The sequence below is a fragment of the Paracoccus onubensis genome (assembly GCF_003591515.1).
Lineage (GTDB): Bacteria > Pseudomonadota > Alphaproteobacteria > Rhodobacterales > Rhodobacteraceae > Paracoccus > Paracoccus onubensis.
In genome coordinates this window covers 228426-282913 of sequence record NZ_QZCG01000006.1, presented here as the reverse complement: position 1 = coordinate 282913, position 54488 = coordinate 228426, and the positions used below count along the sequence as shown (strand labels likewise).

At 57.8% G+C, this 54488-nt stretch carries 49 protein-coding genes, 1 tRNA gene and 2 pseudogenes (1 of these 52 only partly in view); 34 read left to right on the top strand and 18 right to left on the bottom strand.

Annotation, left to right across the window (positions count from 1 at the left end; translation table 11 throughout):
- Positions 1 to 158: 158 nt before the first annotated feature.
- The gene (locus D3P04_RS10855) at positions 159 to 557 is read left to right on the top strand and encodes a hypothetical protein (protein WP_119748711.1); all 399 of its coding nucleotides are present in this window, start codon (positions 159 to 161) and stop codon (positions 555 to 557) included.
- A gap of 304 nt (positions 558 to 861) precedes the next feature.
- Here D3P04_RS10855 and D3P04_RS10850 read toward each other — a convergent pair whose 3' ends face one another.
- A complete protein-coding gene (locus D3P04_RS10850; protein ID WP_220475310.1) occupies positions 862 to 1806 on the bottom strand; it encodes an MBL fold metallo-hydrolase in 945 nt (314 codons plus the stop codon).
- 105 nt (positions 1807 to 1911) lie between these two features.
- Here D3P04_RS10850 and D3P04_RS10845 point away from each other — a divergent pair, with 105 nt between their 5' ends.
- Positions 1912 to 2871, top strand: coding sequence for a LysR substrate-binding domain-containing protein (locus D3P04_RS10845; RefSeq protein ID WP_119748708.1), 960 nt, complete (start codon positions 1912 to 1914; stop codon positions 2869 to 2871).
- A gap of 693 nt (positions 2872 to 3564) precedes the next feature.
- Complete coding sequence (locus tag D3P04_RS23100) at positions 3565 to 3750, top strand: hypothetical protein (RefSeq protein WP_147391921.1); 186 nt, start codon at positions 3565 to 3567, stop codon at positions 3748 to 3750.
- Positions 3751 to 3857: 107 nt separating this feature from the next.
- Here the strand turns inward: D3P04_RS23100 and D3P04_RS10835 are convergent, their stop codons facing one another.
- Positions 3858 to 5336, bottom strand: a complete 1479-nt coding sequence (locus D3P04_RS10835) for a hypothetical protein (RefSeq protein WP_119748704.1) — start codon at positions 5334 to 5336, stop codon at positions 3858 to 3860.
- 377 nt (positions 5337 to 5713) lie between these two features.
- On the opposite strand from D3P04_RS10835, the gene D3P04_RS10830 reads away from it, so the two are divergent.
- On the top strand, positions 5714 to 6643 hold the full coding sequence (locus D3P04_RS10830; RefSeq protein ID WP_182912810.1) for an NAD-dependent epimerase/dehydratase family protein: 930 nt from the start codon (positions 5714 to 5716) through the stop codon (positions 6641 to 6643).
- A gap of 69 nt (positions 6644 to 6712) precedes the next feature.
- Here the strand turns inward: D3P04_RS10830 and D3P04_RS10825 are convergent, their stop codons facing one another.
- The 3 genes and pseudogenes from D3P04_RS10825 to D3P04_RS10815 form a co-directional block, all read right to left on the bottom strand.
- Positions 6713 to 7198: a GNAT family N-acetyltransferase gene (locus D3P04_RS10825; protein ID WP_182912809.1), complete on the bottom strand. Its 486-nt coding sequence runs from the start codon at positions 7196 to 7198 to the stop codon at positions 6713 to 6715.
- Between the two features lie 73 nt (positions 7199 to 7271).
- On the bottom strand, positions 7272 to 7667 hold the full coding sequence (locus D3P04_RS10820) for a hypothetical protein (RefSeq protein WP_147391920.1): 396 nt from the start codon (positions 7665 to 7667) through the stop codon (positions 7272 to 7274).
- A gap of 334 nt (positions 7668 to 8001) precedes the next feature.
- Positions 8002 to 8139, bottom strand: a pseudogene (locus tag D3P04_RS10815) (IS3 family transposase); the annotation flags it as partial.
- A 26-nt stretch (positions 8140 to 8165) separates the two neighbouring features.
- Here D3P04_RS10815 and D3P04_RS23095 point away from each other — a divergent pair.
- From D3P04_RS23095 to D3P04_RS10775, 9 genes are all read left to right on the top strand, one after another.
- Positions 8166 to 8375, top strand: a complete 210-nt coding sequence (locus tag D3P04_RS23095) for a hypothetical protein (RefSeq protein ID WP_232844968.1) — start codon at positions 8166 to 8168, stop codon at positions 8373 to 8375.
- On the top strand, positions 8372 to 8725 hold the full coding sequence (tnpB, locus tag D3P04_RS23090; protein ID WP_147391918.1) for an IS66 family insertion sequence element accessory protein TnpB: 354 nt from the start codon (positions 8372 to 8374) through the stop codon (positions 8723 to 8725). Before D3P04_RS23095 ends, tnpB begins: the two co-directional genes overlap by 4 nt.
- 68 nt (positions 8726 to 8793) lie before the next feature.
- On the top strand, positions 8794 to 10332 hold the full coding sequence (tnpC, locus tag D3P04_RS10805) for an IS66 family transposase (protein WP_119748696.1): 1539 nt from the start codon (positions 8794 to 8796) through the stop codon (positions 10330 to 10332).
- A gap of 550 nt (positions 10333 to 10882) precedes the next feature.
- Positions 10883 to 12361, top strand: a complete 1479-nt coding sequence (locus D3P04_RS10800) for a DUF6880 family protein (RefSeq protein WP_119748694.1) — start codon at positions 10883 to 10885, stop codon at positions 12359 to 12361.
- Between the two features lie 198 nt (positions 12362 to 12559).
- Complete coding sequence (locus D3P04_RS10795) at positions 12560 to 13111, top strand: GNAT family N-acetyltransferase (RefSeq protein ID WP_147391917.1); 552 nt, start codon at positions 12560 to 12562, stop codon at positions 13109 to 13111.
- Positions 13112 to 13345: 234 nt separating this feature from the next.
- Entirely contained in the window at positions 13346 to 13978 is a 633-nt protein-coding gene (locus tag D3P04_RS10790) for a tyrosine-type recombinase/integrase (protein ID WP_119748749.1), read from the top strand.
- Positions 13979 to 14041: 63 nt separating this feature from the next.
- Complete coding sequence (locus D3P04_RS10785; RefSeq protein ID WP_147391916.1) at positions 14042 to 15391, top strand: vWA domain-containing protein; 1350 nt, start codon at positions 14042 to 14044, stop codon at positions 15389 to 15391.
- A 119-nt stretch (positions 15392 to 15510) separates the two neighbouring features.
- The gene (locus D3P04_RS10780) at positions 15511 to 16011 is read left to right on the top strand and encodes an HXXEE domain-containing protein (RefSeq protein WP_182912808.1); all 501 of its coding nucleotides are present in this window, start codon (positions 15511 to 15513) and stop codon (positions 16009 to 16011) included.
- 295 nt (positions 16012 to 16306) lie between these two features.
- A complete protein-coding gene (locus D3P04_RS10775; RefSeq protein ID WP_119748685.1) occupies positions 16307 to 17785 on the top strand; it encodes a DUF6880 family protein in 1479 nt (492 codons plus the stop codon).
- Positions 17786 to 17936: 151 nt separating this feature from the next.
- Here D3P04_RS10775 and D3P04_RS23085 read toward each other — a convergent pair whose 3' ends face one another.
- Both D3P04_RS23085 and D3P04_RS10770 read right to left on the bottom strand, forming a co-directional pair.
- Positions 17937 to 18224 (bottom strand): hypothetical protein, encoded by a 288-nt coding sequence (locus D3P04_RS23085; RefSeq protein ID WP_147391915.1) that lies wholly within the window; start codon positions 18222 to 18224, stop codon positions 17937 to 17939.
- Positions 18221 to 18622, bottom strand: a complete 402-nt coding sequence (locus D3P04_RS10770) for a hypothetical protein (protein ID WP_119748683.1) — start codon at positions 18620 to 18622, stop codon at positions 18221 to 18223. Before D3P04_RS10770 ends, D3P04_RS23085 begins: the two co-directional genes overlap by 4 nt.
- Positions 18623 to 18698: 76 nt before the next feature.
- Here D3P04_RS10770 and D3P04_RS10765 point away from each other — a divergent pair, with 76 nt between their 5' ends.
- Positions 18699 to 19139 carry a MerR family transcriptional regulator gene (locus tag D3P04_RS10765; protein ID WP_119748681.1) on the top strand — a complete coding sequence of 147 codons (441 nt, stop codon included), beginning with the start codon at positions 18699 to 18701 and terminating at the stop codon, positions 19137 to 19139.
- A 4-nt stretch (positions 19140 to 19143) separates the two neighbouring features.
- Here the strand turns inward: D3P04_RS10765 and D3P04_RS10760 are convergent, their stop codons facing one another.
- Both D3P04_RS10760 and D3P04_RS10755 read right to left on the bottom strand, forming a co-directional pair.
- Positions 19144 to 20103 carry an arsenic resistance protein gene (locus tag D3P04_RS10760; protein WP_220475308.1) on the bottom strand — a complete coding sequence of 320 codons (960 nt, stop codon included), beginning with the start codon at positions 20101 to 20103 and terminating at the stop codon, positions 19144 to 19146.
- 392 nt (positions 20104 to 20495) lie between these two features.
- The gene (locus tag D3P04_RS10755) at positions 20496 to 21221 is read right to left on the bottom strand and encodes a putative quinol monooxygenase (protein ID WP_047998257.1); all 726 of its coding nucleotides are present in this window, start codon (positions 21219 to 21221) and stop codon (positions 20496 to 20498) included.
- A gap of 150 nt (positions 21222 to 21371) precedes the next feature.
- Here D3P04_RS10755 and D3P04_RS10750 point away from each other — a divergent pair, with 150 nt between their 5' ends.
- Positions 21372 to 22238, top strand: coding sequence for a LysR family transcriptional regulator (locus tag D3P04_RS10750; protein WP_119748677.1), 867 nt, complete (start codon positions 21372 to 21374; stop codon positions 22236 to 22238).
- Positions 22239 to 22564: 326 nt separating this feature from the next.
- Here the strand turns inward: D3P04_RS10750 and D3P04_RS10745 are convergent, their stop codons facing one another.
- Together D3P04_RS10745 and istB are read right to left on the bottom strand one after the other, a co-directional pair.
- Positions 22565 to 23977, bottom strand: coding sequence for a helix-hairpin-helix domain-containing protein (locus D3P04_RS10745; RefSeq protein WP_182912807.1), 1413 nt, complete (start codon positions 23975 to 23977; stop codon positions 22565 to 22567).
- A gap of 285 nt (positions 23978 to 24262) precedes the next feature.
- A pseudogene (gene istB, locus D3P04_RS10740) lies at positions 24263 to 24962 on the bottom strand (IS21-like element helper ATPase IstB); the annotation flags it as partial.
- A gap of 2 nt (positions 24963 to 24964) precedes the next feature.
- Here istB and D3P04_RS10735 point away from each other — a divergent pair.
- The 6 genes from D3P04_RS10735 to D3P04_RS10710 all read left to right on the top strand — a co-directional run bounded on the left by D3P04_RS10735 (position 24965) and on the right by D3P04_RS10710 (position 35441).
- Positions 24965 to 25558, top strand: a complete 594-nt coding sequence (locus D3P04_RS10735; protein ID WP_119748674.1) for a 3'-5' exonuclease — start codon at positions 24965 to 24967, stop codon at positions 25556 to 25558.
- A 135-nt stretch (positions 25559 to 25693) separates the two neighbouring features.
- Positions 25694 to 28360, top strand: coding sequence for a class I SAM-dependent DNA methyltransferase (locus tag D3P04_RS10730; protein ID WP_119748673.1), 2667 nt, complete (start codon positions 25694 to 25696; stop codon positions 28358 to 28360).
- On the top strand, positions 28360 to 30435 hold the full coding sequence (locus tag D3P04_RS10725; protein WP_119748672.1) for a DEAD/DEAH box helicase: 2076 nt from the start codon (positions 28360 to 28362) through the stop codon (positions 30433 to 30435). Before D3P04_RS10730 ends, D3P04_RS10725 begins: the two co-directional genes overlap by 1 nt.
- Positions 30432 to 31649 carry a GIY-YIG nuclease family protein gene (locus tag D3P04_RS10720; RefSeq protein WP_119748671.1) on the top strand — a complete coding sequence of 406 codons (1218 nt, stop codon included), beginning with the start codon at positions 30432 to 30434 and terminating at the stop codon, positions 31647 to 31649. The genes D3P04_RS10725 and D3P04_RS10720 overlap by 4 nt, the downstream gene beginning before the upstream one ends.
- 34 nt (positions 31650 to 31683) lie before the next feature.
- Complete coding sequence (locus D3P04_RS10715) at positions 31684 to 32808, top strand: metallophosphoesterase family protein (protein ID WP_119748747.1); 1125 nt, start codon at positions 31684 to 31686, stop codon at positions 32806 to 32808.
- Positions 32805 to 35441 carry an AAA family ATPase gene (locus D3P04_RS10710; protein ID WP_119748670.1) on the top strand — a complete coding sequence of 879 codons (2637 nt, stop codon included), beginning with the start codon at positions 32805 to 32807 and terminating at the stop codon, positions 35439 to 35441. The genes D3P04_RS10715 and D3P04_RS10710 overlap by 4 nt, the downstream gene beginning before the upstream one ends.
- 176 nt (positions 35442 to 35617) lie before the next feature.
- Here the strand turns inward: D3P04_RS10710 and D3P04_RS23680 are convergent, their stop codons facing one another.
- Complete coding sequence (locus D3P04_RS23680; protein ID WP_182912806.1) at positions 35618 to 37714, bottom strand: YecA family protein; 2097 nt, start codon at positions 37712 to 37714, stop codon at positions 35618 to 35620.
- Positions 37715 to 38299: 585 nt separating this feature from the next.
- Here D3P04_RS23680 and D3P04_RS10700 point away from each other — a divergent pair.
- A complete protein-coding gene (locus D3P04_RS10700) occupies positions 38300 to 39577 on the top strand; it encodes a tyrosine-type recombinase/integrase (RefSeq protein WP_119748668.1) in 1278 nt (425 codons plus the stop codon).
- A 436-nt stretch (positions 39578 to 40013) separates the two neighbouring features.
- Complete coding sequence (locus D3P04_RS10695; protein WP_147391914.1) at positions 40014 to 40742, top strand: hypothetical protein; 729 nt, start codon at positions 40014 to 40016, stop codon at positions 40740 to 40742.
- 8 nt (positions 40743 to 40750) lie between these two features.
- Here the strand turns inward: D3P04_RS10695 and D3P04_RS10690 are convergent, their stop codons facing one another.
- A complete protein-coding gene (locus D3P04_RS10690) occupies positions 40751 to 41311 on the bottom strand; it encodes a hypothetical protein (RefSeq protein WP_119748664.1) in 561 nt (186 codons plus the stop codon).
- Entirely contained in the window at positions 41308 to 41532 is a 225-nt protein-coding gene (locus D3P04_RS10685) for a helix-turn-helix domain-containing protein (RefSeq protein WP_119748662.1), read from the bottom strand. Before D3P04_RS10685 ends, D3P04_RS10690 begins: the two co-directional genes overlap by 4 nt.
- 84 nt (positions 41533 to 41616) lie before the next feature.
- On the opposite strand from D3P04_RS10685, the gene D3P04_RS10680 reads away from it, so the two are divergent.
- The 9 genes from D3P04_RS10680 (at position 41617) to D3P04_RS10635 (ending at position 47770) form a co-directional block, all read left to right on the top strand.
- On the top strand, positions 41617 to 41832 hold the full coding sequence (locus tag D3P04_RS10680; protein WP_119748660.1) for a hypothetical protein: 216 nt from the start codon (positions 41617 to 41619) through the stop codon (positions 41830 to 41832).
- A 318-nt stretch (positions 41833 to 42150) separates the two neighbouring features.
- Complete coding sequence (locus tag D3P04_RS10670; RefSeq protein WP_119748656.1) at positions 42151 to 42366, top strand: helix-turn-helix transcriptional regulator; 216 nt, start codon at positions 42151 to 42153, stop codon at positions 42364 to 42366.
- The gene (locus tag D3P04_RS10665) at positions 42356 to 42556 is read left to right on the top strand and encodes a hypothetical protein (RefSeq protein WP_147391913.1); all 201 of its coding nucleotides are present in this window, start codon (positions 42356 to 42358) and stop codon (positions 42554 to 42556) included. Before D3P04_RS10670 ends, D3P04_RS10665 begins: the two co-directional genes overlap by 11 nt.
- A complete protein-coding gene (locus D3P04_RS10660) occupies positions 42553 to 43431 on the top strand; it encodes a DUF7146 domain-containing protein (RefSeq protein WP_119748652.1) in 879 nt (292 codons plus the stop codon). The genes D3P04_RS10665 and D3P04_RS10660 overlap by 4 nt, the downstream gene beginning before the upstream one ends.
- Positions 43428 to 45293 (top strand): DUF927 domain-containing protein, encoded by a 1866-nt coding sequence (locus D3P04_RS10655; protein WP_119748650.1) that lies wholly within the window; start codon positions 43428 to 43430, stop codon positions 45291 to 45293. Before D3P04_RS10660 ends, D3P04_RS10655 begins: the two co-directional genes overlap by 4 nt.
- The gene (locus tag D3P04_RS10650) at positions 45286 to 45507 is read left to right on the top strand and encodes a hypothetical protein (protein ID WP_119748649.1); all 222 of its coding nucleotides are present in this window, start codon (positions 45286 to 45288) and stop codon (positions 45505 to 45507) included. The genes D3P04_RS10655 and D3P04_RS10650 overlap by 8 nt, the downstream gene beginning before the upstream one ends.
- Positions 45494 to 45739, top strand: a complete 246-nt coding sequence (locus D3P04_RS10645) for a hypothetical protein (protein WP_119748647.1) — start codon at positions 45494 to 45496, stop codon at positions 45737 to 45739. Before D3P04_RS10650 ends, D3P04_RS10645 begins: the two co-directional genes overlap by 14 nt.
- Before the next feature lie 152 nt (positions 45740 to 45891).
- On the top strand, positions 45892 to 46587 hold the full coding sequence (locus D3P04_RS10640) for an HK97 family phage prohead protease (RefSeq protein ID WP_119748645.1): 696 nt from the start codon (positions 45892 to 45894) through the stop codon (positions 46585 to 46587).
- A gap of 55 nt (positions 46588 to 46642) precedes the next feature.
- The gene (locus D3P04_RS10635; RefSeq protein WP_220475306.1) at positions 46643 to 47770 is read left to right on the top strand and encodes a phage major capsid protein; all 1128 of its coding nucleotides are present in this window, start codon (positions 46643 to 46645) and stop codon (positions 47768 to 47770) included.
- Between the two features lie 574 nt (positions 47771 to 48344).
- Here the strand turns inward: D3P04_RS10635 and D3P04_RS10630 are convergent.
- Positions 48345 to 48420 (bottom strand) — tRNA-Lys (locus tag D3P04_RS10630).
- A gap of 92 nt (positions 48421 to 48512) precedes the next feature.
- On the opposite strand from D3P04_RS10630, the gene dapF reads away from it, so the two are divergent.
- A complete protein-coding gene (gene dapF / locus D3P04_RS10625; protein ID WP_182912805.1) occupies positions 48513 to 49343 on the top strand; it encodes a diaminopimelate epimerase in 831 nt (276 codons plus the stop codon).
- On the top strand, positions 49340 to 50593 hold the full coding sequence (gene mtaB / locus D3P04_RS10620) for a tRNA (N(6)-L-threonylcarbamoyladenosine(37)-C(2))-methylthiotransferase MtaB (protein WP_119748641.1): 1254 nt from the start codon (positions 49340 to 49342) through the stop codon (positions 50591 to 50593). The genes dapF and mtaB overlap by 4 nt, the downstream gene beginning before the upstream one ends.
- Positions 50594 to 50635: 42 nt before the next feature.
- Here mtaB and D3P04_RS10615 read toward each other — a convergent pair whose 3' ends face one another.
- From D3P04_RS10615 to D3P04_RS10605, 3 genes are all read right to left on the bottom strand, one after another.
- Positions 50636 to 51715 (bottom strand): PA0069 family radical SAM protein, encoded by a 1080-nt coding sequence (locus D3P04_RS10615; protein ID WP_119748639.1) that lies wholly within the window; start codon positions 51713 to 51715, stop codon positions 50636 to 50638.
- A 91-nt stretch (positions 51716 to 51806) separates the two neighbouring features.
- On the bottom strand, positions 51807 to 54101 hold the full coding sequence (locus D3P04_RS10610) for a glycosyl hydrolase family 28-related protein (protein WP_119748637.1): 2295 nt from the start codon (positions 54099 to 54101) through the stop codon (positions 51807 to 51809).
- Positions 54102 to 54290: 189 nt separating this feature from the next.
- A protein-coding gene (locus D3P04_RS10605; protein ID WP_119748635.1) for a lysine--tRNA ligase crosses the window boundary here: on the bottom strand, positions 54291 to 54488 show its 3' end. It continues 1392 nt past the right edge of the window; only the last 198 of its 1590 coding nucleotides appear in the window; its start codon lies off the right edge, out of view — the gene reads right to left on this strand; the stop codon is at positions 54291 to 54293.

Sequence of the window (54488 nt, the reverse complement as noted above, 5' to 3'; positions counted from 1 at the left end):
ACTATCTCGCCGCCACACTGCGCGCCATCCTCGACGGTCACCCGCAAAGCGGTATCGAAGACCTCATGCCATGGCGCTTCAACCAGCCGTCAAGCCTCGCAGCATAGGGCCGCAACGTCGCGCTTACTGCAGAGTTGAGAAGTGTGAAGGAAAAAATAATGGCGATTGCGAAAATTGGTATGGAAGAAAGATTTCCGTATATAAACCCCCTCAAGTGCTCGCCGAGCGAGCTTTTATTATTGCTAGAAAATCGATGCGAAGAAGCAAATAAAATATTCTCGCAAGAGGGTTTTTATTTTTGGTCAGACGGACCAGCCGAGAATGAAGAAATTGGTTATCCCCCAGGAGTTTCGTTGTGCTTTACTTTTCCAAAGCAATATGAACTCGAGCCTGCACCTGACCCAATCATGGCATTTAATATCGGATGTGAGGGCAGTGAAGTAGAGGAGCTCGCTCTACAAAATTTTACAGAGAAGGAAGGTTTCTGCTATTTCTGGAATGTAGAAAAACTGAAATCTAATATTATTAGTGAAGACATCGACATTACCGGTTCATGATTTTTAACATTAAGCGCTTTTGTTAAGCGGTCCCGGAATTATGTCATTGGCAGGCTTGAGTTGGGAGGAGATTTTTCACCTGTTTCTCATGGACGAAACGGCCCTTACCCACCTTCCATATGTGGCGCCGATGCCATGCCACAGCTTCACCAGATCGGCCATTCGTGCATCGTGCTGCATTTGAGAATGCTGAAGGTCGCCAGAGCGGGACAAAGCGAGCTCGCGTGCGAGGCGCTAATGGCTGCTGTCGACAGTTCTCCTCGAATTGAGAATGAAAGCCGCCTTGGGCAGCCTTCCAAAGCCTTCAATAATTCGCCCTGTAGGAGAGCGGAACCCAATCGTAATTTGTGTCGTCCCGCCGGATATGGCCGATACCTGGAAACGCGTGATGGGCCCCGGCGACAAGGTAGGCTTGATCAGCGGCCTCAGCAAAGGCCAGCGCGCGGGTTGCGGCAGCACGGGGCTGGTCGACATCGAACGAGACCGTGACCTCGGGCTGATCGAACTGCAACGCGTCACCATGGGCGATGTCGCCCCAAATCACCAGCTTCTCGCCGTCGCTCTTCAGCACGATCGCGGAATGACCGGGCGTATGGCCGGGGCGGTGGACGGATCCGATACCCGGCAGGGGCGAGGCGTCATTGTCGAAGGTGCTAAACCTGTCCGCCGCGATATACGGATCGATATTGGCGTGCGCCTGCACGATCTGCGGCCCAAGCGTTGTGTCCGCTACAGCCTCGGGCGATGCCTCCAGCCAGAACGCGGCCTCTGTCGCGTTCACATGCAGGACGGCGTTTTCATAGATGCGCGCGCCATCGGCTGTGGTCAGCCCGCCCGAATGGTCAGCATGGACATGTGTTAGGATCACGTCGTCGATCTGGTCCGCGCGATACCCCGCCGCCTCGATATTCGCGACCAGCTTGCCAAGCGATGGTCCCATAATATCCCCGGTTCCCGCGTCGATTAGAACCAGCCGCTCTTCGGTGTTGACGAGATAGGCGTTCACCGAAACCTCGGACTTTTCGTTGATAAAATGCCCTTTCAGATAGGCGCCGATATCCGCCGCGGACAAGCCCTGATAGATTTGCGCCATCGGCAGGGCGACGGTCCCGTCCGAAAGCGCGGTGATCTCCAGATCGCCCAGCCGCATGCGGTAAAAACCTGGGGCCTGTGTGCCAGTCAGTGGTGCCTTGGCGAAAGCTGCACTGGGCAGTGCCGCAAGAAGGCCGAGCGAGGCAGTGGATTTCAAGATTGAGCGTCGTGTCTGCATGATGCACCTATGGGTATCCTGGTCTTGACCTGACCGGAAACGTAGGTATCCATCGCAAGGCAAGTAATCAAATCGATGAGCCTCATGACTACTATCGATCATTTCAATCTGCGGGCCTTCGATCTCAACCTTCTGATTGCCTTCGATGCCATGATGACAGAAGGCAGCGTCACTCGTGCCGCGCATAGGCTCAAGATCGGCCAACCCGCGATGAGCCATGCGCTTTCGACGCTTCGGATGCTGATGCAGGACGAGTTGTTCATCCGCGTAGGGCAGGTGATGCAGCCGACCGCCCGCGCGCGCAGCTTGGCAGTGCCGGTCCGGCAGGCGCTGCGCCAGGCGCAGCTTGCGTTGCAGGGTGGCCCTGCCTTCGATCCCTCGACCGAGGATCGCATCTTTCGCATCGCCATGTCGCCGGAGGTCGAAACGCTGCTCTTGCCCGACCTGACGGCCCGCCTGCGCCACCTTGCCCCCGGTGTGCGTGTGCTAGCGCGGGTGTTCTCCTATGATGCGGCAGAGCCGTCGCTGGAAGATGGTAGCATCGATCTTGCCGTCGGCTGCACCTATGCCCGGACCGCCCGCCGCCTGTCCGAGACGCTTTACGAATCCGAGGTCGCCTGCTGTTTCAACGCCGCGCTTCTGACCTTGCCCTTGCCGGTGGAATGCAGGACCTACCTTGCCGCCCGCCACGCTGTCATCTCGCAGAACGAGAACCTGCAAGGCTGCATCAAGGAGGCGCTGGAGGTTGCGGGGGTAGAGCTTGACGTCGTCGTGGCCGCACCGGGCTACCTCGCAGTGCTAGCGGCAGCCGTAAGCACCGCGGTCGTCGCAACTGTGCCGCGCCGGATCGCGGAAAAATATGGACCGACGCTAGGCTTGACCCTGTCCGCACTGCCGATCCCGCTATCACTTCCCCCCGTGACGATGGTCTGGGCGGCGCATGCCGATGCGGATCCCGCCAATGCATGGATGCGTCAGATGATCCGCGACAGCTTGCCATGCACGGGTTTAGCCATGCCGCACGACTCGTGTTCTACCGCTTGATATGTAATCTCTTTTGGAATGGTGGTCGCGTGCTTTGCACAAATGAGAACGGTCTGCGTGGGTCTGCGCCGGTACTGACTCGCATGCCCCATAGACCCTTTGGGAGAGACGCGGGACCATCTGGTCATTCGCCGCATATGCAACCTTGGTCGGCGGGGACGGCGGCAATGCGTAGGAAGAGGGTTTTGCAAAGTCATGGAAGTCCTGCCGATCAACGACATCTCCGGCGCCGGTATGCTGCGGCGCAGCCCGCCTTTCCAGCCGTTCGCTGCTACTGCGAGGTACCAGACCTAGGGAACTCACACACTGTAGGGCGAGGCGGTCGTTGAAGTTGACTGCCGAAGCACTAAGCTTTCGGCAGCGATTTAAGGGGGTTAGTAGATGATTAGAAAGATATCTTCCTTGGTTTCTCTCGGGCTCGCATACGCTTTTGGGTACTTGTACTACGCCGAGCATTTCAAATGGCGCAATTGTTTCAATGAACTAGGCCGGTGCTTCGACGATGACGCCGGTGTCGTATATTTAAAGCAATCAGGGGTCGTATGGCTCTTACTCGCTGTGTTGGCCTTGGGAGTAGGCCTCTACAATGCATGGCATCTGAGCAAATCCTAAACGGTAATCCGGGCTCGAAGCTGTCATGCGGCGCTGCGGCACACGGATCTTGGCTTTGTGGGTGCGCGCGCTGGCATTCGGATGACGGCAGCCAGCCCTTCCGCGACATTCGTAGGTCGCGCAGCATCCACGATGCTGTGGCTGCGCACAGCGAATGCCACCTTCCCGAAAGCGGACATTCACAAGGCCGTATTAGCCACGGTTGATGCTGCGCTCTACACCGAGGTCGACGAAGCGCAGGAAGCAGACTTTGCAAAGTCCAGATGAAGGCTCGAGGCAAAGTGCATCGGGTCTGTCCACCACAGCCACAGCTTTGTTTTCCTGGTTTGATAGGGATGGTGCACATGTCATGACTTACGCACCATCTTGGCCGTTCAAGCGGCTTTCGATCCTGAAGGTTTATTGTCCTTGCGCGCATCGATGAGAACAATGTCTTTGCTGTTTTTGAGACCAAGCCGCTTCAATATTCGCTGCACGCGAGTCAACTGTGAATACGAGAAGTAAACAATGGCCTTTATAGCGCGCTGCGCATCTGATGATGCTTGATATATGTCGGTTTGTTTTCTGAGATTCATTTCAAGTTTTGTGTTCTTTGCCAGCTTCACTTCGACGAGTGTCTTTTCTCTGCCGCGCGATATTTTGAAGTCAACCGGCCCGCGACCATCATTGGCCTCGGTACCCGCATCCGACGGTGTTCCAAACCAAACCAGTCGGTACAGTATCTGAACGTCTTTCTCCCGTTCGACCGCGTTTCCATTGTCGTCATAGAAGATGCGCCAGCCTCCCATGTCTTCGATGACGTGCTTCAGGTAAGCGAGTCGAATATGAGCTTCCTCGTAAGTGCCTGGCTTTACGCGGTAGAAATCGGTTGCGGCTAGAACAGGCTGAAGAATTTCGCGTAGGCGCTTGGAGAAAAACAACTCAGTTGCGAAAACCTTCTCAAAGCTCAAATCAGTAGCATCATCGCCAGTGTCTTCTTTCAACTTGATGTAATAGTCGATAAGTTCAGGATACTGCCGGATAGTCGCTGTCGCTGCCTCGGCCCTCTCTGCTTTGGTAGGGTGTCGCCCCTTCTTCTTGCGGGCTTTGAGCTCTCTCTCAAAATAGTTGCTGACGGACGCCCTAAGGCTACCATCAGGGATGGCTGTGGGAATATCTTGGAACCTAAGGATTAAATCGCTTGTGTTGATCCATGTGTCGTCCCTCGTCAGCATATCCTTGGGGGTAAGGATGATGTAATCACCTTCGTACCAAGGCAGTTCGTAGCACTTTCTCTGCCAAGATTGTGTTTTGAAATTGAAAACGGCTCTATCAATCCAGACTTCTCGTATTTGGTCTTCACGCAAATGCGCCTTGGCGAAGCTCTCCGTGTATGTGCACAGAAAGTCCTGGATCAGGTTTGTCACGAAATCACTTATGTTGTCCCGTCCGACTCCGCTCGATACTAAGCATACTTTCTCCAAGTGAGAACTTTCGGTGATGCTCTCCTCGCCAAAGTTGGCGAAGATGACATTCAAGTTTTCATGTAAGCTTCTTGCAAAGTCCATCCCGAGACCTGAACCGCCGTTTCCAACCATCGAGAAGCCAAACCAGTTTTGCTTTACTTCCGGGAAGCAATACCAATTACGTAGCATACCGTCGCTGACGTGGCTGTCCGCTGCTCGATCTCTCAGAAAGACCAGATATTCGATTATGCTATCATGTAAGTCCTGATATTCTTGCTTTTCGCTGTGAAAGAGAAGGAATGGGTCAATAAAAAGTGGCAAATCGTTGATGATTGACACATCAAAAGCCCCGTACTCGTCAACAACAGATTTTTCCAAATTAAATGCATCGCTAAAGAATGTGGCCAACTGGAATACTCCATGCATTGCGCGAAAAGCCGATATTCACACAATATACAACAACTCAAATGCAATTGTAGTGAAAAGTGTTTTCCGTAAAGAATTTTACCGCGAGCGGACTGTGCAATGGCGCATAAGTCCCTTGTATGTGATGGGTCGAGTGCTTCTGCAGTGTCCTCTTTAGGCTGAGCGACGACGTACCGTTCCTGGACACGACCGGCAACTTTTGGCTGCCTGCCGGCATTCAGCTGGCTCAAGCTTGGCTTGACCAGGGCGGGGAGCAGCGCCGCGTTGCCACAAGGCGGCTCCGAGCCCAAATTGACTATTTTCTGCACTGGGACTAGTGTTCATTCGAGTTCCTAAATTCATTACATGTGAGAGAAGGTTTGAAGAATATTCTGGTGATTGGCGGGTCAGGTTTTGTTGGAGGAGCACTCATTCCAACACTCATAAGAGCAGGTCATGCGGTAACGATTCTAAATCGTGGGAATCGAAAAATTGATGGCGTTTCTCAGATTGTCGCCGACCGTGACCGATCCGAAGAAATGGCCAAGCATTCTGCTTCATTTGACGTTGTTGTTGATACTAGCGGTTACACAAGACAGCAGGTTGAAACAGCATTCTCTGCGTTCGGCTACTTTGCGAGCAAGTGGATACATCTCAGCAGTGCTGCGGTTTATCGAGAGACACCTGATCGCCTACCTGCCGAAGATGATAGTCTAGGCGGTGCGGAAATTTGGGGTGCTTATGGGTTGGATAAATCGAGAGCCGACGAATTCTTAGTTGAACATGTCGAATGTCCTCTCGCAATCCTTCGCCCGCCTTATCTATATGGTCCAAACAACGCCAATGATCGGGAAACCTTCATATGGTCTCGTGTGCTGACAGGAAGGCCAATTATCATCCCCGGCGATGGGTCGGTGCAATTTCAGTTTCTTCATGTTCAAGACCTTGCAAACATAATCACCCATTTTGTTGATGCTGATTTCGGCAAGCGCGCAATTTACAATGTTGCAGAACCTGAGACCATGAATGCTGAGGCGTGGGTTAAGAAAGTGGCGGCTGTGTCAGGCGGCGAATTAAAGATCGTTTCAGGTAAAGACCACGCTAGCGATGTGATGGCGCGGAGGTATTTTCCGTTCAGGGATTACTCTTGTGCACTAGATGTGAGCAAACTTCTGCGCGACTTTAACTGGGCATTCGAATTTAGCTTTGATGACGGTATCAGGAACACCATTTCAAACTATGACATTGAAGCTCTGAGACAAGTTTCCCCTAGCTCACCTGACGAGATACGCATCCTTAGAAATACATAGACAACCAAGGTAACTATGCCCCGCATCGTTGCCTACCCGGCGGATCGACGTGAAGAGCTTACCGGACAGTCACGATGCAAGCCGAATCGAAAAGAGCGGGGGATGTGTATTTTTACGTTCAAAGCCCAATATCTCGTAAAACACCTGAGCCTTGTGGTTGTCTGGATTGGTTCCGACATTCAGATAACTGCATGACAATGCGATTGCCTTGATCTTGCTGGCCGCAATAAGACTGCGGCCAACGCCGCGCCCGCGATACGCGGCCTCAGTAAACAAGTGATGCATGTCCATTCCCCGCCAGCCAAACTGAAGACGGGTCAGCCCACACAGGGCGGAATAGCCTATTAACTCGCCACGCGCCTCCGCGACGAGAACGTAAATCCATGGATTTGCGACGAAAACGTCTCGGGCAAGGTCGTCCGCCGTCAGCGCCGGTGTGTCGCCGTGGTGGGCGGCGAGCTTTCCGACCATCTGAACGATGCGTTCCGCATCTGTCGGACGAGCGCAGCGGACAACTCCAAATTCAGTTTGCAGGGGGAGGGAGTTTCTTTGCATTTCTGGCTCCATTGCGCCGTAGGAGCCAACTGTCTGCCACCATACGGCGGCAGCATGTTGAAGTGCACCGCGCTCAGATGAGGCCGTGGTAATAGGTCACGAAGCTGGTGGCATTCATGCTCATGCCCTCTTCCTGATCGTATTTCGGTGTTCTGTCAACGGCTGCAAAGTCCCGCTCTGGCGACGCTGTATCAGGTCCCGATATCGCGGTTGCAGCGAAGGTCGGCTCCAGCTGCGACACTGCAGCAGCGTGCTTCGTGATTTCAGGACGGAAGTAGGCTGCGGGACCGAGTTTGCAAAGGGCGCTTCCTGCGCATCGCCGACGCTGGTGCTGACCGCAGCAAAGCAGGTAGTTCGCCAGGTAGATTGAATGGCCGCTTTCGGTGAGCGCGACAGAAAATTTCGCACTCGCGGCATCTTTGTCATTGCACCCCATTTCTACGAAATGCCTCGGGCTGCCTGCCGTCATCAAGCAACCCGACGTGATACTCCAGGGCAGCGACCCACGCGCCGCATCATCGCAAGGCGCGCTTTTAGCCCAAATAGACTGCTTTCAGTCGCGGCACCCTGCATAAATTTTGGATTGAAGTTGACGTCTGTCCGAATTAACCATCCTGGCATGAACCCCGATGAAATATCTTCAAATTTTCTTGGAGAAGTTAGCTTCAGAGTGTTGGATGGAGCATTCGAAGTACTAAGGTCGAGTGACCGTGCTGTTCTGCAAGCCGTGGCTGATCAGATCTTACCAAAACGGGAACAAATCGAAAAAATTGAGCTAGGCGGTGTGACCTGCCCCTGAACTTTCATCCAGCGGCAACTGGAGCCCGGTTGCTATTTACGCCCATCGGCGCGGATTGAGCAATCGCCCGACGCGCGGAGCTTTCATCTCGCGCAGCGGGGCGGGCGATTGCGGTGGTCAGGGTGCGCGCATGGCTTGCAGGCCAATCATGTTTCGACGTGGCGATCGATGGCTCGCCAGGGCAAGCTGGTGCTGCCGGTCCCGGAAGACGAGGTCGAGTTTGCGACGATGGTCGTGTCGCCGCAGGTTCCCGAGAAAGCCGTCCCTTTGGCCGAGGGCCCCGAGATCGTCATAGGGGCCGTGACGATCCGACTGGAGGCCGGGACCACGGCAGAACGGATCGCGGCGATCGTGCGTGCGCTGGCCGCGCCGACATGATCTTCCCGTCGAACCGGGTGCGGATCCTGGTGGCGACCAGGCCGGTGGACTCTCGGAAGGGTCATGACGGGCTGGCGGCCCTGGTGAAGAATGAGTTGCGCAAGGAACCCTTCACCGGGACGATCTTCGTGTTCCGTGCGAAGCGGGCGGATCGGCTGAAGCTGCTGTATTGGGACGGCACTGGCCTGGTGATGGCCTACAAGCGGCTGGAGGAGCACAGCTTTACCTGGCCTGCGATCCGGGACGGGCTCATGTCGCTCAGCCATGCCCAGTTCGAGGCGCTGTTTGCCGGGCTCGACTGGCGGCGGGTCCGAGCCATTGAGGCCCGCGCGCCCGAGACGGTGGAATGACTGCGTCAGGATGACTCAGGGTGTGTTTTGCGCGAGCGGTGCCGGGGCGTGTCTGATAAAGCGGCACCATGCTGAATGCCGCCGATCTGCCTGATGACATTACCGCCCTGAAGGCGCTGCTGGTCGCCTCGGAGGCTCGTAATTTGCGTAAGGACGAGCGGATCGCGCGGCTGGAGAAGCTGGTCGCTGCCTTCAAACAGGCGGCCTTTGGGCGCAAGTCGGAGAAGAGCGATCCGGATCAGTTCGAGTTGGCTCTGGAGGATATCGAAACCGCTATCGCAGCCATCAACGCTGATGAGGATGCTGATACTTCACCGGCCAAGCGGGTCGCCATGCCCCGTGCCGTCAATCGCGGAGCGCTGCCTAGGCATCTGCCGCGCATCGAGGAGGTGATCGAGCCCGAGGAACTGACCTGCGCCTGTGGTGGCTGCCTGCATTGCATCGGCGAGGATGTCTCAGAACGGCTGGATATCGTGCCGGCACAGTTCCGGGTGATCGTGACCCGCCGCCCAAAATATGCCTGCCGCGCCTGCACCGATGGCGTGATGCAAGCTCCGGCACCGGCGCGGCTGATCCTCGGCGGGCTGCCGACCGAGGCAACGATTGCACATGTGCTGGTCTCGAAATACGCCGATCATCTTCCGCTCTATCGCCAGGCACAGATCTACAGCCGTCAGGGCGTCGATCTCGACCGCTCAACGCTCGCCGATTGGGTCGGTCGCGCAGCCTTCGAACTGCACCCGGTCTTCGAGGCGCTGATCGAGGACCTGAAGCGATCCACGAAGCTCTTCATGGATGAGACGCGAGCCCCGGTACTGGATCCGGGGAGGCGGAAGACCAAGACAGGATACTTCTGGGCGTTGGCGCGAGACGATCGATCATGGGATGGCGAGGCGCCACCCGGCGTGGCCTTCACCTATGCGCCCGGCCGCGGCGGACAACATGCCGAGCAGATATTGCAGGGTTTTGGTGGTATCCTGCAGGTCGATGGTTATGCCGGCTACAACCGGCTACTCGCTCCCGATCGTGTCGGCCCCGATATCCACTTGGCTTATTGCTGGGCCCACGCCAGGCGCAAGCTGGTCGAGATTACCCGCGCCAGCCCGGCGCCGATTGCCGATGCAGGCGTGAAACGTATCCGGGAGCTCTATCGCATCGAAGCCGAAATCCGCGGGAGCGATCCCGCGACCCGGCTCGCGGCGCGACAGGAGCATTCCGCACCGATCGTCGCTGAGTTGGAGGTTTGGCTCACCCACCACCGGGCTCGTGTTGCGGCGAAATCGCCCTTGGGCGAAGCCTTGAAATACATCTTCAAATACTGGAACGGCCTCTGCCTGTTCCTGACCGATGGTCGGGTCGAGATCGATAATAATACCGTCGAACGAACCATCCGCCCTATCGCGCTGAACCGAAAGAACGCCCTCTTCGCGGGGCACGATGCCGGGGCCGAAAACTGGGCCGTCATTGCCTCGTTGATCGAGACCTGCAAGCTCAATGCTGTCGATCCCCAAGCATGGCTGGCCGCAACTCTCACCGCCATCGCCGCCGGCCACATGCAGAGCCGGGTTGGTGAACTTCTTCCCTGGAATTACACCAGAAAGGTGTGACCCGAACACCGGTTACCGAAAGGCTGGGTTTGCAATTGCCGCTTCCTGCGCTTTGCTGCCAACTATGCGGTTCGCAGCATCCTGGAGCACCGTATCGGCCTTTTAACGTCTGCTTCGGCGAAATCGGCTATTGAATGCCGCAGATGCAGTGAGAGCAATGCTGCGCCATGGCCGAATGTCGTAGAAGGGCCGTCTACCGTTATCGAGCAGCCCGATGTGATACTCTTGGGCAGCGACCCACGCGCTGCATCACCGCAAGGCGGCTCCGAGCCCTTCTTGCCACACCGCGCGGGTGCAGCGTTTCGCGGGTGCAGCACAGGGAAGGTGGAAAGGCCGACCCATTCCTTCCGCTCACCGGTGGCTTCACTGCTATTGCGGTTTCACCAGACCGGCCATTCGCTGTATCTGCGAGGCCGATAACGGTTTGAAGGTCAATCACGCGCGACATTGCGTCAATGGCGCAACGCTTGGTCGATCAGACACCCAATACTTGCACCCACGATCTGACCGAGGCACTTATTGGGGCAAAAGTTCAAGTTGAGACCTGCCTATGGCCCGCAAACCTGTCCTGTCCACAGACAAGCTGAAAGACCTCGGTGCCGACAAGCTCGCGCAGCTGGTGCTGGAAGAAGCAGAGCGCAATGCGGGGTTCCGGCGGCAGGCCAAAGCAGCGCTGGCCGGGAAGTCCGGCCCCGAAGCCATTGCCAAGCTGATCGACCGGCGGCTGTCCGGGCTGGCGCGGGCGAAGAGCTTTATCGAATGGGACAAGGCCCGCGCCTTTACCGAGGACCTGCGCAGCCTGACCGATACGATCACGGCTGAGCTTGGCCCTGCCGCCCCGGCTTTGGCCATAGACCGGCTGCTGCGCTTCATCGCCACCCATGAACAGGTGTTCGAGCGCGTCGACGATTCCTCGGGCCGCGTTCAGGACGTCTATTATCAGGCGATCCATGCGACCGGCGATTTAGCCCCCAGCCTGCTCGTGCCTGAGGCCGACGCGCTCCCCGAGAAGATCATGACCGCCCTTGGCGAAAGCACGCATGGCTATCTCGCTAACGTGACCGAGGCTGTGGCGGCGCATCTACCGCAAGACAGCTTGGCGCGATGGGACGGCGATCTGAAAGACGCCATCGCCGAGCGGCAAGCCGAAGACGCGGCGCGCAAATCGGATGGCTGGTTCTACTCCATGACGTCGCAATGGGCTGCGATGCGTCAGATCCTCGCCTCGGCGCGGGGGGATCTCGATCTGCTCATCGCGCTAGAGCTCAAGAAGAAGCCGCATATGCAGGATACGCTGGGGATTGCTGAACAGCTTCTGGAGATCGGTCGCAGCGCCGAGGCGCTGGAGTGGGTGCGCAAGTCCGGGCGGCGTACATTTGACGAAGCTGATGATGGCCTGTCGCCAGAACGGGTCAGTCTGGAGGCGCGTATCTTGGACGCCACCGGAGACAGGTCGGCCGCACAGGTCCTGCGTTGGCGCTGTTTCAAGGCGCGCCCGTCTGCCGACATTCTTCGGGAACACCTCAAACAGCTGCCGGACTTCGAGGATATCGAGGCCGAAGACCGCGCCCATGCCTTCGCGCTGGAAATGGCGGAGCCCGAGGTGGCGTTGCAATTTTTCCTTGATTGGCCACGACTTGATTTGGCGGCAAAACTGATCACGACGCATCCACACCGCTGGGATGGAGGTGACTGGCACATCCTGCCTAAAGTTGCGGGCCTTCTGGAACACGATCATCCGCTGGCGGCGACGATCCTCTACCGTGCCCTTCTGGACAACATCCTCGACCGCGCACGCTCCAAGGCCTATGGGCACGGCGCAAAATACCTCGGGAAGCTCGGCCTGCTGGCGGGCGAAGTGGACCCAATCCGACCAGGCGGAATGGTCGACCATGCAACCTATCTTGCCAAGCTCAAAACAGCACATCCCCGCAAATCAGGATTCTGGGCACGTGTCGGTGACGGTGAACCGAAAGCACCACAAGCAAGTGGGGCCCGTCGCCCTGTGTGGATCAAAGATGATGGGTAACGGCCCTTTGCTGCCGTCCGGCAGCTTCCCCAAATTCTGCGTTCGCAGCCCGCATTGCTGCCATTCGCCGCGTGAGCAAAATCTGGGCGCGTTCGCATTCACAGTATATGCGGACAAAGTGAACTTTCGCTGCGACTTGCACCAAAGTCAGTGGTGATCAAGTATGCCCTTGATGTGGGGGCACTGGCGGATACAGTGATGGCAATGAGTGAGAGATACACCCCACCGAACGAGTTGTTTACATCGCGTTTGAAGCTTCGGCCCTCTGCGACGTCAGACGCCGAGGCGATTTTCAATGCCTACGCAACGGACCCGCACGTGACCCGTTACCTGAGCTGGCGCCCACACGCAGTACTGGAGGATACACTCGGCTTCCTGGCGATGTGCGATCGGGAGCGCGCAGCGGGCAGTGACTTCGCCTATGTGATAGAGGATCGCGAAAATGGTGCGGTGCTCGGGATGATTGAAGTGCGGGTGCAAGAACATGCGGTCGAATTTGCGTATGTGCTGAGGCGAGATAGGTGGGGCCAAGGCATCATGACCGAGGCGCTTTCCGCGCTTGCAGACCACGCGCTTTCGCATCCGGCGATCTGGCGCGTCTACGCGCTGTGCGATACCGAGAACCCGGCTTCCGCGGGGGTCATGATGAAGGTCGGCATGGTCTATGAGGGCATCCGGCGGCGGCATGCCATCTACCCCAATCTTTCGCCCGAACCCCGCGACGGTCTCGTCTACGCCAAGGTGCGGTAGCGTCTTTGATCGATGTCGGAACTGAAAAGCGCTCAGTATCGAGGATATTCGAGTGGCAGTGAACTTGTGTATCGGGTTTCCGACTCCGCCTTTACCGACCTTCGTTTACGCAGCAGCATCGGTCAATATGGGCTCCAAACCGACCTTCTCTGCCGGTGCACATTAGTATGTTATCTTGAGTTGCCAACGTCTGGTTGGCGCTGTGGTGGATCGTGGCGGATGGGAGAAACCATCATGACCATTGCAAACTTACCTGCCATTCGCGCATGCCGACCTGCATGGAACAAAGGCCGCATTGTCGGGCAGAAACGACCGCTGTTGCCCAAACATGTCTGGGCAATCCGCGTCCGTCTTGAGATCGCCGAGAATCATCGTGACCTGGCGCTGTTCAACCTTGCCATCGACAGCAAGCTGCGAGGCTGCGATCTGGTCAAACTGAAGGTGGCCGATGTCTTCGCTGCCGGCCAAGTCAAAGAACGGGCCTCAATCATCCAGAGCAAGACGCAAAAACCCGTCCGCTTTGAGATCACCGAGGGCACTCGGAAATCACTCCTGCGGTGGATGGACGAACCGTTGATGATCGGATCTGAATACCTTTGGCCTGGTCGTTTTCACGAGCGGTTGCACATCTCGACCCGACAGTACGCGCGCTTGGTTCGAGACTGGGTGAAATCGATCGAGCTGGATCCGAGCGCGTATGGAACCCATTCCATGCGACGGACGAAAGTCGCGCAGATATATCGGAAGACCGGCAACCTGCGCGCTGTTCAGCTCCTGCTCGGACACACCAAGATGGACAGCACAGTCCGATACCTCGGTGTCGAGCTGGAAGACGCTTTGGCGATCGCCGAGGCGGTAGAAATCTAATGAAACGGGCCGCCTACGCGGGCGGCCCAAAGCCGACATTCGACCAACCGGCTCGATGCCGCGGTGGCTGCCCGCATTGCCGCCATTCGCTGCAGCGGCAAAATCGAAGCTCAGGCGAACTCACGGTCTGCGGAACTTAGCCATCATACCCTTCAATGCTCTACTCTGTGTTTGCTTTGCAAAGATGTAGCGGTTACCTTTCAAAATTGTCGAAACACTTATTCGTCGGAATGCATGAACCAAACTGCGAGCCGAAGAATGAATTTGTCATTTTTCTTCAAATATATACTAGTAAGTTCGGGTGTCGTGACCGCACAGGCAACGATTGCCATCGGCCAGGAACTTTCCACCGAACGAGAGTTCTGGACCGCAGAGCAACTTTACGAGGACTTTCTGGCCGATTTCGGCGAGGATATGGCAGCTTGCTATCCCGATTATCAACTCGCCGAAGGACCGCCACCGCCTGACGGACCCGAAGAAGCAAACGGCAGTGGATGGAAAAAAGCGATCATTGCCGTCGACGCTTCCGGTTCCATGGCTGGTCAAGCCGGTGGGGAGAGGAAGATGGATGCTGCAAAAGCAGCGGTGCAGGAATTCATGGGAACTATGCCCGAGGATACCGAGATTGGCCTTCTCGCATTCGGTCATCTCGGAAATAATGAGGAGAGCGGCAAGGCCGAGTCCTGCGAGGGTATCGAACTCATGTCTGAGCTTGGGGCGGCGGACAGATTGGAGATTGCCAATTCGCTTGAGGGCTTCGAGGCGACCGGCTGGACACCGCTGGCAGCAGCAATTTCCAAGGCGGGCGAAAGTTTCACCGCAGATTCCGGGGAAGGCGAGCAGGTTGTTTTTGTCGTCTCTGATGGGCGGGAAACCTGTGGGGGAAACCCTGTTGCAGCCGCGCAGGAGCTTCGAGATTCCGATGTGAAGGCAATCGTCAATATCATCGGCTTTGACGTCCCGGATGATGACCGAAAGGCCCTTGAAGCCGTGGCCAAGGCAGGTGGCGGGGCGTTCTCACAAGCAGATGACGCGGCCGAACTGCGGGAGCAACTGCGGATATATACGACTAACCTTCGGGAAAGTAGCGATTACAATGCCGAAGCATCGGTCGTGGCAAGTGACAATCATAGCGTCGCGGAGAATGCAAAGGCCGATGCCGATAGCTGTATCGGGAACGCGATTGCTGACGAGGATAGCAAGTTCGCCCTCCTGTCCGGCGATATGGTGATCGATGGGCTGACAGATCGCGAGAGTGCGGATGAAGCCGAGGCACGCTTGAAGGATCGCCATGAAGAAATCGAGGCAGAACTGGAAGCCTTCAGGGCGAAAGTCGATGAGGATCTGAAAGCCGTAAACGAGCCAATCGAAAAGATTCTCGGGCGCGTCAAAGACGCCTATGACGACGAGTAGAGAGAAGGCTATAGCAAATGTGTTAAGGGCTTCGGCCGATTATCTTCTTCAATGACATTGACCTGACCTGTCCTGGTTCTCGAGCATACGCAGCAATGGCGGCCAAGGAACAAACCCGGATGCTCTCACTTGGCGAAATCGTCTCAGTTGCCGCGATGGTCTGCGGTTTTCTTCTGCAAAATTATTCCGAGTGGCGTGCGGGTGGGCCGCGATATCCGGAAACGGGCGGGGCACGGCGCTTGCTTCCACCGGCAGGCGACTGCACCAGGTTGCTTGCGGTGATACTTGTCTCCGCAATCGTCATCTTCATTTGCCTCTTGTCAGTGGCACTCGATGCCGCCTGGCTTGTCGTGGCAGTCGCCGCAGCCCTTATCGTGAATGCAATTGCCCAGCTTGTCGGTTCATTCTTCACCAAAAGCCTGCTGCCGGGAACATTGGCTGGCCTGATATTCATGATGCCGCCTTCGTTATGGGTGATCAAAACATTGGGTGATGGAACAGGCTGGTTGCCCATCGCGATCGGGCCACTGCTGTCCGTGCCTCTTCTCGTGGGGATCTGGTGGCTGGCAGCCTTCGCTTCGCATCGCATCATCAGCAAAACACATAGAAACCGGTTGTGACGGCAATGGGCTCGGAGCGGATGATCTCCGCGCTGCGGCAGGGCCCAGTCCCATCGACCTAGCCTACGGTCAAACTCGGCCCATTCCTGCCGCTCACCGGTGGCTTCACTGCTGCAATGCGGTTTCACCAGACCGGCCATTCGCTGCATCTGCGAGGCCGACAACGGCTTGAAGGTCAATCACGCGCGACATTGCGTCTATGTCGCAACGCTTGGTCGATCAGACACCCAACACTTGCACCCACGATCTGACCGAGGCACTTATTGGGGCAAAAGTTCAAAGTTGAGACCTGCCTATGGCCCGCAAACCTGTCCTGTCCACAGACAAGCTGAAAGACCTCGGTGCCGACAAGCTCGCGCAGCTGGTGCTGGAAGAAGCAGAGCGCAATGCGGGGTTCCGGCGGCAGGCCAAAGCAGCGCTGGCCGGGAAGTCCGGCCCCGAAGCCATTGCCAAGCTGATCGACCGGCGGCTGTCCGGGCTGGCGCGGGCAAAGAGCTTTATCGAATGGGACAAGGCCCGCGCCTTTACCGAGGACCTGCGCAGCCTGACCGATACGATCACGGCTGAGCTTGGCCCTGCCGCCCCGGCTTTGGCCATAGACCGGCTGCTGCGCTTCATCGCCACCCATGAACAGGTGTTCGAGCGCGTCGACGATTCCTCGGGCCGCGTTCAGGACGTCTATTATCAGGCGATCCATGCGACCGGCGATTTAGCCCCCAGCCTGCTCGTGCCTGAGGCCGACGCGCTCCCCGAGAAGATCATGACCGCCCTTGGCGAAAGCACGCATGGCTATCTCGCTAACGTGACCGAGGCTGTGGCGGCGCATCTACCGCAAGACAGCTTGGCGCGATGGGACGGCGATCTGAAAGACGCCATCGCCGAGCGGCAAGCCGAAGACGCGGCGCGCAAATCGGATGGCTGGTTCTACTCCATGACGTCGCAATGGGCTGCGATGCGTCAGATCCTCGCTTCGGCGCGGGGGGATCTCGATCTGCTCATCGCGCTAGAGCTCAAGAAGAAGCCGCATATGCAGGATACGCTGGGGATTGCTGAACAGCTTCTGGAGATCGGTCGCAGCGCCGAGGCGCTGGAGTGGGTGCGCAAGTCCGGGCGGCGTACATTTGACGAAGCTGATGATGGCCTGTCGCCAGAACGGGTCAGTCTGGAGGCGCGTATCTTGGACGCCACCGGAGACAGGTCGGCCGCACAGGTCCTGCGTTGGCGCTGTTTCAAGGCGCGCCCGTCTGCCGACATTCTTCGGGAACACCTCAAACAGCTGCCGGACTTCGAGGATATCGAGGCCGAAGACCGCGCCCATGCCTTCGCGCTGGAAATGGCGGAGCCCGAGGTGGCGTTGCAATTTTTCCTTGATTGGCCACGACTTGATTTGGTGGCAAAACTGATCACGACGCATCCACACCGCTGGGATGGAGGTGACTGGCACATCCTGCCTAAAGTTGCGGGCCTTCTGGAACACGATCATCCGTTGGCGGCGACGATCCTCTACCGTGCCCTTCTGGACAACATCCTCGACCGCGCACGCTCCAAGGCCTATGGGCACGGCGCAAAATACCTCGGGAAGCTCGGCCTGCTGGCGGGCGAAGTGGACCCAATCCGACCAGGCGGAATGGTCGACCATGCAACCTATCTTGCCAAGCTCAAAACAGCACATCCCCGCAAATCAGGATTCTGGGCACGTGTCGGTGACGGTGAACCGAAAGCACCACAAGCAAGTGGGGCCCGTCGCCCTGTGTGGATCAAAGATGATGGGTAACGTAACGGCCCTGTGCCGACCTCCACCGGTGGTCTCTGATGCTGCGGTGCAGCTCGTCGTTCCCGCCGTTCGTTGCAGACGCAAACTCCGGTGATGGGCGAACTCACAGTGTGCGGGACGAATCTGCCATTCACCAAGAACCATCTCACACCTACGGTGCATGGCGAGCTCTGCCAGTTTCAGAACAACCACCATCCGGGCCGCAACCGCCGGTATTGCGTCGTACCGCACGACGGCGAATGTAAAGGTATCCGCCGAGAGCAGCCAAGGCAGCGATACCCAGCCCGATCTTGCCGACAAGCGCCAGACCTATTCCGCTCGCCGCAAAGAATGCGACCGCAGGTGTTATGATGAGCGGCGCACAGCAAACCGCACAGGCCGAAACCAGCACGCCGCCTGCGGCCAGTGTCTGCTTCGTGGCGCGTGATTTACTCGTCATAGTACTTGCCTCGCCAGTTCGGGCGCGAAATGAGTAAAAAGCTCTTCTGCCGCTTCAGCTGCTGCTTCGGGCGCAGTGATGGTCAGATGCACCTCTGATCCTTCGTGAGTGATGGTGAAATCGAGGAACCGACAGCAATCGGCCTCCTGGGCAACGATGTTTTTCACTTTGGGCAAGGCATCACGTTCATAGGTCAGGTGCAGGGTTAGCCCCCGCCGTTCACAGCGCAGCAGAGAGCGGGCGGCAAGATCGCGGATATCCGCCACACGCTGTTTGAAATCCCCAGCCCCGAGAGTGCAGACGATTTCAAGGGCGGTGTCGCTGCGGTTGGTAGCCGAGGTGTCACAGGATGGACAGCACGTCCCGGCCGAGGGTGCCGAAAGATTGGGTTCGTTCATTTTGACGCTCCGTTTTGATATTTCTGGTCAGACCCTAATTCTTCAAGTAACTTGAAGGGCAAGAGGAGATTGCACCATGAAGGTTCACGCCAGCGTGATGAGCATCGGCGCCCTGGCAAAGGCTGCGGGGGTCAGCGCCCCGACCATCAGATATTATGAGGACATCAAGCTGTTGCCCGAGCCGCACCGGAGCGCCAGCGGCCAGCGCGTCTATGACGGCACCGACTTGCAGCGTCTGGTCTTCATCCGGCGATGCCGGGATTTCGGCTTCCCCATTGAACAGGTGAAGTTGTTGGCCGGACTGTCGATCAGCCCTGATCGCGACTGCGCCGAGGTTCGCGACATTGCCGGTGCACATCTGTCCGACGTGCGCGCCAAGCTGGCAGAACTACATAGGCTGGAGCGAAGTCTTGAAGGGTTCGTGAATCAGTGCGAAGCGACCTGTTGCGGCGGCCCCGGTGCAGAATGCGTGGTTTTCGACGACCTGGCCAAGCCGGACATCAACGACAACTTCTGATCCGTCACGCGCGCCGAAAATGCGCAGGTACTCTGGGGATCAGGCGTATATAGATCAGTTCGGCCATCAGTTCGACCAATGTCTGAGTGACTATGACGGCTGGAAGAACGGGGATTGCGCCCGGCACGGCGAACGCTAGCGGCAGTACCACCAGGGAGTTCCGGGTGGCCGACGAAAAGGCGACTGCCCGCGTGGCCGCGCTGCGCAGCCCGAACGCCCACGCCACCCCCCATCCCACCATGGGTGCGAGGACGGCATAGGCGATATAGAGCGGCAGCACCGACAGCGCCTGTCCCGTGGCAGTGCCCAGAACCGGAATGGTTGCCGCCACCACGAGAAACAGCACCAGCGCCGTCGCCGGAACCGGCGCGAGGCCGAGCGCCGAATTGATGTTGTGCCCGATCCGGTGGCGGGCGGCCCAGAGCTGAACGAGAGCCGCCATGACAAGGGGCAGGGCGATCAGCCAGAGGAACGCATGAACGAAGGGACCCATCTGCACCAGTTCGGCGGCGGCAGGGCCGAGGAACGCGGCAAGATAAAGAGGCAACAGAACCATCTGTACGACGAGCAGGATTGGGGTCGAGACCAGAAGCAGTCGCGCATCCGCACGGCCCAAATGTGCGAAGGTGATCACGTAATCGATGCACGGGGTCAGCAGGACCATAAGTATCCCGAGTCGCAGAAGCGCGTCATCCATCGCCAGCCGGGACAGAAGGAACGCCAGCACAGGAATGGCGATAAAGTTGCTAGTCAGCAGCGCCGCCAGGAAGCGCCTTTCTCGGAACCCCCTGCCCAACTCGGTCAGGGGAACCTGAAGGAAGGTCACGAACAGCATGAAAGCCAGGGCAGGATTTATCGTTGCCTCCAGCTTTTCGGTACCTTCGACAACCGACGCGACTGCGGCTCCCGCAGCGACACAGGTGAAGTAGAACCACACTTGATAATGTTCGAATCTATCGCGCACGGTGTCCGACCTCATTCTTCCGCCGGCTACAGATGTCTGAAAATATGGAGAATGAAAAGGATACCGGATGCGCACGAATGACCGGCAAGGTCTCCTCCCAGACTTCGGATGAGCTGCAGCGTCAGGCTCTGCAGCCACATCGCTCACCTGCGCGATCGGCCCTTTGCTGCCGTCCGGCAGCTTCCCCAAATTCTGCGTTCGCAGCCCGCATTGCTGCCATTCGCCGCGTGAGCAAAATCTGGGCGCGTTCGCATTCACAGTATATGCGGACAAAACCGCCAACCGGACGGCACCAATGAATGTCCTCTTCGCGGCAAAATAGAATTTGTATCTGAGGCAACAAATGCCCGGCGACCATTGGCCGCCGGGCACTCGATAAAGGCACTCGTTACTTACTTGATTGCCAGAATGTCGAAGTTACTGACGTTGGCGACCACGCCGTCGTCCCAACCGCCCTCGACCAGAACCGACGCTTTTTCGTTCAGAAGCCCGGCAACCTGCCCAGCAAAGTGTGCCTCGCGACCTGAGTTGTCGGCGAAGATGTCAAAGATTGCGAAGTTGTTTTCGTCAATCTGCAAAGCCGCCCAGAACAGCGTCTTTGGCTCTGTATCGGCCACGATCGGGCCAGCCGCCGTCAACAATGCAGCCAGATTATCGGCCTGTCCTGGAGCCGCTTCGAGCCGGATATATGTTGCAGTTGTGGCACTGTAGAGATCAACCGGTGCTTTGGCTGACAGAACGTCCGAGTTGTTGATGTTGGCGACAACTCCAGCATCCCAACCGCCGTCTACTAATGTGTCTGCGTTTCCATTCAGTGCGCCTGCGACAGCACCTGAAAAATGGGCATTGCGGGCAGCTTCATCCTCAAAGACATCGAAGATCGCTAGGCTGTCGCCTGCTTGCAAAGCAAACCAGAGTTTGGTGCCGGGCTCGGTTTCTGCGACCAGTGGGGCAGCACCTGCAAGAAACTCGGCAAATGCGTCGGTCTGGCCGGATGCGGCGGGCATTTCGATAAAGCTGGCAGTGTGATCGTTCATGACGTTTTCCTGTGCGTTTGCGGAAGTTGTTGCAGAAATCAAAGCGAGTGCTGAGATGGTGTGAAGGATTATGGATTTCATTGGTCTTCTCCTGAGTTTGGGTTCATCGTTCGTTTTCGATGAGCCCTTGTCCCATGTGCCACCCTCATGACTCCAATCTTGAAGTCCTATACTTCGATAGGCATTGACTATGATTGATGCGCGGTTGAGGTTGCGTATGAGGAGGACGTCATGGAAATGAATCAGGTCCGCTACTTTTTGGCGGTTTGCGAGCATCGCAATTTCACCCATGCCGCGAGTGCTTCCAACGTATCGCAACCCTCGCTTACGGCGGCGATCAAAAAACTTGAGGACGAATTGGGCGATGCATTGTTCATCCGAGATCGTGCTGGCTGCCGCCTGACAGCGCTTGGTAAGCTTATGCAGCCAAGATTGGAACGTATGCAGTCTGAGGCAAGGGAGGCAAAAGCCGAGGCTGTCCGACATACGCGGCTAGAAAGAGTCCCGATTAGCATCGGAATAGGTGAAACGATAGGCCATGCCAAAGTCTCGGAGGCCGTCGAACGGTTTCGTCAACGCGTGCCGCAAGCCGAGATAGAACTGATCGTCGACGCAAACGACACTTTGTTGGCGGGACTTCGCGAGGGAGACTTTGATCTCGTGATATCAACAGTAGAGGTCAGTGAGGAGCTTTATCGCATAGACCCACTCTATCAAGAGGCCTATCGTGTGGTTGTGGCGAAAGGTCATCCCCTGTCTGAGTTGCCGGCCGTATCGCTTGCTGATTTGGCAGATACAACCATGTTGGATCGCCCAAATTGTGAAATGCGAGAGGCATTGCATGGGGCGTGCACGGACCATGGTCATACGCTCTATGCGGCATACCGGTCAAACCGCGTGGACTGGTTGGTCGAGCTCGCGCGGCGAGGCTCGGGGGCCGTTATCCTTCCCGAAACGTCGATCCCTGACCATGACAATCTCGTCTCACTTCCGGTAGCCGACATGGAAATTGCAAGAGATGTGGCAGCGCTTCGTTTCCGCCATCAGGCTTCTCGCTCAGAAACAAACGAACTGGTGCGGGAGTTTTCGCGGAACTGAGCTTTGTAAAGAGCGGACATTGGCGCTTCGTGCAGCATCGGTCAAAGTGGGCTCGAAGCTGACGTGCGGCGGCGCGGCGTCCATCTTCACAACGAAGGCAGCGTCACCGTCGCTCCCGGCCCATTGCGGCCGTTGACCAGAGCATTCGGCCGCTGCGCCGCGGCCCGTAAGTGCCGACATTCGCTGCAAGTGCGAAATTGCAAGGGCGGCGAGTTCACGCAATGCGGGACTTTCGAGACATTGGGTCGATGGCCGCATTCGTGTCATTGAGGGCAAGTAATCGCCAACCACGTACCGCGATCAAGTTCTATCGCTGGCTATTGGCATCAGACCGCCCTCGTCATACATTCCGCGGCTTGGTGCATCAGGTCACGGAACACGTCGTCCGGTTTGTTGCCCTTAGCGAAGTTTACCCACTTGCAAACGATCTGAACTTTGTCGTCAGCATATTCGCGATCATCACTATCGATCCGGTCAGGCGACGGCGCGTTCCAGCCGGTCGGTTCAAACGGAATGTTTGTGATCTTGCATCGGTGCCCTTGTTCACCGGCCAGCCGCTTGATCAGGGTTTCAATATCACAGCCCTCCGCCAGCGCGACCGCCTTCACGGTCTGTTGAACCTGAATCTGACGGTCGGTATCGTCCTTGGTCCGATACTTCACACCTGCGGCGATTTTCTCATACGCCTTGGACAGTTCGTCGTCCCGCGTGACGTGATTCACAATCCGTTTCTGGTTCCTATTGCACCACTGCGACCACGCGCGGGTGCCGGTGCCCCAATCGACCACCACACGCCCGACAAGCTCTTCAAATTCGGGCAGACGTTCTAGATCAAACCGAGCGTGTGAACGATCGTCGTTCTCACCAAATTCCGGGAGATACATAATGTGCTGACGTTGATCGTCGGGAAATGTCCATTGATCTAGCACCCGATAGGCGCCCACAAACAGGGCTTCCGTAGCATTTTCATTTGGGATGAATTGAAACACGATTTCCGCGTTGTTGTAAGGGTTGGCGCTGCCCTCCCTCTGATACCCGAAATAATGTTCAAGGTTTGCTCGGGACTTTGTCCAAAAACCGACGGATTTTTGGGAATGACGAACAAAACGACAATTCGCTAGGTCATAGCCGGACCTTTCTTCGATCAGAGCGTTGAACGTCCCGGGTCTGGCTTTCTGAATTGGCTCAAGAACCATGTTGGGGTCGTCTTGAAGGACCAACCACATCAGGTGGTCAAATTCCCATTGGGTGACGTCTAGTTGGCCCGCCAAATCGAACAGAATGTCGTTCACGACCAAATAGCGACCGCCAACGGTCAGACCGCGCGGGAAGGTCGGCCACCGCCCAAGTTTTTTCAAAGCGGCTTCCGTTGTGCCGTTCCAGACACCCCAACGACCGTCCATCGTGCAGAGCAGCGCGGACGCGGTCCCGATGCCCACGCCGGGTACCTGGGTTGCATTGTCAATGCGATCGGCGACGTCAACGTCTTCAGCGGCAAGCGCCGCTAGAGCGTTGCGGAAATTATTATTTTCCAAGGTCGGGGTGACCTGCCGATAAAGCGTGGTCCAGTGCTGGTTCTCATCGAAGTCCAGAAACCGGCGGTACTGCCCCGGCGTGATATTTTCGAAATCTCTGAGGATCGGTCCCCACGTTCCTTGAACATGTGCGGAGTTCCGCCGCGCAACTCGATATGATTGAGTTTCAGTTAGGTCCCGAAGTAGTCCTATTGCACTCTGCACCTGAAGTTCCTTGCGTCCGATAGGAATAAGAAGATCGAATTGAATTTTTTTGAGGTCAAGGTCGCAAAAATTTACCTCCGAAGAAAGACCTGCACACATTTGAAGTCTAGCGAAACCTCAAATTGCCATCATTCGAAATTTTCCGCGACATTAAACCAGTCATTCGCTGCATAGCATCCAAGGCGCAATTTGGGCTCGAACCGGTCATTGCATGTTGATTTCCACGCAGAATTGACCCAGGTTTTCCATCGAGAACTGACCCACCTGTAGTTTATGTTTCGTGGGTCAGGCTTTGGTCAAGGCATGTTTCTCCTCCTTGGTTTTCCGCGCAGCTGCGGCCGAACTGGCTTTGAAGCGGAAACTGTCGTTTCCGGTCTCCAGGATGTGGCAGCGGTGGGTCAACCGGTCGAGGAGCGCGGTGGTCATCTTGGCATCTCCGAAGACCGTAGCCCATTCGCTGAAGCTCAGGTTCGTGGTGATGACAACGCTGGTGCGTTCATAAAGCTTGCTGAGCAGGTGGAAAAGCAGTGCGCCGCCTGACGCGCTGAATGGCAGATAGCCGAGTTCGTCGAGGATCACGAGATCGAGGCGGACGAGGCTTTCGGCAAGCTGTCCGGCTTTGCCTTTTGCCTTTTCCTGTTCGAGCGTGTTGACGAGCTCGATGGTCTAGAAGAAGCGGACCTTGCGGCGATGATGTTCGACAGCCTGCACCCCCGAGGGCTGTCGCGACATGAGTTTTGCCGGTGCCGGGGCCACCGATCAACACGACGTTCTGGGCACCGTCCATGAACTCCCTCCGATGAAGCTGGCGCACCGTGGCCTCGTTGATCTCACTGGACGCAAAGTCGAAGCCCGAGAGGTCCTTGTAGGCCGGGAAGCGAGCGGCCTTCATGTGATAAGCGATGGATCGGACCTCCCGCTCGGCCACTTCGGCCTTCAGCAACTGGGCGAGCATCGGCACCGCAGCGTCGAAGGCGGGTGATCCTGATGACGGCACATCGCGCCAAGGGTCTGGAGTTTCGCGATGTCGTAATCCTGGACGGCGATTGGGCGAAACCTTCAAAGGGCGAGGATGCTGATAGTCCCCGACGCCTGTTCTATGTGGCAATGACCCGGGCCAAAGGCAGTCTAACGATTTTGGCCACTGGTGAGCATCCTTTTGCGCCACAGCCGGGTGAATGCTGTCCTTGGAGACATATCACACCCGAGTTAGGTGGCCTGCCTGCCTATTATCCGACTCATGTGGCACCGGATATGGCGCTCGTTGACCTGTCCTGGGCGGGCCGCCTGCGGCAAGGTTCTCCTGAGTTGCGATCAATCTCGGAAGCCTGCGTTGGGGATTCGGTGACGCTCACCCTCGAGGGCGATCGCTGGCTGTTGCTTGATCAGCACAGCAGGACAATCGGGCGCATGTCGAGAAACTTCGTCCCGCCAGCGGGCAAAGAGTTGGTCAAAGGTGAAATCGGCGCCATCATCCGCTGGAAAAAGTCAGACAATGATGAAAGTTTTCAGGTCCACATCAAGCGTGATGACTGGGAGACCGTCCTGCCTGAGCTTCAGTTCAGTGTGACGGCGAAGTGACGGCCAAGAAGGCGCTCAGCTGGTTCTCCTGAGCGGCGGTGAAGGCGGATCCAGGCAGCCAGTTTCGGCAAAGATGAGTGGCCGGAAACGTTTTCACCGGTTATCAATGCCCTGACAGGTTTGATGAGATCGCTGATGAACCCGACTGAAATTTACGATGCCCTGGCCGAAATCGCTGCGGCCCCCTTTGATCCAGACGAATTTCCCTTTGCTTTTGCCGAGGCGACCGATGCCGCAAAGGCGGCGATCTCGAAGCTGCGCGGCGGTTCGACCAACAAGTCCGACCTGCCCGGTGGCGTGCTCTTCAACCGCAAGTTTCACTATGCCCCGGCCATGACCGGGCTGGTCGAAGCCACGCTCGATCAGTTGCGCGCCTCGAAGAAGACTAGGACCGCTAAGCCCGCCATCCTGATCACGACGGATGGCGAGACTGTGGCGGCCGAGCATCCTGCCTCGGGCGAAAGGCGCCATTTCCGGTTCACCGAGATCGGCGACAATTTCGGCTTCCTTCTGCCCGCCGCCGGCAAAGAGCGCTATCGGGCGGTCGAGGAAAACCCGGTCGATGTGAAAGCCACGGGCAAGCTCGCCCGGCTTTATGACGCGCTGATCAAAGCGAATCCCGATTGGGCCAGCGACGAACACCGGCATGAGATGAACCAGCTGATGATGCGGCTGATCTTCTGCATGTTCGCCGAAGATGTCGGCATCTTCCCTGACGAACAGTTCTCGCGCCTGATCTTCACCCATGCGGGCAACCGGGGCGAGGAAGCGCGAGAGGTCATCATCGCGGCTTTTCGTGCCATGAACCTGCCGAAAGACCGGCGAGGCGATCTGCCTGCGTGGACTCGGGAACTGGAATATGTCAACGGCGGGCTGTTCGCTGGTGCTATCGACGCGCCGCGCTTTGACACCATCGCCTTCCGCTACCTGCGCGATGCCTGCGACCTGAACTGGCGTCAGATCAACCCGGACATCTTCGGCTCGATGATCCAGTCGGTCGCCGACCCGAAGCAGCGATCCGAGCTGGGGATGCATTACACCTCGGTGCCGAACATCATGAAGGTGATCGGGCCGCTATTCCTGGATGATCTGGATGCCGAAATCCACAAGGCATGGGATCGGCCCCGCGCCTTGCAGCAGGTGCTGGACCGCATGTCGCGCATCCGGGTGTTCGATCCGGCCTGCGGATCGGGCAATTTCCTTGTCGTGTCCTATCGTGAGTTGCGGGCACGCGAGACGCGGATCCTGCAACGGCTGGAGGAACTGAACGGCCCCGGATCACTGCACATGTGGTCGGTGATTCCGATCACCAATTTCTACGGGATAGAGATCGCGGATTTTGCAGCCGAGACGGCGAAACTGGCGCTGTTTATTGCCGAGTATCAGGCCAATGCCAGCTTTGCCGAGGTCTTTGGTCGCAGCCCGGCCGCGCTACCGCTGAAGGATGCGGCAAACATCCGCACTGGCAATGCTCTGCGGATAGATTGGGAAGAGGTTTGCCCACCACCTGCTGATGGCGAGGAGGTGTTTATTGCCGGCAATCCGCCATACTACGGGGCCAAGAAGAGAGAGAGCTGGCAAACAGAGGATATGGTGCAAAACGGCTTGGGTGACCTTCAACTCTTGGACTATGTTTCTGTCTGGTTTTTCAAGGCTGCTCGCTACGCTGCAGGATCGAGCGCCTTCGCATTTGTGGCAACAAGTTCCATATGCCAAGGCGAGCAAGTTGCTCCAATGTGGAATGCTTTATTTGAAACTGCATTTAAAATACACTTTGCATACCGTCCATTCATTTGGAAGAATTCTGCAGCCGATAATGCTGGTGTATGGGTCACAATAATTGGTATGAAAAATGTGGCGCCAACCGTAGCCAAGTTATTCGATGACGCAGCCGTCTCGAATGTGAAGGAAATCAGCCCGTACTTAGTACCTTTCAAGTATATACCAGTTACCGCAGCAACAAAATCTATTTTCAGCCTGCCAGTCATGGTAATGGGTAGCAACCCAGTTGATGGAAAATGGTTGTCTGTATCGTCAAGAGAGCGCGAAGAAATGATCGAAACTGACCCTCGCGCGGAAAAGTTCATACTTCCTTATTTGGGAGGCGATGAATTGATCGACGGCAAAGAGCGACATTGTATTTGGATTGATGATGAGGACTTGCAAGATGCTCTGAGCGTTAGGTGCATTAAAGAACGAGTTGATAGCTGCGCAGCATACCGAAAAACTGCTGGTCGAGACGCACGCAAAGCTGCTGATATCCCCCATAGATTTTGCTATTCCACGTACAGAAATGGCCCATCACTAGCAATTCCAAATTCACAATCATCTGATCGTGAATTTATTCCAGCTGTAATGGCTTCATCTGAAGTCGTAATTAGCAAAGAGGCATTCGCAATTTACTATCCTCCCAACCATATGTTCTCAATTATTTCATCGTCGCTGCATCGACTTTGGCTCGCAACGGTCGGGGGACGAATCGGAAACGGATTTAGGTATTCTGTGCGCGTTGTATATAACACCTTCCCTGTGCCTAAATTTACCGAGGAAGAGCTTGCCGCCTTGACAACCTCAGCCCGCGCCATCCTAAAATGCCGCTATTCACATTACCCCAAGACGATAACCGAACTTTACGATCCCGACGGAATGCCGGACGATCTGCGCGCGGTGCATCGCCAAAACGACGATCTGCTGGAAACCATGTATATCGGCCGACCTTTCCGCAACGATACCGAACGGCTGGAAAAGCTGTTCAAGCTTTATGCGGCACGGGTGAAGGCGCTGGATAAGGGGGGCAAGTGATGGTGCAGATGCTCAATGTCAGCTATGGAAGGTCGAAAGCCACAACCAACGCCCTTGGCCAGCGCGAGATGCAGGCCCGCGCCTATGCCGCCCGCGCCGCTCAGTTCCTGCTGCTGAAAGCCCCGCCCGCCGCCGGGAAAAGCCGAGCGCTGATGTTCATCGCGCTGGACAAGATGCGCCATCAGGGGCTGGCCAAGACCATCGTCTGCGTGCCCGAAACTTCGATCGGCGGCTCTTTCCGCTCGACCGATCTGACCAGCTATGGGTTCGAGGCGGATTGGGAGGTCGATGATCGGTGGAACCTTTGCCTGACCGGCGACGGGGCAGAAGCGCAGAAGGTCAAGGCTTTCGAGGCCTTTCTGGACAGCGATGCATCGGTGCTGGTCTGCACCCATGCCACCTTCCGCTTCGGCTTTGACGCGGTGGCGGCCAAGGCGGGGATCGAGGCGTTCGACAATTGTTTCATCGCCATCGACGAATTCCACCATGTCTCGGCCTCGGACAACAATCGGCTTGGGGTGATCCTACGCAACCTGCTGAATCGGGGCGCCTGCCACATCATGTCGATGACCGGCAGCTATTTCCGCGGCGACGCCGATCCCGTGCTGCGCCCCGAGGATGAGGATCGCTTCACCAAGATCACCTACAGCTATTACGAGCAGCTGGAAGGCTATGAATTCCTCAAGGCGCTTGGGATCAATTATGAATTCTACAAGGGCAATTATATCAATGGATTGCCCGGCGTCCTGAACCCGGACCAGAAGACGATCATCCATATTCCGCATCGTGGGTCGTCCGAGGCCTTAGATGACAAGTATAATGAGGTGGGCCGGATCATCGACCTGATCGGCACCCATGAGGGCCGCGACCCGGAAACCGGCTTCGACCTGGTGCGCCGTCCCGATGGGACGGTGGTGAAGATCGCCGATCTGGTCGATGACGGGCCGGGGCGCGATATCGTCAAGGCGGCGTTGTCGCGCGAGATCAGGGAGCCGGATGGCAGGCGCGATGATGTGGCCGACTGCGCGAAGGTGGATATCATCATTGCGCTTGGCATGGCGAAAGAGGGATTCGACTGGGTCTGGTGCGAACATGCGCTGACCATCGGCTATCGCTCATCCCTGACCGAGATCGTCCAGATCATCGGTCGCGCCACCCGCGACGCGCCGGGCAAGCCGCGCGCCCTGTTCACCAACCTGGTCGCGGAACCCGGTGTCGAAACCGGCGTGGTGACGGATGCGGTGAATGACATGCTCAAGGCCATTTCCGGGTCGCTGCTGATGGAGCAGGTGCTGGCCCCGAACTTCAAATTCTATCGGCGCGAGGATGGTGATGTCCGCGATCCGATCGGGACTGACGCCGAAGGTAATGTGACCATCGGCATCAAGGGGTTGATCGAGCCGCCAACCGACCGCGCGCGGGAGATCTGCGAAAGTGACATGCAGGATCTGATGGCGACCGCCTATCAGGAAATGGATCGCCGCGTTCTGGCTACGGATACCGCGCCCGAGGTGGCGACCCAGATGGTTCTGACCGATATCATCGAACGACGCTATGAGACGCTGGAGCCGGAAGAGGCCGAATCCGTGCGCCAGCATCTGGCGGCCCATATGAACATCCTGACCCTTGCCCGCAAAGAGGCCGAGCGTGGTTTCGCCGAGAGCCAGTCCCCGCTGACCGGCACGCCGCCCCGCGGCGATGGTGACAGCGAGGATGAAAGCTCCGACAGCATGCCGAACACCTTGCTGCAAATGGTCAGGAAGTTCATCAATGTCCGCGAGATCGGCGTGGACCTGATCGACAGCGTGAATACCTTCAGGGAACGGTTCGAGGTCGCCTCCAAGTCATTGGATTCGCAAATCCTGGCACATGTTCAATCGGCCATGGTTGCGCTGCGCGTCAATATGACCGGCGATGAGGCCCGCACGCTCTGGCCTCGGATCAAGGCGTTTCGGGCGTCCGAAGGGCGCGAACCAAATGTCCATGCCGCCGATCCACTGGAAAAGCGCATGGCCGAGGCCTTGGCCTGGCTCAAGTCCGAAAAGGCCAGGCGGATGCGCGAGGCCGCGCTGTGACCCGCCCGACCCTTGATGACATCTTCGCCGAAGATGATGAGTTCGGCTTGCTGGAGGTCAGGCCACGCGCAGCCGGGGGATCCAACCCCGGTGACAGGGGCGTCGCCGTCCTACGCGAGGTTACGGCATTTTACGAAGAACATGGCCGTATTCCCGATACAGATGCCGATGATCATGATGAGATGCGCCTTGGCACGATCTGGAACAGGGCTAGCCAAACACCCACGGATCAGATGATCGCCGAGGATCGGCTCGGCTTGCTGAATGTCGCCGCGCCTTTGCAGGTCTCCTGGCGAGACGAACCCTCCACCGAGGATGTCCCTGACAGCCTTGATGAAATATTCGATGACGATGATCTATCAGTCGATCCGTCGCTTGTGGTGCTGAAACACGCGACCGCAGCTGCGGATCGGCATTTGCCGGACCACCGGGCTGAATTTGTCCCATGCCGGGACTTTGAGCTCTATCGGGACCGCTTCGAGGCGGTGCAGCAGGCATTGGAACGCGGCGACAGGCAGGCCATCCCGGTCAAGAAATGGGCTGTCATCGAACCCTTGGAGGGGGACTTCTTCATTCGCAATGGCCTGCTTGCCATGATCGCCGAGAAGTCCGAGATGACGGCGCGCGGTGGCTCACGCGATCATCGTCTGCGGGTGATCTTCTCGAACGGCACCGAAAGCGATCCGCTGATGTCGTCATTCCGGAAATCCCTGAATGACGACAAGACCGCGCGTCTGGTGCAGAAGGTTGGGATGGGTCCGCTCGATCCTGACTGGGAGTCAGACCAGCTTGAACTCTCGGGAACGATCTACGTCGCGCGCTCCCGCTCCGACGATCCCGCAATCAAACAGCAGCGCATGCTCCTGCATAAAATCGGCGTCACCAGCCAGGATGTCCATCGTCGGGTTGCCGATGCCCGAAACGACCCGACCTTCCTGCTCGCCCCGGTCGAGATCGTAGCGATCTATGAGCTGAAGAACCTTTCCCGGCGCAAGGTCGAAAACCTGCTACATCGGTTTTTTGTATCCGCGCGACCAGCCGAGCTTTTTGTGACAGATCGCTTCGGAAAGAAGGTTTTTCCCAAAGAATGGTTCTATGTCCTGCCGGACCATGTCGCTCAGGCCGCCAAACTGATTGGTGACGGCACGCTTCACGGATACCGCTATGACGTGGTCAGGCAGAAGATCGAGAGAAAGGTGGAGGGTGCGCGATGAACCGTTCGGATGGCGTTCCGGGCAGCGAGGCGTCATGACCTATAGGTTCCTCCACTCCTCCGACCTGCACCTTGGTCGCGCCTATGGTGGATTCCCTGAGGATATCCGCGGTCGGCTGCGCGAGGCGCGCCATACCGTCATCGCCCGTCTTGCTTCGGCGGCGCGTGAGGCTGGGGCGATTGATGTGCTGCTGGCAGGCGACACCTTCGATGCCGAAACGCCATCGCCCGAAACCTTGCGCCACGCCCTGCGTGCCATGGCCGCCGAGGGTGATCTGCGCTGGATGTTGATGCCCGGTAACCATGACAGCCTGGCAGCCTCCGAACTCTGGCGTCGCGTTCAGGCCGATGCGCCAGAAAACCTTGTCGTGTTGAGTGATCCTGTGCCGGTCGAACTCGCCTCCGACGTTTGGCTGTTACCCGCCCCCTGTACGCAGCGCCGCCCGGGGCGCGACCTGACCGAGGCGATGTCCGCCCCGACACCCGAAGGCGCGATCCGCATTGGCCTTGGTCATGGCGCGATCATGGATTTCACCTCGGATGAGGGCAGCCCGGGCATTATCCCGCCTGATCGGGCGCGGCTGTCGGGTCTTGATTATCTGGGCCTCGGCGATTGGCATGGCCGCATGCAGATCGGCCCCGCAACCTGGTATTCCGGCACGCCCGAGTCGGGTGGGTTCAAACATGACACGGCCCCCGGTGCCTTGGTGGTGCATATCGCAGCCAGCGGGGCACCGGCGCAGGCCAGCGTGGCCCAGACTGGTCAGTTTGACTGGCTGCGTCCGGTGATGGATATGCTGCCGGGTGAGGATATCTCTGCCCGCCTGGCGCATATCCTGCCGCCCGAAACCCGCCGCCGCGACACGCTGCTGCGGCTTGAGGCTGCCGGACGACTGACCCTGGCCGAACGCGCGGCCTTCGAGACCCAGCTTGCCGCCATCGCCCCGGATTTCGGCTGGTTTGAAACCGACCTTGCCCGGGTGGCCACAGAGGTCAAGCCCTATGACCTTGACCTGATCGACCGGGGCGGGGCCCTGCGCCGCGCCGCTGACGCACTCTTGTCCGAATCCGCCGATCCGTCCCGGGCGCAGGCCCACCGCGATCTGGCGGATCTGGCCCTGTCCCGGCTTTATGCGCTTGTGCAGGAGGTCGATGCATGAAGATCCGCGCCATCGAACTGACCAACCTGCGCCGCTTCGCCGGGCAGCGCGCCCGCATTGACGGGATCGGCGACGGCATCTCCGTCCTGTCGCAGCCCAACGAATTCGGAAAATCGACCTTCTTCGACGGGTTGCACGCCCTGTTCTTCCACCCCCATCGCAGCGCAAAGGCCCCGGTGAAGACGCTACAACCCCATGCCGGAGGCGCGCCCGAGGCGGCGGTGGAAATTGACCTCCCCGAAGGCCACTTTCGGGTGGAAAAGCGCTGGTTGTCCCGCCCGGCGGCGCGGGTGCTGGATGCCTCGGGACGGCTGATCGCGCAAGAGGATGAGGCCGAGGCCTGGATCGACCGGCTGACCGATCAGGGCCTTGCCGGGCCCTCGGGCCTACTCTGGGTACGGCAGGGTGTGTTGGGGATGGAACCCGAAGGCGCGGGTGCTTCTGAGAAATCCGAACGCGAGCGGGCACTGCATGCGCGACGCGATCTGCTTTCCTCGGTCGCCGGAGAGATCGAGATGATGACCGGCGGACGCCGCATGGATCAGGTGCTGGCCCGGGTGAATGACGCCTTGGCGAAGCTCGCCACCTCGACCCTGCGCCCCAGGTCCGGCGGCGAATGGGCGCGGGCCGTCGACGAGGCCGCGACCCTAACCGAGGAATGTGCGTACCTGGAAGTCAAGGCCGCGAGGCTGGGTGCGGAATTGCGGCAGCGCGCGGCGATCACGCGCGATCTGGCCCAGCTGACGGATGCCACCGCCTCGGCGCGTGAGATCGAGGCGCTGGCAGAGGCAGATCAGGCCCTGAAATCCGCCGAAACCCATGCCGAACGCATTGCCAAGTCAGAGGCCGATCTGCGTCTGGCGCGACTGAACACCAGCCAGGGTGCGGAGGCGATTTCCCAGTTGCAGCAGTTGCAGACACGGCTGGCCAGCGCCGGAACCGGGCAGAACAAGGCGCGCGAAGCCTTGGCTGAAGTTGAATCTCTGACCGAGAAGACAGCGGCGCAAGAGGCTGAGGCCGCCATCCGCCACGAAGCGACCCGCGAAAAGGTAGTGGCGCTTGCCGCGCGCCTGGATCATGCACAGCGCGCCCGACTGGCCCTTGCTGCCCGGGACCGCGCGGCCAGTCTGGCGACGGAATACGACCGCGCCGAACGGCAGCGCGCGGCCGGAGAAACCTATCGCGCCGACCGCAGTCTGCTGAAAATCACTCGTACCCTGCTGGATAAGGCCGAAGAAGCGCAAGCCATCCGCGACCGACTGGCCCTGCAGGACGAGGCGCGGTTGGTCCTGGTCAAGATCAGCTATCAGGGCGATGCGCGCGTGCTGATGGATGGTCGTCCTCTGGCTCCCGAAGGTATCCGGCTGCGCGCGGCGGTTGGTCTGGATCTGCCCGGCATCGGGCACATGACCATTGATCCGGGTCTGGTCGCCGCCAGCGATCTCGCGGCGCAACTGACCCGGGCCGAAGAGGCGCTTGCCAAGAGCCTGTCCGCTTGCGGCACGTCGAGTATAGCCGCCGCTCGCAAGGCCTTGGCCGAGGCCGAGCGGCTGGACGGCGCCATCCGGCAGGCGGATAATCTACTGGCCGAACTGGCGCCCGAGGGTATCGGCGCCCTTCAGTCCCGCTTGGCCGAAGCCCGTGCCGCCGCAGGCGCGGCCGAAACCGAACCCGCCGAAGAGCCCGCCCTGCTGCAAGACCAGCTTCAGGCTGCGCGTGAGGTCGAGGCTACCGCCCTTGCGCAGCGCCACGAGGCCGAAACCCGCCATGCCACCCTGCGCGAATCCCGGGCGGCCCGTCAGGCATCCGTGCAATCTGCCGATCAAATACTTGCCGCCGTGCAGGTCGAGGCGGGAGATCTCGTCGATCTCGCAGCCCGTGTCCAGAACCTGACCGCTGCGCAACCCGCACTGGTCCAGGCGGAAACGGAGGCAGCCGCTGCCCTTGCTCGCCTGACCGAAAACGCGCCCGACCTGGCCACGGCGCAGGCGACGGTGTCGCGGCTGCGTTCGGTGGTGGAAGGCCGCCGCCGCGATCTCGCACGCCTTCAAAGCGATCTGGCCGGGGTCAATGGCTCTATCGGCGCGCTGGCCGATGAGGGGATCGAAGAGGCGCTTGGGGAATTGCGCGGCCGCGAGGCCACTGCAAGTGCCCGCGCCGCCCGCTATGAGCGCGAGGTAAAGGCGTTGGCCCGTCTGCGCACTGCACTGGAAGATGCCCGTCGCACCGCGCGCGAGGCCTATTTCGGCCCCGTCCTGCGCGAGATCGACCCGCTTTTGTCGATCCTGCACCCCGGCGCCGCGCTACGTATTGACGATACGAGCCTGCTGCCGATCGCCCTGACCCGTGACGGCCAGGACGAGGGGCTGGATATTCTGTCCGGCGGCACGCGCGAACAACTGGCGATCCTCACCCGGCTGGCCTTCGCACGCCTCTTCGCCGGCTCAGGCCGACCAGTGCCGGTGATCCTCGACGATGCCCTGGTCCACAGCGATGACGACCGGATCGAGGCAATGTTCACCGCCCTGCATCGCGTGGCCCAGGACCAGCAGATCATCATCCTGACCTGCCGCCAACGCGCCTTTGCCCCCTTGGGCGGCGAAAGGCTGATAGCGCGGATTGAGAGGGCATAACGAAGGGGGCGCGTTGCATGCGGCCCTAAGCGGACAGTCAGGCCAAGGAAGGCGAGTGGCCGCTCTAAGAACTCCTGCCGTTCGCGCTCCCATCACAGCACCGCCTTACACTCAGGGCGTGAAGGCAACAGCAGTTGCGTTCCGTCGCGCACCTTGTTGAAATCCAGAGCTTAGCCCTAACTACAGCAATGCTTGTACTTCTTGCCGCTGCCGCAAGGACACTTATCGTTACGCCCAACTTTTCGTCGTGCGGCCCGCTGCAAGACATCCTCGGTTTTGACCATGGGTGGCGCTGAAGCCATCAGTGCTTCAAGCTCATAATCAAAAACATGTTTCTGCCGAACATATGCGCCGAAACGGACCAACTCGGTCGAAGGGTCAACGTTTAGACCCAACCATTTTTCAGCCTTTTGAAAATACTTGCGACGCACCATGTGCTGTCGCAACGACGGCTCTGCAAGGAACTGGGGATCAGAGTTGCAGTGGATAGTCAGACCGGACGAGCGATTTTCCATTGGTAGAGTGACGTCACCTCTTCCCTTCGCTGCCATTCGTGAGACCAACGCCCCAATTTGGTTGATTCCGTCTTCTCCCATTTCCAGAAAAGACAGCCCTAATTCAACGCAGAGAGCGTTGGGATTTCGATCGACATCATCGATTACACGACCGACGAATGTACCTTTGAAACGAGTCAGAAGTCCTTCCGGAGTATCCTTTCCCGGAAGACCTTCCCTACGCACAATCATGGCGGCATCGATATCGCTCGCCAGACTGTCATCGAGGTTTAGGAAATCATTTTCGGTTTCAAGCCAGAGGTTTGCCTTCAGGAAAAAGCCAAGAACGCCCAACTCGTTCGTCGTCATGATCCTATCATAGTAAAGAGCACGGCGCTCTAAGTAGGCTAGGACTCGAATAGGAGAGGGAACCAGTTCCGAAAGAACATCTAAAGTGAATAAATCGACGCAAAGCGGGTTTTCAAAACCTTCAGTGGAATCGGTCTTCAGGAATTGTTGAACTTGAATGCTCAGTGCTGGATAGTGATCCGAGATAACCGTAATCGGAAACACTCGCTCTGGCTTTTTCAGCTCAACCACATTTCCGGCCGCGTCCTTTGCAACTATGTTCTCAGTTTTCAGACCGTTAAAGCACGCTCGGCACTGATCGTAAGCCTCCTGAATTGCGAGTTGGAAGTCTTTCTGTATTCTTACTAAGTTGCCGCTCCGCGAGGCGGCAGTCAGCTTTTGTGACTTGCACTGAAAAACGATCCCGATTTCACCGAAGGAAACGTAGACATCAATTTCACCGACCTTCTTTGAGCCATCAAAAAGATCCAAATTTTGGAATACGTGCTCGTCACCGAAGACCTTTTTTAGAAACTGAAAGGTAATCGCCTCTGTGAAGTGGCCTTTATTTGCGGATGCCTTCGCTCTGTATGCCGCGTCTTGGTACATCCAATGAGCCGGAGACTCATAAATAGCTTCCGTCAGGCTGACGTATTGAAACAAGAAGTACCGCCCACCCAAGAGGACGATGGGCCTTGCGGAGGTAATGTTGAAGTCCGTTACCGATTTAAAAGACGAACTCTCGGAACTGACATCACAGGTGAAAGCATCGAAGAAAGCCTCAACTGTTTTCTCTGGCAAGCCTGAAGCACTGACTACCTCTCCTTGCTCTAGCTCGAATGCTGGAAGTATTGTCCAAAGTGCCGGGTCAGTCTTCCTAAGGTTTTCAAGTTGACGCATCGCCTTTTGGGACTGGATATCAACAATCGCGTCGACAATGATTTTGGCATCTTTGAGAGTAAACCCTACGTTTTCTGCAAGCCATTGCTCATCCTGCTGGTAACGCATTTCCGCAAATTCAATGTACTGAAACGCGTACGCGCTTTCGGTCGCATAAAAGGCTGCTTCTCTGATCGCCTCTCCTGTAGAAAGGGGGGAGCTATCCGCATCCCAATCGGAGAAGGCGTCTTTAATCATGCATTGATGAATTTCTTCAAGTAAGCGCTCTGCTCGCTCTAGATACTCCGCGGTCACGGCTTGATCGGGAAGTTCAATTGACCCGCTGCCTCCAAGTAGCCCACCGATCAACGATGCAATCTCGGTACGTACAAGACGTTGCGGTGTTTTCTTGTCCGCAATCAGCTTGCCAGTCATTTGATCTTTGAAACCGATCCAATTGTCTCGGAAACAGAACATCGCGATTGCGTGCGCAAAACCCGGGCTTCGGCACAGTTCGATAAGTTCCTGAAAGCACTTTTCCTCAGTTCGCACTCGCGACAACTCCTTGAGACAACTCATGAACAATAAAATTTCGATGGATGGTAATCACACTGTTATGGTGCGATGATTTTGCAACCAAAATCCAGCGTTTTATTTTACAACACAACTGCGAGATTGCCGCCCAGCGGGATCAGTATAGCGCGGCGACCGATAGCTGACATTCGCGTCCAGCGCAGCGAACGTCCGCAATCCGCCCTCTGCGTATTCTGACCTGCTCGATCATCATTGCCTGAGGGCTTTCGTCGCCGAGCGCAGGGAAGTTTTTGCTTGGAACTCGAGGACCGTGCCGCACAATGGACAGCATATCTGTCACAAATGGACAAAAAGCTGTCAAAAATGGACAACTTACATGTCACCTGACAGCCTCTGAATTCTTTGGTGAGCCCGACAGGATTCGAACCTGTGACCCACTGATTAAAAGTTTCATTCACAGTTGTTTCACGTAGTTTCGCAGAGTTTCAGGAGGGCCAGTTTCCCCTTGTTTTACTGGCGGTTTTGGGGATTCGTTGTTTCGCTGAGTTTCATGCGGTTTCCGATTCTGTGGTAGCCGCGTGGTAGCCGCAGGAGCCACTGACTATGCACATCAAGATTTCGAAGCGCACTGTTGACGCTTTGAAGACCACGGGAAAACGCTATATCGCATGGGATACCGAGATCACCGGTTTCGGTGTTCGGATAAGCCCTTCCGGCGGGAAAACCTACACTTTCAAGTATCGTGTTGGCGGCGGCCGAACTGGTCGCGTCCGCTGGGGGACTATCGGCAAGCACGGCACGCTGACGCCTGACCAGGCGCGTGACGTGGCGCGCGACTGGGCGGCATGTATCGCAACTGGCGGCGATCCAGCAGGTGATAAGCTGGAACGACGCCGGAACCCGACTGTTTCGGAGCTGCTGAACGAATACCTAGCAAACCATGTCGAGCGGAAGAACAAGGCCAGCACCGTCAAGGAAGTACGCCGTTTGATCGAAAAGGAAATTCGGCCGGCGCTTGGGCATCTTAAGATCGCGGATGCGACCACAGCGGATATCGCGCGATTTCATGCCGCGCGAGCTGATACGCCTTACCAGGCCAACCGTGCTCGCGCTTTCCTGGCAAAAGCATTCAAGCTGGCAGAAACATGGGGATATCGACCGAGGCATTCCAACCCGGTTTCCGATGTCGAGAGGTATCCAGAACGGGCTCGAGAGCGCTACCTGTCAGCCGCCGAATTCGCGGCCCTGGGCGACTCTCTGGCGAGGGCAGAGCGAGGTGAACTGACCCTAACCGAGAATGGACGTACCAGGCTCCTGAATGTCAGTCGGTACCAGGCTGCTGCGATCAGGCTGTTGGTTTTCACCGGTGCGCGTCATGGCGAGATCCTTTCGCTTCGATGGGAATGGCTCGACTGGACAGCACGCCGCTTCAACCTGCCTGACAGCAAAGGCAATCGGCGCAAGCCGATCATGCTCAACGCGCCCGCCCTCGAGGTGCTGCGAGGCCTGGACATGCCGAAGGACGGGAAAGGTTATGTGCTCCGGGGCGGCAGCTATACCGATCCGGAGGTTCCGCTGGAGAACTTGAAAACGCCCTGGGGCAAGGTGCGGAAAGCGGCCGGCATCCCCGATGTGCGGCCCCATGACTTGCGCCACAGCTTCGCGTCCGTCATGGCTGCCAGGGGAGATTCGCTGCCGGTCATCGGGGCACTTCTCGGGCATCGTGACCAGGCGACCACTGCGCGCTATGCGCACCTCTCAACTGACCCTCTCCGCGCGGCCTCCGATCGTGCTGGAGGGCTGATTGCCGGGTTCATGAAAGGGCCGGGAGGGAGTGCAGATGTGGTGCAGATCGACCTGAAAAATCGCTCTAGCAGTTGAGGTCTAGGCACAACATCTTGTGTCCTCTGCACCTCTGTTCCTTACTCATACATAACCGAAAAATGTTGTAACCTCTGTAACCTTGTAACTGCTGAGATAAACAATTGATATATATTTATAAAAAAGTTACAAAAATTTCCGACTCGGTTACACGCTTTTATTTTTGTAACCCCCAAGCGGGATGAAAACCCAGCAATCGCTGGATTCAACTATTTCCCAGCCCCAAATTCAGGCGCAAAAGTTAGCATTAACATAGCCTAAAAATGCCGTTTTGCGCATTTTTGCGCCACAACATATAGTATGCGATGCCTCTTGCGCCTTCGCGGTTTTCCGGCTTAGAATCATCCGGCGCGGCTAGGCCGGCCAGCCGAACGCGGGCGAACTCGCACCCCGCTGCCGCGCGCCCCTTGTGCGAGCCCTTGCGAGGGGGTGAAACATGGCAACGTCACGACGCGGAAAGCTATCACTTTTGACCCCGGAAGGGATCATCACGCTCGGCTTGGCAGTCTATCAATCTCACCAGAAGATGCATGACCAGAGCCCAAAATACTGGCCGATCGAGACGCACCGACTAAACCTCTTCGAAGAGGCAAGGGGAATGCATTCCGCCTATTACAGAGACGATCAGGTGGATTGGCAAACCCGGCAGGATTTGGCGGCAACGTTCACGATCCGAAACTTCGACTTTACCTGGGAGCATCTATTTCGCTTCCCGATCATCGGCCCGTTTCTGCGCGACAATCTCCCTTGGTGCGAGAATGTCTATGACGGAACCGTGCCGATCGCAGACATGCGCGCGAATGAAACGCCGATCGTGGCACTGAGCGAGATCTTCAAAGGGCAGGCAGCAAAGCTGTATCGCGGGGAGGAACTCGACACTTACCCGCATTCGACCGAAGAAATCCTGTTTGCTCTGACGGTGAGTGATCTGACCTTGGAAGCGCCCGAACCGAAGGGGCGGGGGCGGCCGCCGGGAACCGGATATGATGATACGGATTCCCCGGTAGTTCAGCGAGCGCTTGCTTTGAAAAACGCTGGCGAAATCGTTTCTAAGGCCGTTCGTAAGGCTATAAATGAGGCAGATGTTCTTCCTGGACAATCGTCCGATGCGATCGAGAAGCGTATCCGAGGAAAGGTAGATAGAGCGCTTAAGGCTGCGATTTAACCCATCATTTAACGATTTCTTTCGCGATTCAGTATTGCGAACAGGTTTTCCGATAAGTCTATAAACTCGAGTCCCTGCTCAATAAGTTGTTCTGCTGAGAAGAAGGGGCAGCCTTCGATCATTTTGGTGTCGTTGTTGAAGGACAACTGGGCGGTCGACGCAGTTTTGGCGAGACGCGCCCAAAAGCCCACAATTTCCTGATCATGAGAGATCCCGATAGGCGTGAATTCTCCGTGGGCTAATTGGTTCCTCACCTCGATCGCGTGATCTAATCTGTCACGGATGGAAAGCCACGAACGCGCAAAATCATCTCTCGGCGACAGATTTTTTACTCTCTTTTCAATCCATTCATAGCGGCCGCGACATGATTTGATGCTCCAGTAAGCTGCGATTGAGTCTTCTGCTGGCCTTTCATCCAAATGGATAAACACGGCTAGAAGACCCTGCTCCAAACCCGAGAAATGCGAAATCGCAAATCCGTAAGTGGCGTATTCGCTCCTGTATCGTTCAAAAATATTCAGCCTTCCGGATTGTATCAGAGACATTTTGGAGCGATCGCTCGATCTCATTTTTTTAACCTCACGCCCGGCCCGTCACCGTTTTCCTCGATGAAGATTACCCCGGCAAATTCAAGTGTGGTGCGGATGGCTGCGAGGGTGCGTGCATATGGCTGTCGTTGGCCGAGTTCGAATGCTGCAATTGTAGCTTTTGCCACTTCGGATCGAGCGGCCAACTCATCCTGAGAAATTCCAATAATCGCGCGCGCAGCTCGGCATTGTTCTGGTGTCATAGTCCAACCTTACAATTTTAATCTTGTCTTGTGGATTTGGTTGATGTTAGATCAAAATACTAACATTGCCATGGAGCATTCACAATGCAGAACCCGATTTCCGGGAACGTACCCGGCTTGCCTGAAATCCTCTCTATCGAGGATGATCTGATGCACCTCCAGAATTACCTCGAATTGATCGATATGGCGTCCGAAGCGCTGCACAGCGTTCATGGCAATGCTGTCGGAGAAGGGATTACGGCTGCGAAGTTCAAGATCGAGCATGTCCGCATCCGATTGTCGAAGCTGAAGGGACACTGACATGCGAGACTATACACCATTAGTTAACCCCCTGAGCCTCGAAGACCGGGCCACGCAGATTCGGCACCTGGCAACGGCTGCTCTTCGCGCCCAAGCAGGCGCTTATCCGGTCGTTGATTTCGAGTCGGTGATGGTTTCGGTGTGCGAGATCATAGCGAGGATGGCTCTCGAGCTCGAGGAAGATCTTGAAGATTATCGGCCGCGATCAGTTTCAGAATAATTCCGGGAATTTATATAAATTCTTCCCAGATTTAAATGAAATGACACTCGTTGCGGCTCGGTGCAGTCCTGATCGTATCAACGATAGAGGGCGAAACTATGAGCAATTCTGATGATGACAAGCTGTTGAAGCGTCAGGAAGTCGAAGATCGGTTCGGCATTTCACGGCGCTTTCTCGAAATCGCGGCAGTGAAGGGCGGCGGTCCCGCGATGGTCAAGTTTGGCAGGAGCGTCCGTTATCGCTGCGGAGACGTGCGCGCCTGGATCGAGCAGCATCGTCGCGCTTCAACATCGGATGATCGTCATGCCGGTTGAGGGGTGGGACGGTCGCAGTGTGGCCGATCACGTCGAGGAAGCCAAGCGCGATGCCGGAAATGCGCATCAGCTCGCACGGGATGCAACTGATGAATTGGAGAAAGTTAGCGATCGGTTGGATCAGGTTGAATCTCACCTGGTCGAGCTCGGTACGCGGCTGGATCGCCTCGCTGACGGAAAGGAAAAATGACAGACGCCGAAAGGATCACGAAAACTCTGGGCGGTGATTGGCGCGGCGGCTCCGGCCTCGCGCCATGCCCCATTTGCCAGCCGGAGGGGCGGCGCGATCAGCGGGCGCTGTCGTTGACCGATCGCGCGGGTGCGCTGCTGACCTATTGTCATAAGGGCGGCTGCGCGGTTTGGCCGGAGTTGAAGCGTATCGGCTTGACGGACGGGACTGCCAAGCCTGCCCCGGCAATTCGTTCTCATGATGATGATCCGAGCAGGCAGGTGCGATGGCGCAAAGCCCGTGAGCTTTTCGCCGAAAGTATCATCTGCGAAGGCACTCCGGCGCAAACCTACCTGGAAGCGCGTGGGATCATCGGCCTGAGATTCAGCAAGTTGCAACGCTCGCTGCGTTTCCATCCGGAAGCTTTTCACGCTCCGACCGGCCAGCGGCTCCCAGCGATGATCGCGCAGATTCGCAGCCCGAAGGGGCACGCGCTCGGGGTGCATCGCACGTTTTTGGCTCCGGACGGTTCCGGCAAGGCGGATGTGATCTGCGCGAAGATGATGCTCGGACCGTCCAGGTGGGGTGCTGTTCGGTTCGGTCCCGATGCACCTGTAATTGCCCTGGCCGAGGGAATCGAGACGGCACTTTCCGTTTCGCGCGCCTCGCGCCTGACCGTGTGGGCCTGCCTATCTACGTCCGGCATGAAGGCGGTAGTGCTGCCTCCTTTGCCTGCCGCCGCGATCGTCGTGATTTGCGCCGATCACGATCCGGCCGGATTGTCGGCGGCCGAGGATACCGCGAAGCGCCTCGAGGCCGAGGGACGCGCGGTTTCGATCATCCATCCTCAGACTGAGGGTGAAGATTTCAACGATATTTTGCGGGGTAATTCGTGAGCGGCGAAAGCGAAATAGCCGCCCAGGTGGTCGAGGCCACGAAGGCAGCGGAAAAAAAGCGGGTTGGCGGGAGCGGGAAGCGCCAGCAAAAAAGCCGCAAGCACTTCCCGTTTAAAATCGAAAACGGCCAGCTTTGGCACGAAACCAGTTCCGATCTGGACGGTGAAACCCGGAAGCGGTGGGTTCCTTTCGGATCGGAATTGAATGTTCTGGCGCGGACGCGATCACGTGAAGGCCAAGATCACGGTCGCCTTCTCGAAATCGTTGACCGTGATGGTGAGCGTCACCTTTGGGCTATGCCAGCTGCGCTGTTGGCAGGCTCTGGCGAGGCGATCCGGGCCGAGCTGTTACGCCTCGGGTGGGAGCCGGTTCCCGGTGCCGGTCGAAAGTGGCGTGATTGGTTGCTGGAATTCCTGATTGCCGCTGATCCAGAGGATCGCGCCCGCTGTGTCTCCGGCATCGGATGGCATGGCGAGGCGTTTGTTTTGCCCGATGAAACCATAACCGCCGGCGAGGCCGCCGAGCGTGTCATTTTGCAGACAGCGGCGCCGATTGATCACGCCTTGGCTACATCGGGCACACTTGATGAATGGCGCGACCAGGTGGCGCGGCAGGCGATCGGGAATTCCCGGCTTGTCCTCGCATTGTCTGCCGCATTTGCAGCGCCCTTACTTGCATTGACCGGCGAAGAGGGCGGCGGTTTCCATTTTCGCGGCTCCTCTTCATCGGGTAAATCGACTGCGCTTGCTGTCGCCGGTTCCGTATGGGGCGGTGGCGGTCCCCGTGGTTATGTCCAGAGCTGGCGCGCAACAGATAACGCGCTAGAGGCACTGGCCGCGATGCACAATTCGGCATGCCTCTGCCTCGATGAGCTTGCCCAGGTTGAAGGCCGAGCGGCGGCGCATGCCGCGTATATGTTGAGCAACGGGCAAGGCAAAGCACGTGCGGGCCGTGAGGGTCAGGCGCGGAAATCCCACGAATGGAAGTTGATATTCCTATCCTCCGGCGAAATCGGCCTCGAGGATAAAATCAAGGAATCTGGCGGACGGGTCGCCGCGGGAATGGAGGTCCGGGTTGTCGATCTGCGCGCCGACGCCGGTGCCGGTCTCGGCCTGTTCGAGGATCTTCATGATATCCCTCACGCGGCAACGTTTGCGCAGCGCCTCAAGATCGCATCCGGTCGATACTACGGTAATCCGTCACGGGAATTTTTACGTGCATTGGTGCCGAACCTGGCTGAATGGCGGACCGGCATTGAAGGGATGCGGAAGGAATTTCTCGCGGCAGCCGTACCGATCGGCGCAGATGGTCAGGTGCGCCGGGTCGCAGATCGCTTCGCGCTGGTTGCCGCCGCTGGCGAGGTTGCGACCAATCTTGAAATTACAGGCTGGCCCGAGGGGGAGGCGCTTCGATCTGTTTTGCGCTGCTTTAAAGACTGGCTGTCCGAGCGTGGCGGGCATGGCTCCGGCGAGGTAGCGGACGCCAAGGCGCGCTTGCGCCGCGCTATCGAGGCTGACGGGCATAGTCGCTTCTTGCCTTGGTTCCACGATCCCCGGACGGTGATCCGGACGAATGCCCTCGGGTATGTGAAGCGGCCGATTGATGATGAACCGGCCTCGGTGCCTGAATTCTACCTGCATGCTTCCGGCATGGCGGAGCTTCTCTCCGGGCTCGATCGGAAAGCGGTCCTCGATGGGTTGGCCGATGACGGAGTGATTGTTCGTCACGAAGTGACTAGGCGCGGCTCGAAGGTTTTGGACCTGTCAAAGCCGTTCAAGGTGCCGTCCGAAAAAGCGTTGGTCAGGCTTTATCAGATCGATCTGGCCGCACTCACGGGGGAGGTTGTGCATAGCAATGACTGAGCGCGCGCCGGATTGGGATGGTTTGCGAAAGTTGTTCGCCCGGTTGCGGCAGGAACAGGCTGCGTACGATCCCGATTTGGCGCGTGATCTGGCTGAGGAACGGGCCGCGATCATGGAATTCGATGGCGGACTTGACCGGCGCGAGGCCGAGGCGCGCGCCGGGGTATCAACGGATTATAAAAATCGAAAGGATCCAAGCAATGACGACGACTGATGAAAATCGGCGGGCCGTGAAGAATGCCATCACGGCGACGGCCCAAAACCTGGTCGAGGAAGCGGGCGCTCCCTTGGGTGCGGTGATCGATGAAATGCTTCTCTTTTGCGCCACCCATTTGGCTATTTATGCCGGGAAAGACAGGGCGCAGGAGGTATTTGCGAATTACGCGGAAATTTCCGCCAGATTCAATGTCGAAAACCTGCCGAAGGGTGTGACGAATATCAACTGAAACCTTGTTTCGTGCCTGCGCAAAGGGTATCTTGGTGTTGACCTGATCGGCCCCCTTACCGACTGTCAGCTTCGATAGCACCGGCCACCTAACCGGGCACGATTCAAGAGCGGGCATCACGCCCATTTCTTCCGTGTCAACAAGAGGTGGCTATGGAAATCACTCAAAAATATGCAGACGAATTGCGCACGGCAGCTGCGATCGAGCTTGAGGCCAAGGCAGACAGCGAGGGCCGTATCACCGGATGGGCGTCAACCTATGGCGGCGAGCCGGACACTTACGGCGATATCGTTGCGCCTGGCGCATATCGGAAATCGCTGGAAGAGCATGAAAAGCGCGGTACCATGCCGGTCATGCTATGGCAGCACCGGGCTGAAATCCCGATCGGACGCTGGCTGTCTTTTCATGATGAAAAGAAGGGGCTTCGCGTCAACGGCCAACTCAACCTGAAAACCGAGGCAGGACGGGAAGCTTTCGAGCATGCCCGGGCAGGTGACGTTGGCGGGTTCTCGATCGGGTATTCCACCCCTAAGAACGGTCGGCGCTATGTCGGTGACGGTGCCTGGCTCCTCGAGGAGGTTGATCTGGTAGAAGTCTCACTGGTCACCTTGCCCGCGAACCGCAATGCCGTGGTGACGGGCGTCAAGGAAGCCCCCCTGCTTTCCACAAAATCCGAAGCCGTCAGGTTCCTACGCGATGCAGGGCTGTCGAAGGCGGCTGCGCAACGCTTTGCGGCGGGAGGTTTCCCGGCGCTGGCACCTGCTACGGACGCGCATGAGCGCGCCATGAAACTGGCCGAGCAAATCGAGCAGGCCACCACGAAAATGAGGAACTACAATGCAAGGTAATCAAGATATCCGCGCAGCCGCTGCTGCGCGTCGACACCTGATCGAAACCAAGGATGTGGGCGATCCCTTCGAGGCTCTGTCCAAGAAGTTCGGGCAACATGCCGATCTGACCCTTGATAAAATCAAAGAGGTCGAGGAAAAGACGGCTGAAAATGCCGCATTCACCCAAGACCTGGCGCAACAGTTCTCGTCCCTAGGCAGGCGGGGCGGTTTCGATTTCGGTTCTTCCGGCAGTGAAACCTGGGGCGAGCAATTTGTTGCAAATAATCAGCTGAAAAGCTTTGCCGAGGATCGGAGCCGTCCCGGCCGGTTCCGGATGGAAGTCAAGGCCACGCTGACCAATGGCCCGGATAGCGCCGGGGCGATGGTGCGTCCGACCCGAGATCGCGATATCACCACGATGTCGCGTCAGCAGCCAACGATCCGTGATTTGCTTTCGGTGGTCGAGGTTTCGGGAAACAGCGTCGAGTATGTCAACCAGACTCAACGCCCAACTGCGGCTGCGCCGGTGGCTGAAACGGCCTTGAAGCCTGAGTCGGCCATGGTATTGGAGCTTGTCACGGTCCAGACGCGCGTGATCGCGCATTGGATTCCGGCTTCGCGTCAAATCCTCGAGGATGCCCCGCAGCTGCGCGATCTGATCGATACTGAATTGCGCGATGGATTGCGCGAAGCCGAAGAGTTGCAAATCTTGGCAGGTGATGGCGTCAGCCCGAATCTGCACGGTCTGATTCCACAAGCCACTGCTTACGTTGATCCGCTGGCACTGGCAGGGCCAACGCAGATCGACACGATCGCTACCGCGATCCTGCAAAATTCGTTGGCGAATGAACCGGCTGATGGCGTGGTGCTGCATCCCTCGGACTTCATGGCAATGCGCCTCCTGAAGGACAATGATGGTAAATACATCCTCGGGGCTCCGGGCAGTGAGGTTGCGCCACGCTTGTTTGGTCTGCCCGTGGTTCAGACCACCGCCATGCCGAAAGGCGACTTCCTGGTTGGCCGGTTCGCAGCTGCGGCCACGATCTATGATCGTTGGTTGCCGTCCGTCACTGTATCGACCGAACATGCCGATTTCTTCACTCGGAACATGGTTGCGATACTGGCCGAGGAGCGGCTGGCGTTGGCCGTGAAGAAGCCGAGGGCTCTCACCTATGGGCAGTTCCCGGCTCCGGCTCCCTGATACAGGATAAAGATTTAGCGCGGCACAGGCCGGGGCAGAGATGCCCCGGCTTTTCTCATGAACGGGAGGGGTGGTTAAAAACTCTGAAAGTCGGATCGCCGCAGACCCGCGTCCCACTCATTCGGAGATTTTTTTTCGTTGTCGGCGCAATTTCGGCTGACCGGCAAGATTACAGTTTATCTATTCGTTTCAGTCTGTTGCGATAGATGGCGCTATGCCGCTTCTTGCGCATGAAGTGACCCCATTTTAGAGCTATTTTTTCCTTCCCGGCTCCCGCCGTAATGGAGTTTACAATAATATCAATAGCTTGAATGGTTACACGATTTTAAGATTTGTAACCTGTCTGTAACCTATGAGAGATAGAAAAAAGTATTTAATATATAATAAAAACATATACTTATATATATCGGTTACAAGGTTACAAGGTTACAGGGTTACAACGCTTTTTACAGCTTCCCGTTCATGTTCGGTACCCTGTTTTCCTGCTGCGTTTGGCTGCGTTTTTCGTGGTAGACCTGTGGTAGCCGCGCAAAGAAAAAGGCTTAGGCGGTTTCGCCTAAGCCTTTGAATTCTTTGGTGAGCCCGACAGGATTCGAACCTGTGACCCACTGATTAAAAGTCAGTTGCTCTACCAACTGAGCTACGGGCCCAACGGGGGGTTTACTAGGTGCCCCCGCGAGGAGCGTCAAGCGGAAATCATTCCTCTCTGGCGGATTTTTTTACGGCACCTTATATGCGGAGCATGAGTGTTGATCTTCCTGCCGCTCTGCCCTTCATGAAGATGCACGGGCTGGGCAATGATTTTGTCGTGATCGATCTGCGCGCCGGGGGACAACCTCCGGCGACAGGATTGATCATGCGCATTGCCGACCGGAACCGGGGGATCGGTTTCGACCAGCTTGCGACGATAGAAATGGATGCACAGGCCGATCTGCGGCTGAGATTCTGGAATCCTGACGGATCGGTCAGTGCCGCTTGCGGGAACGCGACACGTTGCATTGCGCGCTATGTCATGGATGAAACCGGCCGTGACCGCCTGAGTTTGCGCACCGATCACGGGACCCTGCAGGCCGAGGATGCCGGGGCAGGGCTGACACGGGTGAATATGGGCCATCCCGTACTTGATTGGCGGCAGATACCTCTGGCACGGGATGTCGATATCGATCATTTGCCGATTCCGGGCGATCCCGTTGCGACGGGCATGGGAAATCCGCATATGACCTTCTTCGTCGAGGATGCCGCCGCCGTCGATCTGGAAGGATTCGGAGCCAGGCACGAACATCACCCCCTTTACCCCGAACGCAGCAATGTCGAGATTGTGCAGGTTCTGTCCGCCGATGAAATCCTGCTGCGGATATGGGAGCGGGGGACGGGCCCGACACTGGCCTCTGGCTCTTGTTCCTGCGCGGCAGCGGTGGCGGCGGCGCGGCGCGGCCTTACAGATCGGCGCGTCAAAGTGAATGTGCCGGGCGGCGTCCTGCATATTGACTGGCGCGAGGATGGCGTCTGGATGGAGGGCGCGACTTCGCATGTCTTTTCAGGCGTTCTGACACCGGAATGGTTATCCGAATGAGCGCGCCGGTCTTTTCCACACTTGGTTGCCGCCTGAACGCCTATGAAACCGAGGCGATGCGCGAGATGGCCGAATCGGCGGGAATGTCGGGGGCGGTCGTGGTGAATACCTGCGCCGTGACTGCCGAGGCCGTGCGGAAGGCGCGGCAGGAAATCAGGCGGCTGGCGCGGGAAAATCCGGGCGCGCCGGTGATCGTGACCGGCTGCGCGGCGCAGACCGAGCCTGAAACCTTTGCCGCCATGCCTGAAGTGACCCGGGTGATCGGCAATCACGAGAAGATGCAGCCCGAGACATGGGCGAATATGCGCACGCCCGACCTGATCGGCGAGACCGAGAAGATCCGCGTCGATGATATCATGTCGGTCAAGGAAACGGCGGGGCATCTGATCGACGGATTCGGCCGGCATCGCGCCTATGTGCAGGTGCAGAATGGCTGCGACCACCGCTGTACCTTCTGCATCATTCCCTATGGCCGTGGCAATTCGCGCAGCGTGCCTGCGGGCGTGGTGGTCGAGCAGATCAAGCGTCTGGTGGGGCGTGGTTTCAACGAGGTGGTCCTGACCGGCGTCGATCTGACGTCCTGGGGCGCCGATCTGCCCGGGCAGCCCCGGTTGGGCGATCTGGTGATGCGGATTTTGCGGCTGGTGCCGGATCTGCCGCGCCTGCGGATCAGCTCCATCGACTCGATCGAGGCAGATGAGAATCTGATGCTTGCGATCGCAACCGAATCCCGGCTGATGCCGCATCTGCATCTGTCGTTGCAGGCGGGCGATGACATGATCCTGAAACGGATGAAACGCCGTCACCTCCGCGATGATGCAATCGGTTTCTGCGAAGAAGCCCGCCGCCTGCGCCCGGAAATCGTTTTCGGCGCGGATATCATCGCGGGTTTTCCGACCGAGACCGATGCGATGTTCGAAAATTCCCTGCGACTGGTCGAGGAATGCGGCCTGACCTTCCTGCATGTCTTTCCCTATTCCGCTCGCAAGGGAACTCCGGCGGCACGGATGCCCGCGGTAAAGGGGCCGGTCATTCGCGAACGCGCGGCAAAGCTGCGCGAGGCGGGGGACAAGGCGTTACAACAACATCTGACCGCACAGGTCGGGCGTGTTCATCATGTGCTGACCGAAGGGCCGCGGCTTGGCCGGACGGAACAATTCACCGAAGTCAGCTTTGCGACGGAACAGCCCGAGGGCACATTGCTGAAACTGGAAATTTCCGGGCAGGACGGCACGCGGCTTGTGGCGTGAATGACGCGGCCGGTTTCGCATTCGATGTGATCGGGCCGGGTTTCAGAACAGGCTGAGCTGATCGCCTCTTCGTGCCGGAGGACCGAAGCGGCTGCAATCCAATGGCGGCCTGCTTTCCCGAAATCCCAGACGTTTCCTCGCCAACCGGAACCGCTGACGCATCAATTGCGCCTCTATCCCGGTGCCGGTGAAGCGAAATCCGTAACGCGGATCATTATCGCGACCGCCGCGCATGGCCTGAACCCGGTTCATGACATGTGTGGCCATCCCCGGCCGATGACGCTCCAGCCAGTCCCGGAACAGCGGCGCGACCTCCCGCGGCAGGCGCAGCGGGATCATGCTTGCCCTTCTGGCTCCGGCATCACGGGCGGCGGATAATATCGATTCGATCTCGGCCTCGGTCAGGACCGGTATCACCGGGGAAACCATGATCCGGACCGGCACGCCCGCATGCGACAACTCCCTGATCATGCCAAGCCGGGTTCGGGGGGCCGGTGCGCGCGGTTCCAGAAGCCGTGCGAGTTCGGCATCCAATGTGGTCACGCTGATCCCGATCTCCGCCTGATCCTTTGCCGCCATCTCGGCCCACAGGTCGATATCGCGCAGCACCGTCCGCCCGCGCGTCACCAGCGTCGCCGGATGGTTCCAGTCACGCAGCACCCGCAGAATTCCGGGCATAATCGCCAGCTTCGCCTCGATCGGCTGATAAGGGTCGGTATTGGTCCCCAGGGCGATTGGCGCGGCATTGTAGGAAGGCCGGGCAAGCTCTTTCTCAAGCAGTTGCGCTGCGCTGGGCTTGGCGGTGATCTTCGTTTCGAAATCCAGCCCCGGCGACAGCCCCAGATAGGAATGGCTGGGCCGCGCATAGCAATAGACGCAACCATGTTCACAGCCGCGATAAGGATTGATGGAGCGATCAAAACCGATATCCGGCGAGCTATTGCGCGTGATGATCGAACGCGGACGCTCGATCATCAGATCGGTTTTAAGCAGGTGGGTTTCCTCTTCGATATCCCAGCCATCGGATTCGCGTATCCGCTGAAGCCGTTCGAACCGGCCATCGGGGCGGGTATCCGCGCCGCGGGCTTTCAGGCGTTCATCTGGATTGCGAGGTGGCAGCATGGGATATATATAGAACAAAACAAGAACAAAATCCAGCAGAACTTTTCATCGCCGCAATGGTGAATCTGCAGGTTTCTTTCCCTGAACCGCCCTAATAGGGCCGGTCCATCCGCGCATAGGCGGCAATTCTGCCTTTTGCGGGACTGGACCAGTTCAACCGGATCTGGCGTTTGCGCGTGCCGATCTGGGTCTGCACCCAGGGCATTTGGGTGATCGCGTCACCAGAGGCATTGGTAATCCGGCTTTCGGCCACGACAGAGGCGACAGACATCGCCTGGCCTTTGAAGGGTAACCCGTTCAGTTCCGGTGACGTCCATGTTTTGGACGCACCGGTCTGATTGATCGAAACCAGCAGCGGATTCGCGACATAGGTAGAGACGCCGTTGAAAGTGTTCTCCGTGAAATGCACATTCCGCATCTTGCCATAATCGAGCTCCGCGATCGAATTATCCACGCGCTCGATCCGCTCCACGATGCTGTCATGCGTTTTGAAGACATTCCCCACGACGGATAGTCCATGCAGGTAATGTCCCGCCCCATATGGCTTGACGACCAGCCAGGAAAACCACGGGACGGAACTGCCGGTCAGGAATGTGTTGCCCGTGATGGTCAGGGCGCCGAAGCTGTATTGCTGGCCATTGAAATCCGGGTATTCGCTATGTTCATTCGTCCACTCGATCGAGGCATTGTCGACATAGTTCCCGGTGATCGTGACCTGCACGTGCGGCTGCGTCAGCACCAGCCCGGCATAACGCAGGCCCGCATCCGCGCTGTCGCCCTGAAACCAGTGATTGCCGCTGATGATATGACCGCCGCCATGAGCGATCATGAAATGCGCGAAACGCACGAACCGGCTGTGACGGATCTTCACGTCATTCGCGTTGACATTGATGGCGATGCTCCTGCGTTCCTGTGCAAGGATGTCGAGCTCGTTCGAGATGAACTGACAGCTATCCACCATCAGATCCTGACAGCCCCGGCCAATCGAGGTGATTCCGCGATCTTTGGGGCGGGTGATATAGCAGTTGCGGATCGCATTGGTCTGGCCGTCGCGCGCCAGCATGATCGCACTGGCGACGCCCTGGCAATTGATGTCGAGATCCACGAAATTGAAGCGGGCAAGCTGTTCCAGCCCCGAAAAGTCAAGCAGGTAACGGAATCTTTCGAAACTGTAGCGCCGGGTTCCCGCACCACCGTATAGCGGCTGAGACAGTTCCAGCCTGCGCCTGTCGATGTTCCGGCTTTTGACATAGACCTCGCGGCCGACGCCGGTTCCCGTCACCTGACTGCCGGGCTCGATCGTCGCGATATTCTCGACATTGGTCAGTGCCGTCGGATCGGCGGGATCATAGCTTGCCGTGCTACGCGCAAGTTTGGAATTCCACGCATCTCCGGCAGTGGCAAGCAGACTGCCATTCGCGATCACCCGCCGATTGGAATATCCGCGCAGATCGGGTGCCAGACGATGCACTTCCAGCGGTTCGGCAATCTCGACCCTGCGCCCGCACAGATCGAGAGTCACGTGATCGGTATATCCCAGCAATGCTTGCAGGGCTTTCTTGAAGCCCGGGGTTTCGCCTCCGAACGCATCCGCATAGGTCGGCAGGTCGAAACTTTTCAACAGCGACACTCGTGTCGAAGCTGATGTCTTTAATCTACCCTTGAAGCGGATCCGTGAATTGATGCTCAGATTGCCGCCGATGAAATATTCGCCCTCGGGCACAAGGATGCTGCCGCCATTCGCCGCATGATCGGCGGCAAGGAAGGCGTCGCGATCATCGGTGATCCCGTCGCCTTTGGCGCCAAAATCCAGAACATCCACCCAATCGATTAGCGCAGGGACAAAACCGGTCGTGACATTCTCGATCCGCAGGGATTCGATCCGGACCGCGCCGCCATTGTCGCCGATCAGATCAAGGCCGAAATGACCGAATGCCGGTTTGATGCCCCAGGCCAGATCCACTCCGGGGCGGGATCCCGGGCCGACAATGGCACTGACCTCGACGATCTGGTTATATTTCCGGATCGCAACCACGGGCCCCGTCTGGGTCAGTCCCGATACATGCATGCGCGCCTGGTCGCGCGGCCAGCCGGCGATACGAACGCTGCATAACGGCCCTGAAAGAATCTTGACCCTCGCCGAGACACGCAAATAGGTGCCCGGAATGACCGGGGTGTCGCCCTGATATCGTATTCTTGTGGTCGCTCTTTCCTTGCGGATTTCCAGACAGGTGCCGAAATGCTGATCATCCGGAACGATACCCGCATTATGCGCCTCGGCCCAGTTTGCCTCGTTCTCGGTGCCGTTGCCCTGTGACCAAAGCTCAAGCCCGGCGCTGAACGGCGCAGGCGTAAGCAGAAGGTGATTGGTGATCGCGATTGTCATGCCCTGTCTCCCCGAAGATGCGATGCGGCAAGCAGGGGATTCCCTCTGCCGCAGGGGCAGGAGATAATTCACCAATCGTTAATCCGGACTGAACAGAGCGGGCGTTGCGATCCCTGAAGAGGCGATGTGGCAGGGTTTCTGCAGAGGCGGGCAGGGGCGGTGGTTGCCATCCGCTCCTGCCGGAAATTCCTATGACGATTGCGCTGCCAGCAACTCACCGGCAAGCGCGCGTTCGATCAGATCGCGGGTTTCATCGATCCCGTAAAGCGCGACGAAGCCGCCGAACCTCGGTCCCTGATCCGCGCCCAGCAGCACCTGATACAAGGCACTGAACCAGTTCCGCAAAGGTTCGAACCCGTGGTCTTTTCCGACCGCGAACACCATGGA

Excerpts from the sequence above, each read along its gene's own strand:
- D3P04_RS10855 (WP_119748711.1), top strand. The coding sequence starts at position 159 with ATGGCGATTGCGAAAATTGGTATGGAAGAAAGATTTCCGTATATAAAC.
- D3P04_RS10845 (WP_119748708.1), top strand. The coding sequence starts at position 1,912 with ATGACTACTATCGATCATTTCAATCTGCGGGCCTTCGATCTCAACCTT.
- D3P04_RS23100 (WP_147391921.1), top strand. The coding sequence starts at position 3,565 with ATGACGGCAGCCAGCCCTTCCGCGACATTCGTAGGTCGCGCAGCATCC.
- D3P04_RS10825 (WP_182912809.1), bottom strand. The coding sequence starts at position 7,198 with ATGCAAAGAAACTCCCTCCCCCTGCAAACTGAATTTGGAGTTGTCCGC.
- D3P04_RS10820 (WP_147391920.1), bottom strand. The coding sequence starts at position 7,667 with ATGACGGCAGGCAGCCCGAGGCATTTCGTAGAAATGGGGTGCAATGAC.
- D3P04_RS23095 (WP_232844968.1), top strand. The coding sequence starts at position 8,166 with ATGGCTCGCCAGGGCAAGCTGGTGCTGCCGGTCCCGGAAGACGAGGTC.
- tnpB (WP_147391918.1), top strand. The coding sequence starts at position 8,372 with ATGATCTTCCCGTCGAACCGGGTGCGGATCCTGGTGGCGACCAGGCCG.
- tnpC (WP_119748696.1), top strand. The coding sequence starts at position 8,794 with ATGCTGAATGCCGCCGATCTGCCTGATGACATTACCGCCCTGAAGGCG.
- D3P04_RS10800 (WP_119748694.1), top strand. The coding sequence starts at position 10,883 with ATGGCCCGCAAACCTGTCCTGTCCACAGACAAGCTGAAAGACCTCGGT.
- D3P04_RS10795 (WP_147391917.1), top strand. The coding sequence starts at position 12,560 with ATGGCAATGAGTGAGAGATACACCCCACCGAACGAGTTGTTTACATCG.
- D3P04_RS10790 (WP_119748749.1), top strand. The coding sequence starts at position 13,346 with ATGACCATTGCAAACTTACCTGCCATTCGCGCATGCCGACCTGCATGG.
- D3P04_RS10780 (WP_182912808.1), top strand. The coding sequence starts at position 15,511 with ATGCTCTCACTTGGCGAAATCGTCTCAGTTGCCGCGATGGTCTGCGGT.
- D3P04_RS10775 (WP_119748685.1), top strand. The coding sequence starts at position 16,307 with ATGGCCCGCAAACCTGTCCTGTCCACAGACAAGCTGAAAGACCTCGGT.
- D3P04_RS23085 (WP_147391915.1), bottom strand. The coding sequence starts at position 18,224 with ATGACGAGTAAATCACGCGCCACGAAGCAGACACTGGCCGCAGGCGGC.
- D3P04_RS10770 (WP_119748683.1), bottom strand. The coding sequence starts at position 18,622 with ATGAACGAACCCAATCTTTCGGCACCCTCGGCCGGGACGTGCTGTCCA.
- D3P04_RS10765 (WP_119748681.1), top strand. The coding sequence starts at position 18,699 with ATGAAGGTTCACGCCAGCGTGATGAGCATCGGCGCCCTGGCAAAGGCT.
- D3P04_RS10755 (WP_047998257.1), bottom strand. The coding sequence starts at position 21,221 with ATGAAATCCATAATCCTTCACACCATCTCAGCACTCGCTTTGATTTCT.
- D3P04_RS10750 (WP_119748677.1), top strand. The coding sequence starts at position 21,372 with ATGGAAATGAATCAGGTCCGCTACTTTTTGGCGGTTTGCGAGCATCGC.
- D3P04_RS10735 (WP_119748674.1), top strand. The coding sequence starts at position 24,965 with ATGACGGCACATCGCGCCAAGGGTCTGGAGTTTCGCGATGTCGTAATC.
- D3P04_RS10730 (WP_119748673.1), top strand. The coding sequence starts at position 25,694 with ATGAACCCGACTGAAATTTACGATGCCCTGGCCGAAATCGCTGCGGCC.
- D3P04_RS10725 (WP_119748672.1), top strand. The coding sequence starts at position 28,360 with ATGGTGCAGATGCTCAATGTCAGCTATGGAAGGTCGAAAGCCACAACC.
- D3P04_RS10715 (WP_119748747.1), top strand. The coding sequence starts at position 31,684 with ATGACCTATAGGTTCCTCCACTCCTCCGACCTGCACCTTGGTCGCGCC.
- D3P04_RS10710 (WP_119748670.1), top strand. The coding sequence starts at position 32,805 with ATGAAGATCCGCGCCATCGAACTGACCAACCTGCGCCGCTTCGCCGGG.
- D3P04_RS10700 (WP_119748668.1), top strand. The coding sequence starts at position 38,300 with ATGCACATCAAGATTTCGAAGCGCACTGTTGACGCTTTGAAGACCACG.
- D3P04_RS10695 (WP_147391914.1), top strand. The coding sequence starts at position 40,014 with ATGGCAACGTCACGACGCGGAAAGCTATCACTTTTGACCCCGGAAGGG.
- D3P04_RS10690 (WP_119748664.1), bottom strand. The coding sequence starts at position 41,311 with ATGAGATCGAGCGATCGCTCCAAAATGTCTCTGATACAATCCGGAAGG.
- D3P04_RS10685 (WP_119748662.1), bottom strand. The coding sequence starts at position 41,532 with ATGACACCAGAACAATGCCGAGCTGCGCGCGCGATTATTGGAATTTCT.
- D3P04_RS10680 (WP_119748660.1), top strand. The coding sequence starts at position 41,617 with ATGCAGAACCCGATTTCCGGGAACGTACCCGGCTTGCCTGAAATCCTC.
- D3P04_RS10670 (WP_119748656.1), top strand. The coding sequence starts at position 42,151 with ATGAGCAATTCTGATGATGACAAGCTGTTGAAGCGTCAGGAAGTCGAA.
- D3P04_RS10665 (WP_147391913.1), top strand. The coding sequence starts at position 42,356 with ATGCCGGTTGAGGGGTGGGACGGTCGCAGTGTGGCCGATCACGTCGAG.
- D3P04_RS10660 (WP_119748652.1), top strand. The coding sequence starts at position 42,553 with ATGACAGACGCCGAAAGGATCACGAAAACTCTGGGCGGTGATTGGCGC.
- D3P04_RS10650 (WP_119748649.1), top strand. The coding sequence starts at position 45,286 with ATGACTGAGCGCGCGCCGGATTGGGATGGTTTGCGAAAGTTGTTCGCC.
- D3P04_RS10645 (WP_119748647.1), top strand. The coding sequence starts at position 45,494 with ATGACGACGACTGATGAAAATCGGCGGGCCGTGAAGAATGCCATCACG.
- D3P04_RS10640 (WP_119748645.1), top strand. The coding sequence starts at position 45,892 with ATGGAAATCACTCAAAAATATGCAGACGAATTGCGCACGGCAGCTGCG.
- dapF (WP_182912805.1), top strand. The coding sequence starts at position 48,513 with ATGAGTGTTGATCTTCCTGCCGCTCTGCCCTTCATGAAGATGCACGGG.
- mtaB (WP_119748641.1), top strand. The coding sequence starts at position 49,340 with ATGAGCGCGCCGGTCTTTTCCACACTTGGTTGCCGCCTGAACGCCTAT.
- D3P04_RS10615 (WP_119748639.1), bottom strand. The coding sequence starts at position 51,715 with ATGCTGCCACCTCGCAATCCAGATGAACGCCTGAAAGCCCGCGGCGCG.
- D3P04_RS10610 (WP_119748637.1), bottom strand. The coding sequence starts at position 54,101 with ATGACAATCGCGATCACCAATCACCTTCTGCTTACGCCTGCGCCGTTC.